This is a genomic window from Neobacillus sp. GCM10023253 (genome assembly GCF_042653105.1).
Lineage (GTDB): Bacteria > Bacillota > Bacilli > Bacillales > Cytobacillaceae > Neobacillus > Neobacillus citreus.
Map to the genome: position 1 here is coordinate 57,672 of NZ_JBHSHV010000027.1, position 57,671 is coordinate 115,342.

Consider the following 57,671-nt stretch of genomic DNA (forward strand, 5'->3'; position numbering starts at 1 on the left):
GCTTTCGAGAGCGGCAGCCATGTCTGTTTCATTGACAAGTTCACCACGGGAGAAGTTTAAAATATGAACATCAGGCTTCATGATGCTGAAGGTTGCTTGGTTAAACATCCCTCTTGTGTCATCGGTTAGCGGTACGTGAACAGTGATATAGTCTGATTCTGCAAATAACTGTTCAATCGTCATGGCCCGCTGCACATTGCGGGACAAATTCCAAGCGGTATCGACAGAGATAAATGGATCAAATCCGATAACATCCATATCTAAATCCAGCGCATCATTGGCCACAAGTGCACCTATCGCTCCTAATCCAATAACACCCAACGTTTTCCCTTTAATTTCTTTTCCGACAAATTGCTTTTTGCCTGCTTCAACAAGCTTTGGAATTTGTTCGCCTTCACCATCTAACGACTTAGTCCAAGCTACACCAGCAAAAAGGTTACGGGAAGAAGCTATTAATGAGGTAAGGACCATTTCCTTGACAGCGTTGGCATTTGCCCCAGGGGTATTGAACACAACAATACCTTGCTCTGTACATCTATCGACCGGAATATTATTGACACCTGCTCCTGCTCTTGCGATTGCCTTTAAATTTTCACCGAATTCTAACGAGTGCATATTAAAGCTGCGAACAAGGATGGCATCAGGATTTTCACTGCCGTTGTCAACCAGAAAGCCGTTCTTATTGAATACGTTTAGCCCTCTTTCCGCGATATTATTAAGGGTTTTGATGGTGTTCACTTTTTCTAAAGCGATCGTGCTCATTTTTCTTCCTCCTTTTTATAAGCAGAAAGAGGTAAGGGAGTTAATTCCCTTACCTCTGCCCAGGCGAACGGCTTCGACACCGTGTGCTCCCTCGCGGTTATCCGCGTTTCGCCAGTTACACACGGCCTTTTAAACTTATTTTATCGTATCACAAATTTTCATAATTTTCTACCCTAAATGATTTATGGGGACGGTTCTTTTGTTTTAAAACCAAAGAACCGTCCCCATGCTTTACCTTATCGAAGGAAGAGCGCTAGGATCCCTCCTGTTATGATGAGTAGAATAATAATTTTAGCCAACAAAGGAACAGAATCCTTGCCCTTTCGATTAAGCTCTTCTTCCTTTTCATTGACAGTTTTCCGGTAGTTAGGGTTACAGCAGCCCATTAGGCCACCTTGTTCCAGCCGGATATGTCTTCTTCGAGAGGGATATTATTGGCACGAGCCTTTTTAGCGGCATTAAAGAATAATGCAAGCAGGATTATTGTGCCGATAGCCCCGCCAATCCATGAAACAGTTACGGATAATCCGAAGCCGATGGGGGCATTAAGGATATAAGTGATAACCATCAAAAGCATAAACGTTCCCGGAATCAGCGGAACAAAGTAGTTTTTCTTCGCAATATAGAGATACATGGCGCCGACAAACAGGGCGATGACCGCTGTTGATTGATTGGCCCAGTTAAAATATCTCCATAAAATATTAAAGTCGATTTGAGTTAGTGCTGCAGAAATCACAAAAAGTGGAACAGCAATCCATAAACGGCTGGATAATTTCTTTTGCGCGATATTTAGATATTCGGCAATAATCATCCGCGCACTGCGGAAAGCAGTATCCCCTGAAGTAATTGGCAGAACAACTACACCAAGGACAGCAAGTGTACCGCCGATTGCACCAAGAAGTGTGGTAGAGGCTTGGCTGACCACGGCACCAGGTCCGCCGGCAGCAATGACCTCCTGCAAACCGTTATAGCCGTGGAACATGCTCATTCCGGCAGCAGCCCAAATCATCGCGATAACACCTTCTGTAATCATCATGCCGTAGAATATTTTACGGCCTTCTTTTTCATTTTGCGTAGTACGTGAAATGATCGGTGTCTGTGTTGCATGGAATCCTGACAAAGCGCCACATGAAATCGTGAAAAACAATAATGGGAAAATCGAAGCGCCGGCAGGATGGAAGTTTTTAAAAGATAGTTCTGGAATTGGCTGGCCAGTTACAACTAAGCCGACACCTACACCGAGGGCACTGATTAAAAGCAGCGCACCGAAATATGGGTAAAGGCGGCCAATTACTTTATCAACTGGTAAAAGTGTAGCTAAAATGTAGTAGAGAAAAATAGCAGCAATAATAATGAATAAAGCTACTTTACCATTCATTAAGACATTCAAAAGAGCGGCTGGTGTTGTTACAAACACGGTACCTACTAATAAAAGCAGCAGGACTGCAAAACCGTTGACGACGTGTCTCATTACCTTCCCTAAAAATCTGCTAGCAAGCTCAGGAAGATGGGCGCCGCGGTTCCGGATGGAAATCATTCCAGTTAAATAATCGTGGACAGCACCGGCAAAAATACAACCCACCACAATCCAGATAAAGGCAACAGGTCCATATAAAGCTCCTAAAATAGGTCCGTAAACAGGTCCTGTTCCGGCGATATTCAATAATTGAATTAAAGAGTTTTTTGGTGTACTCATTGGCAAATAGTCAACACCATCGTTATTGACAAAGGCCGGCGTTGCTCTGTTTTCCTTTACGCCAAACATTTTTTCAACGAATTTGCCATACGTGAAATAACCGATTATTAACAGGGCAATCCCCGCAAGAAATGTATACAAGTTTTTTCCCCCTTTTAACAAATGAATGAATGCGTTTACATCCTTAAGTATAAAAGAGAGAAAGTGAGATATGGGTAATTTGTGACTAAAAGGTAGATTTTCGGGATTAACATGTTTTCTAGCGGGCCTAAGATGCTGAAAATTAAATTATTTGTTCTTCTGTTTAAATATTAGATTTCGAGTCTTGTTCTTAATGCCTTCACATAATTCCTGCTGACAGACAGCATTTCCTTTCTTCCTTCGATTTGCAGCTGGTAGGCGCCATTAAACCATGGAGTCAAGCGAGTAACATAGTCAAGATTCACAAGAAAGCTTTTATGAATTCGGAAGAAGCCAAAAGTGGTCAGCCTAACCTCCAATTCCTTAAGCGGGATTTTCGTTTCAAACTCACCGTTGTTCGTGATCAGCCTTGTCCATTTGTCATCCCTGTAAATATAAAGGATATCCTTTGGTTCAATATAGAAGATTTCCCCTTCTGTTTCAATGGCCAGCTTTCCGGATTGTTTGCCTACTTCCGCATCCGTGGGAGTACTCCTATTTTTTATAATACGGTTAACCGTCTCCTTTAATTGTCCCTCGTCATAGGGCTTTAGTAAATAATCTACTGCATTAAAGCGAAAAGCTTCAACGGCAAATTGCGGGTAGGCAGTAGCAAACACGACTAACGGTGCCTTTTTTAATTCCATCAATGCTTTTGCGGTACTCATCCCATTCATTTTTGGCATTTCAACATCCAGAAAAACGACATCAGGCTGAAGCTGAATGGCCTTCATAATTGTCTCCTGGCCGGATTCTGCTTCCCCGACAATTTGAATAGCAGGGAAATTCCCTAACAGGTGTTTAAGTTCATCCCTGCTGTAAAGCTCATCATCTACAATCAGGGTTCTAATCAATTGTTCCATTTAGCCCGCCTCCAAACAAGGAATAGAAAGGGAGATTTCTGTCCCGATATTAATTTCGCTTTTTACTTTTAGGGCAGCTTCTTCACCAAACACCATCGTTAATCTGCGATTTACATTATAAAGGGCTAACCCGTTACCGGATTCAGAAGCTATCGGTGCTCTGCTAATCTGCCCAGCCCGCTCCTTGCTCATTCCAACCCCATTGTCCTCAATTTTTACGTATGCCGACTCTTGCTGTTTTTGAATTGTAATTTTTACAACACAATTGTTGACCTTGTCTTTAATCCCGTGCTTGATGGCGTTTTCAACAATTGGCTGCAGAGTTAGTGGAGGAATCTGTTGTAGAAGGGCGTCTTCTTCTACTTCATAGATAACTTTCAATTTATTGATAAATCTTGCTTCTTCAATTGCTAAATAGGCTTTCACATGTCGCAATTCCTGTTCAAGTGTTGTCATGCTTTGGGTTGTGACGGATAGGTTTTGCCGTAAAAAATGCGACAGTGAGATAAGCAATTCTCGTGCCTTCGCAGGTTTGATTCGTATGAGTGAGAGAATCGTATTTAATGAATTAAATAGAAAATGAGGACTTATTTGTGCTTGAAGCGCCTTAATTTCCGCTTCCTTTGCCAGCTGGTAGGATTTATCCGCTTCAGCAATCTCGAGCTGGTTGCTTAATAGCAGGCTTAGACCAGAAATCAGTTCCATGATGACTGGGGTGATTTCTTTTTCTGAACGGAAGTAAAATTGCAGGGTTCCTATCGTTTCTCTCCGTTGTTTTAAAGGTGCAATGACGACGGCATCAAGCGGACATCCCTCGGTATCACAAAGGGTATTTCGCCGGGAAATGGTGATTTCCCCCTTCTTTATAACGTCCTGTATGATGCTGGTTTGAATCGTATGGTGTGGTAAATGATGATCATAGCCAAGGCCGACATGGGCCAATATTCCCACTGAATTTGTCATGGTCACGGCACTCGTATTCATTTCATTATGGAGAATGTGGCAAACCACTTTGGCCGATTCGGTATTGAGTCCATTACGAAGAAAGGCCAGAGTTTTGTCAGCGATACGCAATGTTTTTTGGGCCTGCAGGGCCCCTGCTTTCTCTTCTTCATTTATGACACTTTTAATAATGAGTAGGAAAAGCGCACAGCCAATCCCATTTGCAATAATCATCGGCAGGCCAATAATCTCAACTAAATCCCACGCTTTTTCAAACGGCCGGGAGATTAATAGAATGACCAGCATTTGTATAGATTCTGCAAGGGCACCAAGCAGAAAAGAAGACTTTAGTTTTACATGCTTGTCTTTCTTATGGAAGAATCCTGCCAGAATTCCGGTGAGAATCGTGGCAAGCCCGCATGATATGGCTGTAAACCCACCTAATGTAAAGCGGTGCAGCCCGGCAATTAATCCGGCGCCAATGCCGACACGATAGCCACCCAGAAGTCCTCCTAAAACGACACCAATGACCCGGGAATTGGCGATCGCCTCATCCGAATTAAGCTCAGAGATCCAGCGATTAAATTGGAAACTATTTGTATTAAGTGTCAGTCCCGAATACGTGCCGATAATCCCAAAGAAGCCAAAGAAGGCAATCGCAAGCACTTGTTGTTTTCGATTCAATTCCTCCCGATAAATCATGTCGCGAAAGAAAGGGAATCTTGTCAACACAAACGCTATCATCACAAGGATTCCAAGCCGCTCTACCATCGTAACTAATAATTCAAACATGGAAATCCTCCTTTTTTAGTGCTCTCTAAGAATATCCACCTTTCTCCTATTGTAACAGTATTAATAATATTCGTAATCATTTTTAAAGGAAAGTGCTAGACAACGGTCAATTTGTTATAAATACCTTTCCATCATTTTATAGTAAAAATTTTTTATATTAATGTTTTTAATAAAAACCGCTAAATTACAAGAATGAAAGCGTTTAACAATTTTTGTGAATAGAAATAAGATTCTAAAAATTCAGTTCAAAATCTTTACATTGAAATAATATTAGTATTTAATAGATATATATAACTAATTTTGTCGAAAAATAGGGGGAAAGACGGACATGAGAAAAATCCTTAATAAGTCGTTTCTGCTGTTTACTGTTCTTTTACTTGTTGTCTTAACAGCATGCAGTAATAATTCAGAAACTTCTGGCAAAAGGAGCGATACAAAAGAAAGCGGCAAGGCCGTGGAAGCAAAAATCGGTGTTGTTTCCTATTTAACTGGACCTGGTGCAGCTTACGGTGAAGCTATTACTAACGGTTTTAATTTAGCGAAAAAAGAGATTAATGCAAAAGGCGATGTCAAAATCGACCTTGTTGTTGAAGACTCAGCAGGTAAGCAGGAACAAGCTCTATCTGCAGCTCAAAAGTTAATGAGTGACGATAGTATTGTAGCCTTATTGGGACCTACATTAAGTACAGAAATGAATGTAGTCGGCCCTGAGGCAGACTTGAATGGTATTCCAATCATGGGTACATCTACTACTGCTGAAGGAATCCCACAAATCGGGGACTATGTATTTAGAAACTCACTGCCAGAGGCACTAGCGATTCCTGCAGCAGTGAAAAAAGCGGTTGATAAATATAAAGTGAAAAAAGTGGCTATTCTTTACGGAAATGATGATGTGTTTACAAAATCCGGTTATGACACGATGAAAAAGACAGCTGAAAAAATGAAGCTTGATGTAGTAACAACTGAAACCTTCCAAAAGGGTCAGGCTGACTATAATGCACAATTAACAAAAATTAAGGGCATTCAGCCGGACTTAATTCTATGTTCCGCTCTATATAATGAAGGTGCTGTTATTATGGACCAGGCCCGCAAACTGGGCATTGATGTACCATTTGTCGGCGGTAACGGCTTTAACTCTCCACAGGTTATTCAAATTGCCGGACAGGCTGCTGATGGACTGATTGTGGCAACTCCTTGGTTTGGCGATAAGCAAGATCCAAAGGTTCAAGAGTTCGTGAAAAAGTATGAATCCGAATATGGCAAGAAGCCAGACCAATTCGCAGCACAGGCATATGATGCCCTTTATATCATGGCTGAAGCACTAAAAAATGCAGGCGAAGCGGACCGCGATGCACTGCGGGATTCTCTTGCTGAAATTAAGGATTTCCCTGGGATCCTTGGTAAATTCTCCTTTGACAAGGATGGAGACGTTGTAATGGATCCAACCGTTCTTATTATCAAGGACGGGAAGTTCCAAATTTTCGAATAAGCTTGAACGTTCGATAGTTTGAAGGATATCAAACAGAACAATGAATCACTACTATCAGCTGCTCCCCGCTACAGGCTGCCAAAGCCTAAAGGCGGGGGGCTTTAATTACTACTACTGGTTTTTGAAAAAATGGAGTTAGAGGGTGAGATGTTTTGCTATTAGAACAGCTAATAAATGGAATCACACTAGGAAGCATCTATGCCATCGTTGCCCTTGGATTTACGCTGGTTTTTGGAGTTCTTGGCATCATTAATATGGCGCATGGCGAAATCTTTATGTTTGGCGCTTTTGTAGGCGTCATGGTCACAAGTACATTGGGTTGGCCGATTTGGATGGCATTTCTAGCTGCAATTATTGTCACCGCAATTTTAGGTTATATGCTTGAGCGATTTGCCTTAAGACCGCTTCGCGGAAAAAAAGGCGTCTCGCACCTTGCCCCATTAATCAGCACAATCGGGGTATCGATTTTACTGGAAAATCTATCGCATCACTTATTTGGAGCCGGTAACCATCCATTTAAAAATGCGTTTGCTGAAATACATTTTACAATTGGTTCTATCACCATCTATGTGGTGCAAATTGTCATTTTTGTGATTTCAGTTGTGTTAATGATGGCTCTTTCGTATTGGCTGTCCAAAACAAGAGCAGGGAAAGCCCTCCGTGCGACAGCAGAAAATTTGGATACAGCTAGTATCCTTGGTGTCAATACGAGACAGATCATCACTTTAACAGTCGTGATGGCATCCGCGATGGGCGGAATTGCCGGTATTCTTGTTGGGATGGCGTTTAACTCCGTTAACCCGCAAATGGGCTTATCGATGGGGCTTAAAGGGCTTGCCATCATTATCCTTGGTGGAATGGGCAATGTGAAAGGCGCTATGGCTGGCGGATTGATTCTTGGATTAGCCGAAACGCTCATTGTTGCTTATGGAGATTCAGGATATCGGGATGCTATTGCATTCCTCGCAATCATCGTGATTCTTTTAATCCGGCCGCAGGGACTATTCGGCCAAAAGACATCTGAGGGAAGGCCGTGATGATATGCTTGGAGACTTTTTAAATCCATACTACCTTCAAGTCGCTTCGTTTATTATGATTAACATTATTTTAGGCTTAAGTATTTATGTTACCCTTTCTTCCGGACAGCTCTCTTTAGGGAATGCCGGATTTATGGGGATTGGAGCCTATACATCAGCATTATTAACCATTAACTACGATCTGCCCATTGTTGTCAGTGTCATTGCAGGTGCTGTCGTTGCAGGAATAGTCGGTATTCTAATCGGAATTCCGTCACTTCGGTTAACGGGGGTTTATTTGGCGATTGCCACCCTTGGCTTCGGTGAAGTCATTCGGGTGTTCTTGATTAATTGGGAATCTCTTACTAAGGGTGCGGTTGGTCTTTCAGGTATTCCGCAAATCGGCAGGGAACTGCTAAAGGTCTCCAGGGATGCTGGATTTAATCCGCTGGACATTGGCTTAAAAAATAATCAGTACGTTTATTTACTGGTACTAATTATATTGGTCATCATCAATATTCTTTTAATCTGGTTCCTTGTTAGACAAAATAAATCCCGTGTCGGCCGTGCTTTTGCAGCCATTAAAATGGATGAGAAAGCGGCGGAGGCAATGGGAGTCAATATCACGTATTATAAAGTTTTATCTTTTGTTCAGGGGGCGGTTATATCAGGTTTTGCGGGCGCATTATTCGCCCATGTTATGGGCTATATCAGCCCTGCTGATTTTTCCTACCATCGCGCCGTTGAAATTTTGATTTTCGCGGTATTCGGCGGAAGCGAAGTCATTTGGGGCTCTATTTTTGGTGCCGCCTTTATGACCTTGATGCCAGAGGTATTGCGTTTTATCAGTGAATACCGTTATATGATTTATGGTGCCATTTTGATTTTAATGATGGCATTCCGCCCGCAGGGAATTATTGATGTTCCCCTTTTACAGAAGTTTCAGCTGTCAAAAAGGAGGGGTAAACATGGTTCTAAAAATTAACAACATCACGAAAAATTTTGGCGGTATTTCGGCCTTAACTGATGTTTCTTTTTCCATTAAGGAAGGAGAAATCTACGGTCTTATTGGTCCAAACGGTGCAGGGAAAACGACTATGTTTAATATGATTACGAATATGTTCCCTCCAACGTCGGGCGAAATTACCTTTTTAGATGAAAAAATTACCGGCTTTAAACCACATAAAATTACCAATAAGGGAATTTGCCGGACCTTCCAAAACATTCGTCTTTTCTCTCAAATGACGGTGCTGGAAAATGTGTTGGTTGGAGGGCACACCCGCAGTAAATCAGGTGTCTTTAGCGGTGTACTAAGGACAAAGGGACAGCGTGCTGAAGAAGAAAGATTACGTGTAACTGCGAAGGAGATTCTCGAATTAGTAGGCTTATTGGAGTTTGAGGATGCGATTGCGGAAAACCTAGCTTATGGCCAGCAAAGACGGCTGGAAATTGCGAGAGCCTTAGCAAGCAATCCAAAGCTATTATTATTGGATGAACCTGCTGCCGGTATGAATGATACCGAAACAGCCGATTTATATCATTTGATTAAAAAGGTCCAGGAGCGAGGCATCACAACTCTGTTAATTGAACATGACATGCCGCTTGTCATGAGGCTGTGTGATCGAATTACCGTTTTAAACTTCGGTAAAAAGCTTGCTGAGGGAACACCGGATGAAATTCAAAATAACCAAGCTGTTATTGAAGCCTACCTCGGATCAGAGGGAGATGATGAAATTGCTTAAAGTATCTGGAATTGAGACATTTTACGGAAAAATTCAGGCCCTAAAAGGAGTCAGCCTGGAAGTGGAACAAGGGAAAATTGTCACTATCCTAGGGGCGAACGGGGCCGGAAAAACAACAACGATGAAAACAATTGCCGGATTAATTAAGCCGAAGACCGGAACCATTGAGTTTCTTGGGGAAAATGTCACTGGCTTGAGACCGGACCAGCTAGTTAAAAAAGGGATTTCTCTTGTTCCTGAGGGAAGGGCTATATTGTCAGGAATGACTGTCATGGAAAACCTTGATATGGGGGCTTACCAAAGAAAAGATAAAGAGGTTGAAAAGGACCTGGAAGATGTCATGAAAAGATTCCCAATCTTAAAAGAGCGGAAGAATCAGCTTGGCGGAACACTTTCAGGCGGACAGCAGCAAATGCTTGCCATCGCCCGTGCGTTGCTGGCACGTCCTAAATTATTATTGCTGGACGAGCCTTCAATGGGACTAGCTCCATTGATCGTGGCAGAAATTTTTAAAATCATCAAGGAAATCAAAGATGCCGGCACAACTGTGCTTGTCGTCGAACAAAATGCGAAACAGGCCTTGAAAATAGCTGACTATGGATACGTGTTGGAAACCGGGAAGGTTATCATTCACGGGAACGCAAAGGACCTGTTGGAAGACCCAAGAATTGTCGAGGCATACCTTGGCAGAAAGTCCAACTAATTTTATTTAAAAAAGGGCCTGACCTCCACTCTGCAAAAGTTTTACGCAGTGGGAGCGGCCCTTTTTCTGTTCCTTTTTTCCAAAGTCCGCGGAAAATCTCCCCTACCCTACAAAATTTTAGAATCGATCACCTTATTCAACAAAATCATTTTCATAATGCTACAAAATCTCTTAAAGGGAAATGCCCCTTTTTTAAGAATTTATATTCCTAGTAGCTAAGAAAAAATGGCTAAAGGGGGAATATACGTTGAATTTTTTGAGACGCCTTAAACACATCGTTGGGATTTCATTAGCTTTAGTTTTGTTATTTGCTGCAGCAATACCTATTCAGGCGGTTGTTAAATATGATGACCAGATTAATACAACAACTGACCAAAATAGTGATTACGCCTTTATTCAATTTGGGGATGCTCCGATTGCATCCTTCGAGGGAACAAGTAAAGGGTATGACCCTACCAAACCGCAGAAGGGGAAGAAATTAGACCTTAATTCACCAGCTGCCAATAAATATGGAAACCGCCTTCAGGCCCAGCGGGAGAACTACAAAAAATGGCTGGCCAAACAGCTTCCACAGGTTAAGGTTGTGACGGAGTATGCGGTAACCTATAACGGACTTGGATTGAAGCTAAATGGTGCTTCTTTAAAGGATGTAAGCCAGGGACCTGGTGTAGTTCAAGTAGGATATAGTGGTGATTATCGAAAAGCAATGAGTACGAGCACTGGTTTAATCAATGCGGGTCCAATTTGGAATGCTCTTGGCGGGCAGGCAAATGCAGGGGCTGGAATTAAAGTCGGTGTTATCGATTCAGGGATTGATCAGAAGCATCCTTTCCTCCAGCCAAACGAAGGGATGAAAGTGCCGGAAGGGTTTCCGAAAGGTGATGCAAACTTAACAACTGCAAAGGTTATTGTAGCGAAGGTATTTACGCAAAATCCAAAATTAACAGCACAAGCAGTGGGAAGCCATGGGACGCACGTTTCAGGGACAATCGCTGGGAAGGCCGGAACAACAGCGCCAATGGCAAAGGGTCCGCTTAGCGGTGTGGCACCAGGTGCATACCTAGGGAATTATAATGTATTCCCAGGTGATGTTGAAAACGCAAGCAGCTTGTTTATCGCCAAAGCGGTTGAAGAGGCTGTTAAGGATGGAATGGATGTCCTTAACCTTAGTCTGGGCGGAACACCTCATAAGGGTGCGGATTTATTAGACATGACCGTTAACGCTGCTGTAGATGCCGGCGTGGTAGTCGCCATATCAGCAGGTAATGAGGGACCGGGGAATTATACCGTCGGATCGCCAGGAACAGCTGATAAGGTTATTACGGTTGCTGCGACAACCAATAGCCATTCGTTTGCGATGTTCTTGGAGTCTGATGCGCTGGTTGAAGGCCAGACAATTGCCACTACGGGCAGCCAGGGAGGCGAGGTTAAGCAAGAAATAACCGGCAATTATGCTCTGTGGTCGGATTACTCTGGTGGAGATAAACAGGCATGCTCAGCCATTAGTGGTAAACCATTAGAAGACAAGCTTGCGCTAATTCAGCGCGGCAACTGTACATTCGCAGAAAAAATCAATAATGCAGAAGCTGCGGGAGCTATAGGTGTAATTATTTACAATAATACTGATGCTGACCCTATTCCAATGGCAACAGATGGGGTTAAAATACCGGCAGTAATGGTATCAAAAGCGGCGGGTCAACAATTAGCTAGTGCTGAGGAAGGTAAACGTAAGGTTACCATCACCTATCCTCCTACGGAAATCCAAGCAACTCCCAATTTACTTGCTGACTTTAGTTCTTGGGGACCAACACCTAATTACACGTTAAAGCCCGATGTAGCGGCGCCAGGTGTAAATATATACTCATCCGTGGTGGGCGGCGGATTTGAGGTTTATCAAGGCACATCTATGGCAGCCCCTCATGTTGCAGGTGCGGCAGCCCTTTTATTAAAAATCAGTCAAGAAAATGGACTTGGTTGGGGACCAGCTGAAGTGAAAGCTGCTTTAATGGGCACAGCACATAATGTGGATGGAAGTGTTTTAAAAGATGAAGATGTTAATAATCCGCTTAAGATTGGTGCCGGTATAATTGATTTGGGCCGTGCAATGAACCCGTCAGCGTTGGCTTTGCCGTCTTCCTTAAGCTTTGGTCTAGTTCGCCCGGTTGGGAACCAGACATATCAGATGACACTTACTCTTGTTAACCCAACAGCAAGTGCTGTTACTTATACCTTGAGTACGGATGCAGACTTAAGTTTAAGTAAATCTGAAGTTAAGGTTCCTTCAAAAGGAAGTACTGAGATAACCGTAACTGTTCAAAACCGCGGGACGAAATTAAGCGGCCAGCAGGGAACACCTGATTTTAAACGTGGTTATATTAACGTAACATCTGATAAAGGGAATATTCGGGTTCCATATCTATATGTAATAGACTATAATCGCTAAATGTTAAAGGGAGATTGCTTGGTGCAATCTCCCTTTTAACAATATACGATTTATCGAACAGTTTTTAACGCGCCGCTCCAAGAATTAACTTGGTCAAGCATAGCATTTACGTTATCAAGGTGTAATGATTGTGGCTTGAAAACAGATCCGTTTTCGAAATCAGTGAACAAAGATAATGTTGGATGAACGCGAACGTCAGCGATCATTAACTCACCCATGATACCGCGTAAATGTTCAGCCGCACGAGCACCGCCTGTTGAACCATAGCTTACGATACCTGCTGCTTTGTTGTTCCATGCTTCACGAGCAAAATCAAGAGCATTTTTTAAAGCGCCAGTGATGCTGTGGTTGTATTCTTGAACGATGAATACGAAGCCATCCAAGTTAGCAAGCTTTTCATTCCATTTTGCGATTCCTGGTTCTGTTCCATCAGTTGTTCCTAAGAATGGTAAGTTGAAATCAGCGATATCTACGATTTCATAATTGGCATCCCCGCGTTTGTCCGCGATACCTTTTACCCATTCGCCAACTTGCGGGCTTACACGTCCTTCACGAGTGCTTCCTAAGATAATACCGATATTTAATTTTTCAGTTGTCATTTTGTCTTCCTCCTTAGCTGAATTGCCAAATAATTTGTCTATAAATCCCATTTCCTGCTGCACCACCTTGTATTTTCTTGATGTTAGGCATGTGACCTTATTTTTTGCTTTATTGCAAAAAATAAAACCTAAATAAACAAAGGTAAATGAAGTGTATTAGGCGCATTTACAAATCATTTTCCTTGAATTAAAATATCTTTAATCTGAGATTTATGATAGAATAATGAATGGATATTGTCAAGTAATCAATACTATTAGTAAGTTTTGTTTGCTACAGAACTTTGGGAGGATACCGCAAATGAAGACAGATAATATAAATGAAAATAACGGTATGGAAATTGGTATATATACACTAGGGGACTTGGTGGCAGACCCGCAAACAGGTAAAACCATTAGTGCCAGACAAAGGATGGCAGAAATTTTGGAAGCGGCAAAAATGGCCGATGAGGCAGGCCTCGATGTCTTTGGTGTCGGTGAACACCATCGACTTGACTATGCGGCGTCTTCACCGCCTGTGATTCTTTCCGCCATTTCTCAAGTGACAAAACGGGTGAAACTGGCAAGTACAACGACAGTCTTAGGGACTGTTGATCCAGTGCGTTTATTTGAAGACTTCTCGACGCTGGACCTTTTGTCGGATGGACGGGCAGAAGTGATTGCGGGCCGCGGGGCCTTTGTGGAATCCTTTTCACTGTTTGGTTATGATTTGGATGATTATGATGGGCTGTTTGAGGAAAACATCGATTTATTTTTGAAGTTAAATGCAAATGAAAGAGTGACTTGGACAGGAAAATTTAGAACCCCATTAAGGGACGCGGAAATCGCCCCTAGGCCTGTCCAAAAGGGGATTCCGTTTTGGGTAGGAGTCGGCGGTTCGCCGGAAAGCGCGATCCGTGCCGGTAAATATGGAGCAGGCTTAACAATGGCGATCCTAGGCGGTGATCCGATGAGATTTAAGCAGATTGTGGAAGTATATCGCAAGACAGCAACAGAAGCTGGGTTTGCGCTTGATGATTTAAAGGTGGCTGTAACGGGACATGCGTTCATTTCAGAGACGAGCCAACTGGCGAAAGACAATTATTTCCCTTACTACGCGAATTATCGTGGGTTTTTCAATCAGGAACACGGGGTAAATGCCATGGCGCGGGAGGAATTTGAAAAGCTTACTGGACCGGAAACCGCCCTGTTTGTCGGCAGTCCGCAGGAGATTACTGAAAAGATCCTTCGCCAATATGAGCTTTTTGGCCATCAACGTTTCATGGCGCAAATGGATATCGGCGGCATGCCATTTAAAAAGGTAGCAGAATCCATTGAACTTTTGGCGACTAAGGTGGCGCCGGTTGTTCGACGCGAAACAAACAAAGCAGTTAAACTGCCTGTTTCATTGTAAGCATCAGTAGTTGGAGTCCCAAAAAATGGGCTCCTTTTTTGCGTTTATAAACTAAAAACAGCCTTTTTTACTCCATGCTAAAGCGGCATAAATGGGAATTCTGGCCATGCTGCTAGCCATTGTGTTCATAAGTATCTACAGGTCACCAGTCCGTTGATAAAAATAAACCAGATGACCTACTGCCTGCCTAAAGCCAAAAAGAGAAGCCATGCATATTTTATTGATAGATATTACTATCACAGAATAGTGATTCAATCATTAGCATGATTTATTTTTGCAAAAGGAGGACAGGCTTTGGCACGAACACCATTAGCAGGTATTTTGCAGAAGTCTTTTGCTGTGGCCAGTGCCGCGGTGGAAAAGGAAAAAAGTACTGGACAAGCTAATTTACAAGATCTCGATGACATTCCAGATAAGGAAAAGAAGCAGTTAATTACAAGTAGTTTTCATAAAGCACCAAGGGTAGTCATTGTGGGAGCAGGATTGGCGGGACTCACGAGCGCCTTTCGACTTAAACAGCAAGGGATTATCGCAACCATTTATGAAGCGGCCAATCGAGTTGGGGGGCGTTGTTGGACAAGAAGGGGGCATTTTAAAGACGGCCAAATCGTCGAACGCGGTGGGGAATTAATAGATACAGGTCATAAAGAGATTCAAGAATTGGGAAAAGAGCTTGGCTTGGAATTTGATAATGTAGTGATGGCAGAACCAAAAGGGACAATGCCATTTTATTTTTTTGATGGCTGCTCCTATACCTTTGAGGAAGTCACAAATGATTTTATGCATATTTTGCCTAAACTCAAAAAGGATTTAATAGAGGTTGGTGAGACCACACTTTACAATCATTATACTGAACGTGGGTATGAACTGGATCATATGTCAGTGTTGGATTATATTAATGAAATTGTACCGGGAGGAATTCAATCAAAATTCGGTAAATTATTGGAAGTTGCCTATACCGTTGAAAATGGAGCAGATGCAAGTCTGCAGAGTGCATTAAATCTCCTCTATATGTTGGGCTTTGCCCAAAAGGATCATTTTCACATATATGGAGACTCAGATGAGTGCTTTCATATTAGAGGTGGAAATGATCAGCTCCCCACCTTATTAGCTGACAATCTTACAGGACAAATCGAGTTAAATTCCCCTCTTATAAAAATTGAACAAACCAGCCAAAATGAAATAAGACTTACCTTTCGAAATCGTATAAAGGAATGGGAGGTTTTGGCCGATAAAGTTATTCTGGCTATTCCTTTTAAGATTTTAAGAACAATAGATTTTGAGAATGCCAGCTTTCGAGACTTAAAGAAAATAGCGATTGAAGAATTGGGAATGGGGGTAAATACAAAGCTCCATGCACAGTTTGCCCATCGATTCTGGAATGACCTTGGGAATAATGGAGAAACCTTTACGGATACTGGCTACCAGCAGACCTTCGAATCCTCACGTACCCAACAAGGCACTTCAGGAATTTTGGTCAATTATACGGGAGGCGAAACAGCAGCCAAACTTTCTGCGTTAACAGTAACAGAAAAGAAGGAGATTGCTAAAAGTTTCTTGGACAAGTTAGACCCCGTGTTGCCAGGAAGTACAAGTAATTGGAATGGTTTAGCCACGGTTGATCACTGGCTTAGCAACCAATGGTCAAAAGGAGCCTATTCTTACTGGAAAGTAGGCAATTACACAAAATTTGCCGGAATAGTTGGAGAGCGGGAAGGCAATATCTTCTTCGCTGGTGAACACACCTCCATTAAGTATCCAGGCTATTTAAACGGAGCAGTGGAATCCGGGGAAAGGGCTGCGAAAGAAGTAATTAATGACTTACCATAAAAAATAAATGCGTGGACTGGACGTAATACAAGAAAAGATGGGTGGTGGCAGCACCACCCATCTGTGTGGGGTCAGACCAGCTCTTTATTTTTTCACGGTATCTTTTGCGAGGAAGTTGTAAATGTTTGCTTCGCCAGCTCCGTAAAGTGGGTCAACTCCGACTTTACCGAAATCAATGGCACTTTGTCTAATAGCTGCAGCTACTTGGGCTGGTGAGTATTCTGGGTGGGCAGATTTAATAACTCCGGCGACCCCGGCGACTTTTGGTGCTGCCATGGAGGTCCCATGTAAATACGAGTATCCATGCCATTGTCCATCGGTGAATTGTGTTGTGGCATTGCCTCCTCCAACTGGATAAGAAGGATAGGTTGATAATGTACGATACGTGTAATCACGTTTATCTAAATAGTTTCCGGCTGGATTTTGTCGATACAAGCTGTCATATAACGGACCATTATCCCCGCCAGGACCGGCTACATCAATTGCATTGCCGTAATTGGAATAGAAGGCGATGCTTTTATCCGACCATTCATTCGATGAGGACACCGTAATGACGCCAGGAATTTGTGCAGGTACTACCCGGGACGGACCCTTAATATCAATTCCGTAAGTAGCTTTCCAATAGGCTTGCATATCATGTAAGTTATTCAAGTCTTTTGAATCATTCCCAGCCGATACAACGACCGTAACCCCTTTTTGAATGGCAAACTGAATAGCGCGCTGATAAGCTACCATAGAAGCGGAGTCACCCTTTTCCCCTAAGTTATGGGCCATCCAGCGCCAACCGCCAATTGACATGTTAATGACCTCAACCCCATCATTAGCTGCGGCTACAATGGCATCGGTAATCCACGATTGCTGCGCTCCACCTGTTGCCCCAAACACACGATAGGCACGAACGGTTAACCCAGGTCCTACACCCTTTACCTTTCCATTTGCCGCAATCGACCCAGCAACGTGGGTACCGTGGCCATTTTTGTCCCAAGCATCTGTTGTGCCAGGAACAAAGGTTCTAGAGCCTGCCAGATCTGCATCATCCTTTAAATCAGGGTGGCTGAAATCAATGCCCGTATCGATAACAGCAACAACTGTATCATGATTTCCATCATTTAATTTATAAGAATCCCCATCATGTGTTAGGCGCTGCATATCCCATTGTTTATCCCAATAGCTTAGAGCATTTGGGTCAAGAGTTACCTTCTGCCCATTAGGTGTACCCGGGGTAAATTGAATAGCGTCATCGGGGTCTGTTTCCAAGTAGGCTATAAGCTCCCTTCCAGCCGATTGAATATTCGTATCCTGTGAAATTTTTGATAGAAAGTCCTGATTAGAGGAGGCAGCTTCAACGATTCCTATTTCTTCTACAACCCGTTCCACTTTTCCGCCAGCCTGTTCAATTTTTGCAGAGAAGTTTGCCGGAAGCTTTCCTTTATAAGCTAACACATAATGTTCTTGTCCCGCTTCTGCCTTAGGCTTGTCTGCCTGCACTCCGGCAAGCAATGAAATTGAAAGAACTGAACAAACCGATAGAACCGCTAATCTTTTTTTCAACCCAATTCCCCCTAGCAATCTGGTAATTAACGTTTGAGACGTTATGAGTTGATTTTAGGACAAGGTCATAAAATAAAGTGTCGAACGAACAGTTGGACTGTTAAAAATTTATAGACAGATAGATACAATATGCTTGTCCCCTCGCTAAAAATTTTTCCATTTGACGAATACTGCGCTGTCCAATATAGTATTAATATAAAAATAGAATACCCGTATCGAACGGGAGAGGTTCATAGCTGTTACCCTCTATAAAAAACTATGGATTCATGTCAATAAAGCCATGTCCATAAGGATGTGGCTTTTCTGCTTTTATCCCCTTAGTTTGATTAGAATGGTGAAGGACCTCTCTTGTGAAAGTGCTGGGGCACATTTACAGGAGGTTTTTTTATGTCTGGACGTACAGATGAACAAGGTTTAAAGGATTTAACACTGCTCGGAAATCAGGGCACCAAATACTTATTTGAATATGCGCCGGAGGTCTTGGAGGCTGTCGACAACCTGCATCCAAATCGCGACTTTTTTGTAAAATTTAACTGCCCTGAGTTTACAAGCCTTTGCCCGCTGACGGGACAGCCGGATTTTGCAACGATGTATATTTCTTATATCCCGGATCAGAAAATTGTCGAAAGTAAGTCGCTGAAATTATATCTGTTCAGCTTCCGTAACCACGGCGATTTCCATGAAGACTGTGTCAACATCATCATGAATGATTTAATCAAGCTTCTGGATCCACGGTATATTGAGGTTTGGGGAAAATTTACGCCGCGCGGCGGAATTTCCATTGACCCATGGTGCAACTATGGTAAACCGGGAACCAAGTATGAAGAAATGGCCCAATTCCGGTTGATGAATCATGACCTTTATCCTGAAAAAGTGGATAACCGATAAGATACAGTTAACAACAAGATATACTCAGAAATCCCCTCCCTCCTTTGGTCCTAAGGCCATGGGAGGTTTTTTTATTAAAAAATCTTTACAATATTTTCACTTATGTTAAAAAATTAGAAGTTTTGCAAATTTACCACTAAAATTTGACAAAATATTCCTCTGATTCGTGGTACTTTATAATCATCAACAGAATTGGGGAGAGAAATATGAGGAAATTATCGTCTGCGGTTTTAATTTTTGTATTAACTTTCTTTTTCTTTTCAAGCCAATCAGAGGCTGCCACTTCTCAGTTAATCATTATTAATAAGAAGACAAATACCCTAGCATATTACGATGGAGGCACATTAGTAAGGACTTTTAAGGTGGCGACAGGGAGGTCAAGGGACTTAACTCCCGAAGGAAAATTTAGGATTGTTAATAAAATTGTAAATCGTCCTTATTATACAGGCCATATTGCCGGAGGGGACCCTCGAAACCCACTAGGCGACCGCTGGATGGGCCTTGAGGCAAGAGGAACCTATGGAACCACCTATGGCATCCATGGGAATAACAATGAAAGCTCCATCGGCCGGTACGTCAGCTCAGGCTGTGTGCGCATGCATAACTCGGAAATTCGATGGCTCTTTGACCGAATTCAAAATTATACTGAAGTGGTTATTACCCATTCAGGTGATAGTTTTGATACTATCGCCATGGCTAATGGATATGGAGTAACCGTACCAGTTAATGGGGAGAATCAAGGTACGACGGCACCACAAATTCAAAACGGCTGGGTGCAAGCAGGTGGCAATAAGTATTATTATGAAAATGGAGCGGTAAAAACAGGCTGGCAGACGATAAATGGCAAAAAGTATTTCTTTGATAAAAACGGAATAATGAAGACCGGCTGGCTGACGGATAGCGGCAAGAAATATTATTTGGATAGCAGCGGTGTGTTGAAAACAGGCTGGCAAGAGATTAAAGGGAAGAAATATTATTTTGCAAATGATGGTGTGATGAAGATCGGCTGGCTAGAAGATGGCGGTCAAAAATTCTATCTTGATAAAGACGGTGCAGCGAAAACGGGGTGGTTGGAAGACGGTGGCAATAAGTATTACTTTGACGCTGCCGGGGCAATGAAAACCGGCTGGATCGAGGATGGCGGAATGAAATATTTCCTTGACACTGCAGGCGCGATGAAAACGGGTTGGCTGGAGGACGGCGGTAATAGATATTATTTAGATAATACCGGAGCCATGAAGACCGGCTGGCTTGAAGCGGGCGACAAGAAATATTATTTTGCTGGCGATGGTGTGATGCAAACCGGGTGGGTAAAAGACGGAGAAAACTGGTACTATCTTGACCAAATTGAAGGCATGAAGACCGGCTGGATCAATTATAAAGGAAAATGGTATTACATTAACTCCAATGGCGTGATGGATAACACCGTCATCAGCAAGCTCGAGGACTTTGATCCTGTTGTTACGGAAAATACCGGCTGGACGGATATTGCTGGGAATAAATACTTTTTAAAGAAAAACCCTACTCTTGTCACTGGCTGGTTGAACTTCGAGAATAACTGGTACTATCTCTACATTAATGCCGATATGGCGAAAAACTTCCTCAAAGATAGTAATAAGCTTGTACAAAATTAAGAATCGCAAGGAGAAGGCACTTCATGAAGTGTCTTCTTTTTACATGAAAGGTATGATAAGTCAAAGCAAAAGTTTAAAATGTTTGTAGGTGTATAGGAAAGGAAGGAAGTTCAATGTCAGTGCTAAAGAAGTTGCAGTTTAAGGACCAGGGACAGCCGGTGTTCATTATCAACGCACCACAGTCCTACGATGAGGTCATTCGAACATTTGAAGGTGAAGTCCACCGCAAGGCGATAATGGAACGCTATGATTTCGTACAGGTATTTGGGGCAAGCAATGAAGAATTGGGGGCTTTGGCAAAGAGCGCCGAGAAGTTCGTAAAAGAAGATGGACTTTTCTGGCTATGCTATCCGAAAAAGTCCTCAAAGACCTATAAAGGTTCTGATTGCAGCCGAGATACGGTGATGTATTTGCTGGCTGATGAAGGCTACGAACCTGTCCGGCAGATTGCCATCGACGACGATTGGTCTGCCTTAAGGTTTCGGAAGGCCGAGAATATTAAAACCATGAAGCGAAGCTTTGCTGTTACGGAAAAAGGAAAAGAGCGGACGGAAGATTAGGCAAATAAGTCGAACACACTCTTTCATTCCCATATATATTGAAAAGCTAAGAAATGGATAAGAAGGTACTCATTGTTGAGTATCTTCTTTTTAGTTTCACCTGGAATTTCGTAATAATCTACCTATGTATACAATGCGTAAACACGTTTACTTTTCGTATACGTTTTGTTTACAAATCCGTTTACATGTATACAAAGCTGTTTACATCCTGGCACCTAGTCATGTATACAGATTTGTAATTTTCGTAAACATTGTTGTATACATTTTCATCTGCGTTTACTCCAGCCCATGTCAATTTGATGGGGAGTTGAATGTCAGTTCTTAAAAAATTGCAGAATAAGGAGATCGCCGGGCTAATTCTCAACGCACCGAAGTCTACGAAGAGGTTATTGAAACATTTGAAGTTGAGGTCTACCACGTGCGAAAATGGTTAGCTATGATTTTATACCGGCAATTGGGGCGAGTATGAAGAATTAGTGCCTCAAGCAAATAGTGCTGAACGGTTCATCGAACCTGCCAGGCTTTACTTGCTATGCTATCCGAAAAAGCCTTCTAAGACCTATAAAGGTTCAGATTTGCAGCCAGGACATGGAGCTGTATCTACCGGTTGATGTAGGCTATGAACCTGTCCGGCAGATCGCTTTCGACTATGATTGGTCTGCATTAAGGCTGCGGAAGGCAGAGCATTGTAAAACTATGTAGTGAAGCTTTGCTGTAACGGAAATTTAAGAACCACCCTATCGCACTTTGTAACCGGATTGAGAGCGATTCGATAATGCAGGTAAAAACGAAAGAGAGTAGATTTGAGGGCGCCTAAAAAATGAATCCCCTTCTTTAGTTTCTCTGAAATATTTGTAATAATCTACTGTTGTTTACAATCTGTAAATATGTCTACTTTTTGTATACGTTTTGTTTACAAACATGTTTACATGTATACGAAGTTGTATACATTCCGTTGTTCCGCCATGTATACAACTTTGTTATTTTTGTAAACATTCACGTTTACAAATTTCTCCATGTTTACATCCTGTTTACAATTTTACACTTGTGTTTCTTTTCGGCCAGCCTCATTGAAGAAACTAGTAATCTTCTATACGCTTATAGAAAGTACTAGATTGCAAGTCTATTAAATGAAAAGGAATGATGAACATGACTAAATCCAGAATTGCAGCTATCGATGTAGGTAATGACTCCATCAAGGCTATTTTTGGTGAATTAGAATATGAATTAAATATTCCTAACATTATCGCAAGAGACACCGAGGACCGCCCTGTCATCGGCATTGAAGAACTGGACAGCAAAGACCCATTGGATGGGATACATATTAAAGTGCACTCCCCTGCCCTAAAGGAAAATAATATTATCTATCGTGTCGGAAATTTGGCGACAAAAAGCAATAACACCACCGAGCTGGACCCTGGCAGCAGCAAGTCTGAGGAAGACCAGACATTAATTATGCTATTTACGACATTGGCAATGGATGCCGTAAAAGCCGAATTCCCGCGTACGAAAAACATTATTGATGCTAATTACACATTAGGAACTGGCCTGCCGCTGAGGGAAGTAAAGGAAGGCAAGGATGCCGGTTACCGTTCAAAATTGCTTGGTAATGTCCATCAGGTCGAATTTCTTGTAACCCCAAAATACCAAGGCATTAAAGTTAATATTAAGTTCAATGAAGTAAAGGTTTATCCTGAAGGCTTTGCGGCTTATATCAACCTTGTCATGGATAATAATTTAAAAGTTATTAATAAGGACTTAATCGATAAACGCATTTTAATTCAAGACATCGGCGGCCTCTCCACGGACATCGCCGTCATTAAAAACCGCAATGTCGACGATGACAAGGCGCAAGGGTTTAATCTTGGGGTATCCGAATCGCTAGAAATGATTCGTGAGGAAATTCGTAAAAAACACGGTGTGGAGCTCGACAGCCGCCGCGATGTCGTAGAAATTATTACGAAGAAAAACGACCGTAATCACATCATGGTGAAAGGAAGCCGGACAAGTGTCCATGACATCACCGACCGCATCCTGCTAGACCTTGCGAAAAAGCAATACCGCTTGCTGCGTAATGTCTGGTCTAAGAACTCGCAGACGGAAATCTGCTACTTTGTCGGCGGCGGGTCCATCATTTTAAAGGAATATTTAAAAGCATTGAATAACGGTTTAGATGGTTTTAACATCGATTTCTTTGAGGACGAGAAGGAAAGCATTTGGATGATGTCGAATGCTTATTATAAGTTAATTACGGATTTTGTTCGTAAAACTGAGAAGCAAAGGGCTGCCCAAGATAAAGCACCAGTAAAAAGTTAATTTTAGGGTGATTCTATGAAAAAGGCATCCGAAAACGAAATCAAAAGGGGCCAAGCTGTATCCTTCCGCATCCCTTCTGATACTCCGGATCACATATTAAAACAGCTTCAAAAAATTAAGGAAACAGAACGCCGGAATTTTTCCAGCAAAATTGCTTCGTTTGTTATGGAGGGTGTAAGCCAGTCCTTTTCCCGGGAAAAGGAAACGGTCACCATCCCCCTCCCCAAGGGGCTAACGAAAGCACAGCGTGATTGGCTGAAGCACGAGCATTCCGAAGCACTGCTGGGAAGCATTCTTTATCAGTTGATTTCCGACCCGGTAAGGTCGACCGCACTGCTGGCCTCGTTGAACAGCAAGGCTGTAGATATTGATGAGGCGTTGTACCTGCAGGAGACTACGGCCTTCCCTGCCCCAGAGCCACTTTCTTTTTCGGAGAGCCCTTTTGAAGAAGAAATAGCTGCAGGAATTGACTTGGCTGATGATGATTTGGACGAGTTTGCTTTCGAGACCATCGACCAGGCCATGTCCCCTACTGAGGATGAAGCCGACGAGAAGGATCTTGATGCCGATGACCTGCTGGGCGGGTTTTTGGCGAGTATGAATAAATAAGGATTAAGATGAGGCACCTTGGTGATGAGGTGCCTTTTGCTATGGTTTAGCATCCAATATTACCAGTATTTTACAATTTTAATAGGGTTATAGCTTAAAAGAATAGAAATTAAGTAGATTAGGAGGGATGAAAATTCATATGAAGGTGTGTATACAGGTAATTATGGGGATTATTATTGGCTGGCTCCTGTTAAATGTCATGGGGCTTGAACAAGCGGAATTGTTTAAACTTGTGTATCAATACTTAAATTCGACGCTGGCTTATTTTATTGTTGTGGTGGTTGTGCCTACTATTTGCTTTACTTTTTTTCGTAAATTTAAGGTTTTTGGGGTTGCTGTTGCGGTAACGATGGTGGGGATGTTTGTGGTGGTTTATGTAGCGCTGAATACAGGAAGTATTGGGTTTTAGAAATTTTAAAGAGGTGGTCTAAACCACCCCCTTTGGGTCTAATGAAACAATTTTGAAAAAATACTTTTTAGCGAATTCCCTTTTTTAAAATAAATCTCTTCTCGCACCTTTTCATTGATAGCCTGCCAAAGCATGATTTCCACGTCCGAGAGCTGCTTGGATTCCTCCACTTTTAGGAAAGCGGCAAAATAGTCTAACGGCACTCCGTAAAATCTTGAAATATCCGCCATGATCTCAAACGAAACTGACTTACGATCCCCTTTTTCAAGCATGCTTAAATATTGAAGGGTGATCCCAGTCCCCTTTGCAACTTCTTCAAGTCGTAAATTTCTTTCTAACCGTAATCGTCTTAACTCCTGCCCCAATGGAGTGGCCATAGTATACCTCCTTCCCCTACTCAATTTCCGAGCTGTATTTAATCGTTAAGATATAGTACCAGCTAACGGCTGCTTCAAATAATGTGATCATAAGTTCTTCTGATTTTCTAGGAATTTTAAAATATCTTTGTAGTTGATAATGAAGCAGCTCGTGAAAAATAGTTTGTAATTGCTCCGGGTAATCCATTTTTTCGTCGATGATAATCATTTTTTTCTCAGGATAATAAATACCCTTTATATCTTTCAAATCCATAAAAACAATAGGGATCTTATATTTTCTCACTATCTTCTTCGTTAATAAATTTATCTGGGATTGATTAATCGACATAAACTGCTTATGCAGGTATCCAATGATTGTATAGTAGGTAAGAAAAAGAATGAGTACTAGATTAACCTCAAGCTGATTGAAAAAAGATAGTATAGGGAATATAACCGCTACTTCAAACATCATAGGTCCAAACCGGTCCAAAAATAACTTACTGGATACTGCCCCAGTCTCCAGATAAACATAGACATATTTCAGAACGATGCTCAGAGTCAACATAAGCAGCATAGTTAGGTATCTAGCTAAATAAGTCTTGTCACTATATTCATTATAAATCTCGTTACAGATAATGATAGTGATTATATACATGGTGAGCAAGGATATCCTAGCTTGGATACTGCCTCTTTTTTGAATGAAACTGGCTACGAAACAATCAACAAGCAGATAAATGAAACCATAAACAATGGAGAAACGGTCAAATATTAATAAAGATAATATTACATGAAAAAAGGAATAGCCGAAACCGGAAAAAACCTTCAGATTAACTTGGTCAAACAGGACCATAATGCAAAGAAAGAAAACAATATTCCATTCCAGCTCTTTGGGGAAAACAATAAATAAATCTGTCAAAACTATGGAAGGAATCAAGAAGAACAAATAGATATGCTGCCGCCTGAAATGATTCATGACGATTCTCCTGTTAATCAGTACTTTTATACCATTTTTAATTATGTTACTTGAGAAAATTTACAAGTTAAATAATTATTTTTCTACAAAAAATTAAAATTTTGACGGATTTTGTCATTCTAAAATCATTCAATTCCACTATCGTTTAATATATTCTTAATATAGAAGGGTGTAATACTCCAACTTTATTTTCCTCCTATTTTTTAAAACGCACTAACAAAGTTTAGTGCTCTTTTTTATAAATGGGAATGAAATTTGCAAATCTAGCATGAATTATGTCGTAGGAAAAAAACACCATTAAACTATAGTTTAATCTATAATGAATTCATAGAAACGATATTTTTATATTAAAGTGGCCACGCAATATTACAAAATATCGTGAATTAAAGGATGTAATGATAGTTTTTAAATTGGATTTACATCCTTTACTTGGGGAAGCTTTGAAGTATAGCCTTAAATTGGACACTTGGGCTATATGGAGCTAGTAGTGTAACCGGCCCTCTTAGGTTTTAATAAAAACTTTTCTAAGAGGAGAGAGGTCTATGAAGAGGATTTTATCAGGGGTAGCAGCAGGAGCTTTAGCTCTAGGACTTATGGCAAGTTCAGCGTTTGCTGCAGTAACATTCGACTCATCATCAGGAATAGGTTTTGTGGGTAAAGGTGATGTTCAAACTGCTTTAGGCTACAATAATGCCCAAATGCAGAAAGAGGCTAATAATCTCGTTTTCACGTATAAAGCGGAAGATACTTATGCAATAACGGTCACATGGGATACTGGTGAGGGTACAAAGGGGGAGCAAACACATTATGTAACGCATGAAAGAACCTCTTCTATTGATAGCAATGTTTCATACGATCCAAGAAAAGCTAACCAATATACTGGTTTTAATCTGAAAGGATACGAAGGCATTTTAACGGAGGTTGGTGACATCCCTACAATTGGGGAAGAGTTCCCAGGGAAATCAGGGCATATTGTGACTAACGTTGAGAAAGTTTCAACTACCGGCACATTATATGTAAATGGGATTGCTATTCAGTAATACTCTGATTGTGTTTGCAGACTTTGCATGTGAGAGAAGGTGCTCTTAAGGGGTATCTTCTTTTTTGGATTGAATGAGATTCTACAATTCTTTAATAACTTTTGGGGGTTTTGTTGAATTTTGCCGAAAACTAGTTGGAACATGTCGAAGGGAAAAAATACCTATAAACTATAGTTTAAATTATAATATTTTCATAGATATATAGTTCTATAAACAGAACACACCCTATAAAGGTGATATCGATATAGGGGTTAATGGGAAGAGGGTGAGCTATGGAAATTATCATTTCAGGTAATACTTTTATACTTTGGGAAGCGATGATATATAACCGGCAATCTGGACACTTAGGTTATATGGAGTTAGTAGTGTAACCGGCCCTCTTAGGTAGTTCGAAATTAGTTCTAGGAGGATAATCATGAAAAAAAGAGCTCTACGAAAATACCTTAATATAATTTTAATAATTGTATTAATGGGATCATTAAGTTCACCTGGGTTTGTAAATGCCGCTGGAAATGAAGATCAAGGTGCCGGAACCCCTGAATTTTGTGCAAAAAATCCAACACATAAGTCGTGTGCAGCTTATCAAGATAAAACAGCTCCATCATCGCCAACGATTAACTTAAGTCCAAATGTAACTGATTGGACCAATCAGAGTGTTTCGTTTACCCTTACACCAGGAGAAGATACACAGGGTGGGAGTGGAGTTGATAGGACTGAATATAAAATCGGGACTAACGGAACATGGCAATCTTACAACACCGGACAGAGTGTCACAGTACCTGGTGAAGGTGTAATAACAATATTTGCAACCTCAACAGATAAAGCAAATAATACTAGTGCTGAAGCTACAGCAGTTGTAAAAATAGATAAAGCAGCCCCTACAAGCCCAATCTTAACGGCTTCACCAAGTGATTGGACGAACCAAGATAAAGTTACTGTTACTTTATTACCTGGAACCGATAATGGAAGCGGTGTTCTAAGAAACGAATACAAGATTGACAGTGGGAATTGGAAAGAATATGGAAATAGTCCGATTGAAATAACCTCAGAGGGTGTAAAAACAATTTATGGTCGAACGATTGACCGTGCAGGCAATATAAGTTTAGCGGGAGAAACTGTAATAAAAATTGATAGAACGGGCCCAACAACACCAGAGATTCTCCTAAGTACATCCAATTGGACGAACGAAGATGTTACTTTTACTATAACCCCTGGGATTGATAGTGGAAGTGGATTTCAAAAGACTCAATATAAAATTGGAGTAAGCGAAGACAATTGGATAGATTATACCGAAGGCGCTCGAATAACAGTTACAAATGAAGGGGAAACAACAATTCAAGCCAGAACACTGGATAATCTAAATAACCCTAGTGCAGTCGCAGAGAGTGTAGTAAAGATTGATAAAAACGCCTCCTCCCGTCCAACTATCCTATTAAGTCATCCGGATTGGACAAACACAAATGTTACCTTTGAGATTCAAAATGGCGTAAAAACTGGTGGCAGCCCGATTGTAAAAAGTGAGTATAAACTAAATGACGGGAATTGGACCGATTATAAGGCATCTGGAGAAATAACAGCAGAAGGCGTTACCAAAATAACAGCCCGGACAATTGATGAAGCAGGTAATGAAAGTATTGAGACAACAGAATATGCAAGAATTGATATAACCAAACCTTCTTCCCCTAGTATTTCTCCAAGTACTACTGAATGGACTAAAGGAGATGTATCTTTTACTATTACATCAGGAACAGATGAAGTAAATGGCAGCGGTGTGAATAAGACTGAATATAAATTTGGCGAAAATGGTACATGGATTAAATACGAAGGACAAGTAACTTTTAGTGCTGAAGGGCAGACAACTATTTTTGCTAGAACAAGTGATAAAGCAGGGAACTTTAGTGATTCTGTTAGCATAATGGTAAAGATCGACAAAACGGCTCCAAGTGCACCAGTAATAGCTTCCAATCATAACGGCTGGACAAAAGAAGATGTTACAGTAACACTTACTGATGGTCAAGATGAACTAAACGGCAGTGGCTATAGTATAACAGAGTATAAAATAAATAATGGGGAATGGCAAACTTATATATCACCATTCACTATTAATCAACAAGGTGAGTTTAAAATCCATGCTCGTTCAGTAGATAATGCAGGTAACACCACAGAGGCCGACCCAATCGAAGTGAAAATTGACCAGACTGCTCCAACGAAACCAACGATTAATGCTGATACGAATTGGACAAATGCTGATTCAGTAACAGTTACCATAGAAGATGGTACCGACTCTGGCAGCGGTGTAGCGAAAACGGAATACAGAATCGGTGAAACAGGTGACTGGATTACTTACAGTGATTCATTTTTAGTAACAGACCAAGGGGTAAATAAAATTTACGCCCGTTCAACCGACTATGTAGGAAATATAGGTGAAGAAAAGGTTATTGAAGTGAAAATTGACCGTACAGAACCAGATGAACCATACATTAACTTAAGCAGAACTGACTGGACGAAAGAAGCAGTTACCTTTACCATTGAAAACATTAACGATAACCTTAGCGGTGTTTCAAAGATTATGTATAAAATTGGTGATGATGGTGAGTGGTTAGTTTATACCCCTGAGGAAGTAATTACTGTAGATAAAGAGGGGGTTACCCCGATTTATGTTAAGGTAGTTGATAAAGCGGGGAACATCAATGACGATGCTGTTAAAAATGCAAAATACGATATAACAGCACCAACCTCACCAACATTTGAAGTAAGTTCTGGTGATGCTGGGTGGACAAATAATGATGTTGAGATCACCTTTAATTCAGGTGAGGATTTGCCTCATGGTGACGAAGAGGTAAGTGGTGTTAAGCAAACTGAATATCGTTTTGAGGGGACTGAAGATTGGATTAAATACACGGATCCTATTCAAATCTCTAACCAAGGAATATTCACAATATATGCGCAAACTAAAGACAATGCAGGAAATGTAAGTGTAGCCACTCAAGTAACTGTTAAAATTGATAAGTCAAACCCTACTGCTCCTACATTTAATTTAAGTAAAGATGGTTGGACAAATCAAGGGGTTACCGTTTCAATCGAAAACGGTCAAGACCAAGTTGGCCTAAGCGGGGTTTCAAAGACGGAATATAAAATTGGTGAAGGTCAGTGGACAGAATATATTGAACCATTCACTATTAATCAGGAAGGCAGTACAACAGTTCTTGCTAGGACAAAGGATAATGCCGGTAACGTCAGCGAAAATGGAACAGCAACTGTTAAAATTGATAAGTCGGGACCGGTAATTACTGTTAGTGGAAACAAAACAGAATACCAGGTTGACCAAATAATTCAAATCAAGTGTACAGTGAAGGATGAACTATCGGGAGTTAGTTCTACAACTTGCCAAGACATCAATGCAAATGCATATGATTTAGGTCTTGGAACTCATTCTTACACATTTGAAGCAACAGATATTGCTGGTAATGAAACTAGTAAAAGTGTAAGCTTCAATATAGGGGTAACTTACACTAGTTTATCGAACTTAACAGCGAAATTTGTAACAAAGCCTGATATTGCCCATTCATTGCAAGTAAAGTTGGAGGCTGCACAGGATTCAATTAAGAGAGGAAATATTAAAGCCGCGAATAACCAAATGAATGCTTTCAAAAATGAAGTTCTTGCACAACGCGGTAAAACATTAACAGCAGATCAAGCCTCACTATTAATTCAACTTTTAGATGAGGTTAAGAATTAAATAGTTCAAAATTAAAAAAGGGAGAATATCTACAATAGTAGAGTCTCCCTTTTTCTACTATTAACTTTCAATGCGTCTTATTCGGCAATTTTTTACTAGGCGTATCGCTACCCAGATTCTGTCTGTTTTTTAAATCCTTTGCCTGATTTTCATGTAGCTTTTCAACAAACTCATGGGTGCTGCCTTCAAGATTTTTATCCATTATTCGAACCTCCTATTTAAATTGAACAATGGTTAATGTAACCAACCACACCCCAAAACATGCAGACACAAAAAAATCCCCTCGTCAAAAGGGGATTTTTCAAATATCTTAGATAACGCCCTGCACAATCATCGCGTCAGCGACTTTAGTGAATCCGGCAATATTGGCGCCAACCACCAAGTTGCCAGGGAAGCCGTACTCTTCGGATGCCTTCACAGCGTTTTGATAAATGTTAATCATGATTTGATGCAGTTTAGCATCGACTTCTTCAAACGTCCAAGATAAGCGCTGGCTGTTTTGTGCCATTTCTAGTGCGGAAACTGCAACACCGCCGGCATTGGCTGCTTTTCCAGGGCCAAACAGAACATCGTTGTTTAAAAATACATCGACTGCTTCAAGAGTAGATGGCATGTTAGCGCCCTCTGCAACAGCTTTCACGCCGTTTGCCACCAGCATTCTTGCAGACTCTTCATTGATTTCATTTTGTGTTGCACAAGGAAGAGCGATATCGCATGGAATTGACCAGATGCCGGAGCAGCCTTCATAGTACTGCGCTTCCGGATGGTACTTCACATACTCGCTGATGCGCTTGCGGTCCACTTCCTTAATTTGTTTCACAGTCTCGACATTAATGCCGTTTTCATCATAGATATAGCCGCATGAATCGCTGCAGGCTACAACTTTAGCGCCAAGCTGGGTAGCTTTTTCGATCGCATAGATGGAAACATTGCCGGATCCAGAGACAACGACGGTGCTGCCGGCGATGCTTAGGCCTTGATCTTTCAGCATTTCCTGCACGAAATAAACGGTACCGTAGCCGGTCGCTTCGGTTCTTGTTAAGCTTCCGCCGTAGCCGAGGCCTTTTCCGGTTAAAACGCCAGCCTCATTGCCGCCGCGGATTTTTTTATAATAACCGAAAAGATAGCCGATTTCTCTTCCGCCGACACCGATATCCCCAGCAGGTACGTCGACGTCTGGGCCGATGTGGCGATAAAGCTCTGCCATAAAGCTTTGACAGAAGCGCATGATTTCGCGGTCTGATTTACCCTTAGGGTCGAAGTCGGAGCCGCCTTTGCCGCCGCCGATGGGCTGGCCTGTTAATGAGTTTTTGAAAATTTGCTCAAAGCCCAAGAATTTAATGATGCTGGCGTTAACTGATGGATGAAAGCGCAGACCGCCTTTGTAGGGCCCGATTGCGCTGTTATACTGGACACGGAAGCCACGGTTCACGTGCACCTTGCCTGAATCATCCACCCATGGAACACGGAAAGTAATAACCCTCTCAGGTTCAACGATTCTTTCGAGAATTCCCTCCTGCATATATTTTGGGTGTTTCGCAAATACAGGCACAAGCGAATCGAAAATTTCCTTAACGGCCTGATGAAATTCACTCTCGAATGGATTGCGGCTTTTCACCGTTTCAAAAACTTCACTTACATAATCCCTTGCTGCCTGTGATCCTGACTGTTTTACATGCTCAATAGTTTGCATGAAATCACCCCTTTTTAAAAATAATAAATTTGTCCTAAATACTGAATATTTTATTTTTTCACGTCAATTAATTTTATTATGTAAAATTAATCTAATCAATATTAATAATAGATATAATTAATACAGGAATGAGATTGATTGGAAGGGGCATGAAAAAAATGGAGCTCAGGCAGATCAAATATTTTATAGAAGTGGCTAAACGGGAGCATGTGACAGAGGCGGCGTATCGGCTCCACGTTGCGCAATCTGCAGTCAGCAGGCAGATTTCCAACCTGGAGGAGGAGCTCGGGGTCAGCTTATTTATCCGTGAAGGGCGAAATGTCAAACTGACGCCGATTGGTGAAATGTTTTTAAAGCATATGGAGCAGGCGGTCAAGCTAATTGACGATGCCACAAGTGAGGTAGAGGAATTCCTTGATCCTGAGAAAGGGACAATCCGTATTGGGTTTCCCAGCAGTCTAGCGGGGTATACGCTGCCAACAACGATTTCAGCCTTTAGAGAGCGGTATCCTAATGTAAAGTTTCATTTAAATCAGGGATCCTATGCCTATTTAATTGAAGGGGTAATAAAGGGAGAGTTTAATATGGCGCTAATGGGCCCGGTGCCAAAGAAGGAAAAGAAAATTACTGGGAAAACGCTTTTTACCGAAAACATTGTAGCCTTACTGCCCGAGTCCCACCCACTAGCTAGTAAACGAGTATTGAAGTTAAGCGACTTGCGGGATGAACCCTTTATCGTGTTTCCTCAGGGGTTTATTTTGCGTAAGATCATTGTGGATGCCTGCGCGCAACTTGGCTTTGAGCCCATGGTGGCCTTCGAGGGCGAGGATATTGATGCCATTAAGGGGTTGGTTTCTGCCGGACTGGGCATTACGCTGATTCCTGAAATCACGCTTATCGACAGCCTTCCCCGCTCAACGGTTAAGATTGCTGTCACAGAACCTAACGTCAGCCGCACGGTCGGCGTCATCATCCCGGCAGAACGTAGCCTTTTGCCTACTGAAAAACTGTTTTATGAGTTTTTGAGCGAGTTTTTTGGCATGCTGGACCGATTTCAAATTTAATTTGAAAAATTGACGCTAATAAGTTGTCCATGGATATTACCATAACCATCATACATATGTATTAGGTATGCGTTTGTTGCTTTTGGACTGTACATCTGCAAATGCCAAATAAATAAGGAGGCTTTTGATGGTGTTATGGACAATTTTGACTGTTCTATTGGTAGTCTTCATTGGCGGGCCGCTTTGCTTTTTCCTATGGCTACGTAATTTGGCGAAAAAGCCGCAGCACTCGATTATCCGGGCCTATCCCTATTTTGGTTGGATCCGCTATGCGATGGAAATGCTGGGTCCAAAGCTGAGGCAGTATTGGTTTGATGATGATAATGGTGCAAGGCCGTTTTCCCGTGCCGATTATTTAGGAATTGTTTTTTCGGCGAAATATCGGACTGACTTAATCAGCTTTGGCTCGAAGCGGGACTTTGAGCAGCCCGGCTACTATATTGCCAACGGCCTGTTTCCCCTTTTAAAGGAAGAATTAAGAGTCGACAACCAAGAAAAGGTAGAGGGGATGAAATACAAAATTGACCATGAAGGTTTATTTTTCCGCAAGGAGCACTTAGCGGAAGATCAGATTCCACGCTGGCTTTTTCATGAGGAGGAGGCTGTTGTGGTTGGCGGTGAGCGGAGGGAGCCATGGAAGCTCTACGGCCCATTTGGGGCATCGGCCACCTCCTATGGTTCCGTTGGTGAGAACTATATTCTTTCTACTGGGTATGGCTGTCAAATGGCTGGAGGCTCCTGGTTAAATACAGGCGAAGGCGGGATTGCTCCGGAACACTTGTCCGGCGGGGCTGATGTTGTGGCACAGATTGGACCTGGCTTGTTTGGCTTTCGCGATCATGAGGGTAATTTTTCAATCGAGGTATTTAGAAAAATTGCTTTGGAGCCGGCGATTAAAGCCTTTGAACTGAAGTTTGGCCAAGGGGCAAAAATTCAGGGCGGCCACCTTGAGGGCGCGAAGGTGACGGCTAAAGTTGCAAGCATTCGCAAGGTGAAAGAGGGCGAGACGATTATTTCCCCAAACCGCTTTTCGTTTTTGCGTAACGCCGAGGCAGCCTTGGAGTTTATTAAACGATTGCAGGATGAAGGTGGGAAACCGGTTGGCATAAAAATTGTTGTGGGGTATCAGTTGGTTTTGGATGAATTTTTTGGAGCGATGAAGAGGCTTCAGATTTATCCTGATTTTATTACGGTGGACGGCAGTGAGGGCGGATCGGGCGCAACGTACAAAGCGATGGCGGATACAATGGGGCTGCCGCTTTACCCGGCGCTGCTTGCTGTGGTTGACAAGGCCCATGAATACGGCATCCGCCATCGGTTTAAGATATTTGCTTCCGGAAAACTGATTGCGGCTGATAAAATAGCAATTGCCCTCGCGATCGGCGCCGATGCGGTGAACTCAGCACGCGGCTTTATGATGGCGAACGGCTGCATTATGGCACTGCAATGCCATACCGGCAAATGCCCCGCCGGCGTCACCACGACCGACCCTAAGCAGCAGGAGGCGCTCGTGCCTGAGGAGAAGAAATGGCGGGTCATGAACTATATTATCAGCATCCGGCAGGGGCTGTTTGCCCTCGCGGCGGCGTGCGGCCTAGACTCCCCTAGAAAATTTACCCGTGAGCATATTGTTTTTATGGGTGCGGATGGCCAGGTTAGGCGATTATCGGAGCTATTTCCCCTTCCGGAAGAAGGTCCCGCTGTCGCGGATAAATAACTTGCCAAATTATGGGATTGACATTATATTCATAGTGAAAACCTACTAAAAAGGTTGTGGGGCTATGGCGCTGCCAAACGATATCGTCCATAAGGATGGGAGTTTAAATGCCAGTTTGATAGTAAAAAAGGAACGCCTTTATCAGGGCATGAACGGCAGGTTCGTTGAGCGGTTTTATTTGTCTCCTAAGGAAAGCTACATTTTTAAACCGCTGACGAATAACGCCCAGATGGGTAAAGAGACCTGGATTCATGAGCATGTACTCAGCAGGTTCCCAGCCATTTATCCAAAAATTTTGGCTTACTCCAAGCATGATAACCCTGATTTAAGCTGGATGATTCTCGAGGACCTCGGCCCGCTTTCGCATGAGTTTACGGAGGAAACACTCCTTGCTGTGGCCAAGTGGATGGCCTGGTGGCACTCCCTTCCGTTGAAGTCGTTTGCGGATGTTCCGTTGACCGGGTTGAAGCCTCGGATTGAGGCGGTGGTGGAGGATGTCTGCGAGAATAAGGATGCCCTCCTTGGGATGCTTCCGCGATTGGGGCTCACTGGAAAACAGGCTCTGCATGTGTTTAAACAGCTTGATAGTTTCCTATTTTCAAAGCTTCAGGTATTATCACACGGGGATTTGCATTTGGGGAATTACACTGTCGTGAAGGGGAAATTGATCATTCTGGACTGGGAGCACGCCCATTTGAATACGCCCTACTGGGATTTGTATCATTTGCTGGATATGTCACATCCGATTTTTCCCAAAAAGGTAACTAAGGGGTTTCGGGAGCAGGTGCTTGGGTTTTATCTTGATGCTGTTGGGCTGGAACTGGAAAGTGCCGCGTTTATTCGGGAATACTATTTATTTTCTGCCGTGTATTCAATGTGGATGATTCTGTTGATTCAAAAAGATTTGTTGGCTGACGCTGGCAAGTGGTCGAAGGAGCAGCTGAAGAGGCAATTGGAGGAGACGGTTTCGAGTTTAAGGCAGTGCGCGGAGGCGCTTGATGATTTATATACAAAAAAGCTAACCTAAGGCGGTTAGCTTTCTTTTTTTAAGCTTTTTTTTCAAAAAGCTTAATGACTTCAATGATGGTTTCGGTTGCTTTCACCATGTTTTGCACGGAAATGAATTCGTATTTGCCGTGGAAGTTTTCGCCGCCGGTAAAGATATTTGGCGTCGGCAGACCCATGAATGATAGCTGGGAACCGTCTGTACCGCCGCGAATTGGCTTAATAAGCGGCTTGATGTCCAAGCTCTCCATCGCTTCCTGGGCAATATCGACGATTTGCTTGACCGGTTCGATTTTTTCGCGCATGTTATAGTATTGGTCTTTCATCTCAAGCTGGACGGTGTCACTGCCGTATTTTTCGTTTAGCTGCTGGACAATACTATCCATCGTCGCTTTTCTTTTATTAAAAATTTCTCTGTCATGGTCGCGGATAATGTAGTTGAGCTTAGTTTGCTCGACATCGCCGTTAAAGGACAGCAAGTGGAAGAAGCCTTCGTACCCTTCTGTGTACTCCGGTGCCTCCTGCGTCGGCAGCTGGCTATGTAATTCCATCGCGATTTTCATCGAATTGACCATTTTGTCTTTAGCGGAACCAGGATGAATATTGTTACCTTTTATCGTGATTTTTGCACCCGCGGCATTGAAGCTCTCGTACTCAAGCTCGCCTAGCGGACCGCCGTCAACAGTGTAGGCATACTTCGCATTGAAGACCGCAACGTCAAACTTATGAGGCCCCCTGCCAATTTCCTCATCCGGGGTGAACGCAACGCGGACCTTACCGTGCTTAATATCTGGGTTTTGAATTAGATGCGCCATCGCTGTCATGATTTCGGTGACGCCAGCTTTGTTGTCGGCCCCAAGCAGCGTGGTGCCGTCGGTTGTGATGAGTGTATGGCCTTTATAGTCCTTTAGGCTCGGGAAGTCGTTTGGTGACATAATGACGTTCAAGGCCTCGTTAAGGACGATTTCCCCGCCTTGATAGCTTTCAAGAATTTGCGGATTGACGTTTTTGCCAGTAAAATCAGTCGCTGTGTCAACGTGGGCAAGGAAACCGATGGTTGGCACTTCTTTATCGGTATTGGACGGCAGCGTCGCCATCACATAGCCGTTCTCGTCGATGGTCACCTCTTGCATGCCGATTTGGTTGAGTTCTTCAACCAGCATGCGCAGCAGCGTCCACTGCCCTTCCGTTGATGGACAAGTCTCACTGCTTTCGTTGGATTGCGTATCCACTTTCACATAGGAAGTAAATCGTTGAATCAATTCCTCTTTCAAGTTAGCACACTCCCTTTTTATATATTTTCATGATTATCATATCACTTTATGGGAGCGGATACACGTATTTGAAGGGGGCGGCTGCTGGTCGGTTTTGGTTTACTGTCGTATAGAGCTCTGGTACTGTCGGATGAGCCTCCGTAACTGTCGTATAACCGGACATTACTGTCGCGGCCGGATTTTACTGTTGGATGAGACCTGTTTACTGTCGTATAGGTACTAATTACTGTCGGATAAATCCCAGTAACTGTCGTATAGCCGAACTATACTGTCGTCCCTATCTATGTCTGTTTGGAATATAGATTCCCCCTGTGTTTTGATGAAAACAGCTGCTACTCAGATCCATAAAATATGACCTATTTCGAAATGTACCCTCGCTTTGCAAATTCATACTTTGCAAAATCCGTTTCGCGACCTGGATATCCACCCCCAAAAACTCCCGGCACTCCCGGTTCGTAATGGTCCTTTTCACCACCAAAAACCACTCCAATAATGTCCTTTCATGGGCCAAATGGTCTGTTGCACCACAAAAAGGGCAAATCCATGTGCGAGGTGCCTTCACCATACCGAACCTGCCGCATACACCACACCGGACGCCATTTTTAAAATCACCCCGCGAGATTTTGTAGGACTCTGAAATCGGTTTTGGAATAAAAGGCTGGTGGCTCTTGAGGAGCTCTAAAGAAAGCCAATGGAAGGTTTCTGGGTCCAACTTAAAGTCTGGCTGTGGGATATTTCGAATGAATGAGGGTATCAAGTTGGGGAATAAAAGCCGCGTTTTCGCTGGGGGAACTGCAACAATCTGCTTCGGATAGGCTAGAACAACGGAACCGTAAATAGGAATGCGGATATTGTGCTTCCGTAACCAATCACTCAATAATTCGTAATTGCGTTCCAATTGGACTACTGGACTTTCGAAGCCGTCCTTGTGTCCATCATCACGGGTTCGGATTAATTGTGGTGGATTATCCTTAAATTCGAGGCCCCCAGCGATGTTTTTGACCTCAAGAATATTGCCAAACCAGGGAGTCAGTCCAAAGGAGTCGATTTGAAATTTTTCATCTGAGTAAGGCCGTAAATCGTGGTAAGCGTGGTGCGGAAAGGAAAATGAAGTTTTTCGAAAAATCTCTGCCACCCGCTCCTCCCCGGCAATACCGGCCTCAACGGAAGCCTGCTTTCCGGATAATACAGGAATCATTGGGTGATTAGGTGGCAGCCTGTTTTGGGCGGCAATCAAACCTTCTAACGTTAATGATCGATCTCTGTCTTTCATGAGCACCTCCATTAAAATTTTGTCGTACATCCGCATCGTACCACACACCAAATCCCCATACTATCGTCATCAATATAAGTTCATTTTTTTGTAAAAAATATAGGATTGACCACTATTGACCAAAATGGTCAACAGGAATAAAATGTAATTGACCAATGCGGTCAATGTCTAAAATCAAAGGAGTGGGAGCACCTAAATGTTTTCGAAATTCCTCAACCTAGATAAAGAAAAACAAGACCGAATTATCAATGCAGCTATTAAGGAATTTGCCCAGAAAGGCTACGATAAAGCATCGACCAATGAAATCGTAAAGGAAGCGGGAATCTCGAAGGGACTTTTGTTTCATTATTTTCAGAACAAAAAGCAACTGTACCTATTTCTGTTTGAATATTGCTATGAGCTCATTGCGGATGAATTTTATAAAAAAGTTGGCCTTGCTGATACGGACTTTTTCTCGAGAATGAGACAGGCGATCATGATTAAAATGGATCTGCTGACGCAATATCCAGACCTTTTTAACTTTATGCAGGAGGCCTTAATGGAGGACTCGGCAGAAATTAAAGTGGAAATGGAAAAAAAGAAAAAGGAACTACTCGATTTGAATTTTGGAAAAATTTACGAGGGTATTGATTTTTCCAAATTTCGGGATGATGTCGACATTCAAAAAATCTTAAAAATTATTACCTGGACCTTTGAAAAAATGAGCGATGAAGAGCTTTACAAGGCTAAGATGCTGCCGGACCACAAAATTGATTATCAAAAAGTCAGCCGAGAAGCGGAAGAGTATTTCGAGGTTTTAATTAAATGCTTCTACAAATAGAGGGAGGCCTCAACTATGAATGTAATAGAAATTAAAAACCTAACCAAGACTTACGGCAAAGCACGGGGAATCACCGACATCAGCTTTAACGTGGAGGAAGGTGAGATTTTCGGCTTCATCGGACCGAATGGGGCCGGGAAATCGACAACGATTCGCACGCTGCTGTCGCTCATATATCCGACAAGCGGCAACGCGACGATTTTTGGAAAGGACTGCATCAAATTTGCCCCAGAAATCAAAAAGGAAATCGGCTATCTTCCGTCGGAAGTGTTCTATTACGATAATATGAAGGTAAAGGACCTTTTGAAGTATTCGGCCAGTTTTTACAAAAAGGACTGCAGCAAGCGGATCAAGGAATTAGCGGAGATCATGGACCTCAACCTCAATAAAAAAATCGATGATCTTTCCTTGGGAAATAAAAAGAAAGTGGGCATTGTCCAGGGGCTGCTTCATGAGCCGAAGCTCATCATTCTTGATGAACCAACAAGCGGCCTCGACCCGTTGATGCAGCAGAAGTTCTTTGAACTTCTTGAGGAAGAGAATAAGAAAGGAGCTACTATCCTCTTTTCGTCGCACATTCTCAGCGAGGTTCAGAGATTATGTAACCGCGTCGCCATCATTAAAGAGGGCAAGATTGTTACAGTTGAAAAGATTAGTACATTAAAAGAAAACAATTATAAAAAGTTTAAAGTGGAAACAAAGGTGCCGCTTGATCAAAACTATTTTAATATAAACGGAGTTAACAACTTGGCAACTAAGGGTAACGTGACGAGTTTTCTATTTAGAGGCGATATCAATGCGGTCCTAAGGAAAATCGCTGAAATTGAAATAACCAACCTCTGGATTGAAGAGCCAGACCTTGAAGAAATTTTCCTTCATTATTACGAAAAGGAGGCCTAATAAATTATGAATATCTTTTTTCATGAATTAAAGGCCTACCGGAAGTCGACGATCATCTGGACGATTTCGCTAATTGCCGTATTTGCGCTGTTTATGTCCATGTTTCCGGCCTTCTCAAAGGATGCTGATGAATTCAAAAAGCTGCTGGAAGGCTATCCGGAAGCTTTAAGGAAAGCAATCGGCCTCAACTTGGGCAATTTATTTACGATTCTAGGATTCTATTGTTATGCGTTGACGTTTATCGTCCTGTGCGGGGCGATTCAGGCCATGAATCTGGGGACTTCGATTGTCAGCAAGGAGGTCCGGGAAAAAACGGCGGATTTTCTTTTGACCAAACCAGTTACCCGAAACCAGGTGTTAACCGCCAAGTTGCTGGCAGCCTTCACTTCACTCGTCATCACGAATGTTGTATATATTGCAGCTGCAACGGTAATCACCACCCAGGTGAAAACAGATGATTTTAGCATGAAACAATTCATATTGCTTTCACTGACGCTGATTTTCATTCAACTGATGTTTCTGGCTATCGGCATCATTGTTTCGGTAATCTCATACAAAATAAAGTCCGTGCTGCCCGTGTCGCTTGGGACAGTCTTTGCGTTCTATTTTATCGGCGCAATCAGCGCCACAACGGATGATGAAGCGAAGCGCTACTTTTCACCGTTCAAGTATTTTAATAATGATTATATTTTAAAACATTCAAGCTATGAAGCATCATTTATGATTGTGGGTGCGGTGATTATTTTGCTTGCAGTTGCGGCGAGTTATTTCGTTTATACAAAAAAAGATATCCATGCTGTGTAGGAGGGGGCTCGGGCAAATGAATATCTATGTAAGAGAACTGAAGTCCCATCGGAAATCGCTTATCATTTGGTGCATTGGCGTCTTTCTGATGGTGGTTTCCGGGATGCAAAAATACGCTGGGTTATCATCTTCAGGCCAATCGCTGAATGACCTGTTTCAAGATATGCCGAAGTCCCTTCAGGTGGTGATGGGTGTTGGTGAGCTTGACATGAATAAGGTCAGCGGCTACTACGGGATGCTGTTTATCTATCTATTATTGATGGCAACCATTCATGCGGCCATGCTCGGGGCAACCATCATTTCCAAGGAGGAGCGGGATAAGACGTCGGAATTCCTGTTTGTCAAACCGGTTTCACGGACAAAGATCATTATCGCCAAGCTGCTCGCGGCCTTTACGAATATCTTAATCTTTAACCTAGTTACCTGGGGATCGTCAATTGTCATCGTAGGGAAATACGCTGATGGAGAGTCGGTGAATGGTGATATTGCCATCACCATGATGGGAATGTTCATCCTGCAGCTTTTGTTTATGGCCATTGGCAGTGCCATCTCCGCTTTAAAAAGAAAACCAAAAAAAGCGGCCTCGCTGGCGGCCGGAATCCTGCTTCTTACATTTGTATTATCAGTAGTCGTTGATTTAAATGAAAGCATTGAGTTCCTGAAATACGTGACGCCGTTTAAATACTTTGAGGCAAAAAATATGATGTATGGGGGTGGATTGGACACCGGCTTTGTTCTATTATCCATTGTTTTGTTCGCAGCACTAACGGCTGTTACCTTTGTCTTTTATAAAAAGAAAGATTTGAATATATAAAATAAAGGACCTGGCACCAGGTCCTTTTCTGAATTTATTTTTCGTTTGCCATTTTAACTAATGTGATAATATCGCTTGATAGCTTGCTATAGGATGGTGATGGTGCTTTGATATTGGCTTTGATGCCATCAATAAGCGGCAGGGCATTTGGATTGGTAATGGAAAGAACCTGAACTTGTCCATTAAAGGCTTTGTTCATTAAATCCTTAGCCTTGGCAAGGTTATCGTCAGTATTTAGTTTATTGACATCGACACCGTCAAGGGTCCCTTTTCCGGATAAACCGGAAGTGTTTTTTAATACCTTATTTTGCATTTCATCATAGCTGGTGGAGGTTGTCGCTGGTTCCGCCCTTGCCAATATCACCGTGTCATCAAGGACAAACACCTTGATACCAGTAATCCCCTGCCCCGCAAGCCTGGATTCTAAATGGGATGAGATACCGCCGTCATGCAGGCTTGAGCTTCCAATTAAACTGTAAACATTTTCCCCAAGGCCCGCTGTTTGATTGTTTGTACCTGTCGTGTGTTTCTTCGATCTGTCGACGCTTGGAATCACGTCAACATTATTTTGGCCATGAACATGGCCATTTCCTTTTTCATTTAAAGATTGTTGATGAAGATCTTCTGCATTTCCTTTCAATTCCTGCTGGGCTGAGCATGCGCCAAGAATTAAAAGCACAGCAATCATCGGCACATACCACATGTTACTAATTTTTTTCATTTTATTTCCTCCTTTTTACCCAATAAAATTCCCTTATTTTTTGTGAGTATGCACGGATTATTTTGGGAACATTATCAAGCAATAGCGGCGGACTGCCGTATTTTTCAAATAATGTTGTCTATTTCCTTGGAGGTGTGTTCCATGGCTGAAGAAAACAAAGAAAAGCAAGAAACATTATCGAGAAGAAGATTTCTCCGCAATACCGGTTTTACCGTAGGGGGACTCGCTGTTGGCGGGATCTTGGGAAGTTTGGTCCCAAGGGGAAAGGATGATAACAAAAACAATCCGCCGGCGCCTCAAGACCAAGATTTCAATCAAGCACTGATGTACTTTACTCCGGAACAATTCAGGATTACCGAAGCTGCCACCGAACGAATATTTCCTGAAGATGATAACGGACCGGGGGCAAAGGCATTGGGCGTTGCCTATTTTATTGATCACCAGTTAGCAGGTGATTGGGGCTTCAATGCCAGGGACTATATGCAGGCACCCTTTTTTCCTGGTGAAAAAGTTCAGGGCTATCAGGGGCGCTTAAAACGAAGAGATATTTTTGATATAGGACTGCGTGAGCTGCAAAATTACAGTAACACAGTAGGTAAGAAAAATTTCGAAGAACTATCGGGTGATGAGCAGGACAAAATTTTGAAAGATTTTGAAGAGGATAAGGTGAATTTAACGACCATATCTCCTAGCGGCTTTTTCCAGCTGCTGAGAAGTGCAACCTTAGAGGGAGTTTACAGCGATCCATTATATGGAGGAAATAAAAATATGGGTGGCTGGAAAATGCGAAACTACCCTGGCAGCCAAATGGCCTATGCCGAGATTATTGAGAAGGACTTTCAGAAGATTAAACCGCAAAGCCTGCAAAGCCATATGAAGCATTAAACGAAAGGGCTCAAGTACCGGTATTAATAGATTTTATTTTTAAAAAAGAAGGTGGAAAAATGGCGAGAAAATTACCGAAAGCTGACGTCGTTCTGGTGGGAGTTGGCTGGACTGGCGGAATTATTGCCTCTGAACTGACGAAAAAGGGCCTGAAGGTGGTCGGCTTGGAACGAGGCAAGGAAAGAAAGACCGAAGATTATTTCATGGTTCATGATGAACTTAGATACGCACTTCGCTATGATCTATTCCAGGATCTTTCCAAAGAAACGATTACCTTCAGAGGTAACGAAAGAATCCGCGCTCTGCCGATGAGGCAGTATGGTTCATTTCTGCTCGGGGACGGTTTAGGCGGCGCTGGTGTTCACTGGAACGGACAGACCTACCGGTTCCTCCCTTATGATTTTGAAATTCGCAGCAAAACGATTGAAAAATATGGGCAAAACAAAATCCCTGCGGAAATGTCTATCCAGGATTGGGGGATTACCTATGACCAGCTGGAGCCTTACTACGACAAATTTGAGAAAACCTGCGGGATTTCCGGTGAGGAGAACCCGCATCCTGGTGCCGGAAAGCGGTCGGATAAATTCCCAACCCCGCCGATGAAGAAATCACCGGCTATTAAAATGTTTGAGACAGCCGCAAAGAACTTGAAGCTGCACCCTTATATGATGCCGTCAGCTAACTTATCGGAATCGTATAAAAACCCGGACGGCATCTCAAGGGCTGCATGTCAGTACTGCGGCTACTGTGAGCGGTTTGGCTGCGAATACGGGGCAAAAGCAGACCCAGTCGTCACGGTTATTCCAGTTGCCAAGAAAACGGGGAATTTTGAGATTCGGACTCATTCCCATGTCAGAAGGATTTTACATACGGGGGGAAAGGCGACCGGGGTTTTATATGTCGATACAACAACAGGTGAGGAAATTGAACAGCCAGCCGATATTGTGGTGCTGACAAGCTATGTGTTTAGTAATGTTCGCTTGCTGCTAATGTCGGGGCTTGGCAGACCGTATGATCCGACTACAGGAACTGGTGTGATAGGGAAAAATTATGCTTATCAAGTGATGAAAGGAAATGCCGTCGGCTTTTTCAATAATAAGGAATTCAGTACCTTTGCCGGTGCCGGGTCACTCGGAATGGTCCTTGATGATTACAACGGTGACAATTTTGATCATTCAAACCTGGGCTTTATCCATGGGGGCAGCATATCACTCACCCAAACAGGGCTAAGGCCGATTCAAAATAATCCTGTTCCGAAGGGCACGCCAGCTTGGGGCAAAGAGTTCAAACAACAGTCGCTCAAATATGCCAACCGTTTTCTTTCCGTTGGCGGTCAAGGCTCATCCATGCCGTTTAAGCATCACTATCTCGATTTAGACCCTACTTATAAGGATGCATTTGGCGATCCGTTAATCCGGATTACCTTTGATTTCGAGGATCAGGACCGGAAGTTGGCTGTCTTCCTAGCTGAGAAATCCGCCCAAATCTTGAAGGAAATGGGCGCAAACCATGTTGATTCATTGAAGGAGTTAGGCCCGTACGATATTACAACCTACCAATCCACTCATAATACAGGCGGTGTCATTATGGGGGCCGACCCGTCCACATCTGCCGTCAATAATTATTTGCAAATGTGGGATGTGGACAATTTATTTGTGGTGGGTGCGGCTAACTTTGCCCACAATTCCGGGTATAACCCGACTGGAACCGTCGGCGCCCTCGCTTACCGTTGCGCAGAAGGCATCGACAAATACCGGCAAACCGGCGGGCAGGTAGTCTAATTCACGGCCTCCTCTTTGCTTTTTTCAGTTCGTTTTTATTACAATAGCAATAGTGTTAAAATAAATAACTGAATTGGAAAAAGGAGGATATTAAAAATGACTCAACATGAAAACAATACATTACCACCGAAAACTTGTTCCGTTGACCGATTGGTAACAATGGAGGAAGACGTTAAAAAGGTACTTGCCGGTGAAAAGACAGCAACCCGCCGCAATGGCCGCTATGCTGACCCAGGCGAAATTATGACCTTGGAAGGCCATCAGTTTGTGGTGGATAACGTCTACTCACAAAGTCTGGGCGAACTAACAGATGAGGATGCCCGCCGTGAAGGTTTTAACAATGTGGAAGAATACAAACAATCAATTCTTTCCATTCATCCTGGAATGCCGTGGCTTCCGCAAATGCGCGTCTGGGTTCATGAATTCAGCCCGGTAAAATAAAATCAATGAAAAGGGCCTGTCCCCCGCTGCTTTAATGCGATACGCGAAAGCAATGCGGGGGCAGGCCCCTTTGCTTGTCTATTTTAAGAGCCCGAATTTATAATAGGTTTATTACATTTGTCTGGCAGTTTAGGAGCAGGGGGAGACCTCATGAAGCATTTTGCAAAGTACATAAAAAAGTATTGGAAGTCCTTTTGTATTGCGGTTCTATTCCTCACCTTTGAGGCAATTTGCGATTTGCTGCAGCCGACCGTGATGGCGAAAATTATTGACGAGGGTGTTGCCAACAGAGACATCGATTATGTCCTAAAAATGGGCGGACTGATGCTCCTGATTACCGCTATTGGGGCCGTGGCCGCTTCCACCAGAAGCATCATGGCCAGCATCGTTTCGCAAAATTTCGGAACAGAGCTGCGATCTGACCTGTTTATCAAAATTCAATCTCTTTCATTTAGAAACCTGAACAACTTCGACCGCGCGTCCCTCATCACAAGGCTTACAAATGATGTGACCCAGGTCCAAGTGTTTGTAAACGGTACGATGCGGATTTTCGTAAAAGCTCCGCTGCTGGCGATTGGCGGTCTGGTCATGGCCACGCGCCTTAACCTTCACCTCGCGGTCGTCCTTGCGGTGGTGGTGCCGATTGTGGCATTGTTTATCATCATCAACTTAAAGCTTGGCTTTCCTCTGTTTTCCAAGGTTCAGAATGCCATGGACCGGGTGAATGGTGTGCTTCGTGAATATTTATCCGGTGTCCGGGTTGTCAAAGCTTTTAACCGTTTTGAAGTAGAAACAGCTAAATTCTCAAAAGCTAACGAGCATTTCCAGAAGCAATCGATTGCCGCCAACCGACTGATGGCTGTTTTCAGCCCGGCGATTATGCTGACAGTTAACATCGGGATTGTCGTTGTCCTCTGGATGGGCGGCCTTGGGGTTGAGTCGGGAAAGATACAGGTTGGCCATATTATTGCTTTTATCAACTACATGACGCAGATCTTATTTTCCCTCATGATGATTTCCATGGTGTTTACCATGTTTGTCAGGGCGAAGGCCTCAGCAGGAAGAATTGGTGAAGTATTCTCTGAGGAAGTCAACATTACGTGGGAAAACAATCAAATGACATCCCAATCCGGTGAAAAAGGAAGAATTGATTTTGAAAATATCTCCTTTTCCTATGATGAGGCTGCCGGCGAGCCGGTCCTTAAAGACATTTCGCTTACCATTCTTCCCGGGGAAACTGTCGGCATCATCGGCTCTACCGGTTCTGGGAAAACGACGCTCGTCAGCCTGATTCCCCGCTTTTATGACGCATCAAGCGGGTCGATAAAGGTAAATGGCGCGAACATTAAGGACATAGACCCAAAAAATCTAAGGGAGAAAATTGCTTTTGTTCCACAAAAAAATATTTTGTTTACCGGGACAATCGCCGAGAATATTCGCTGGGGAAAGGAAAATGCCTCTCAGCAGGAAATTGAAACAGCGGCAGCCGTAGCCAGTGCAACGGAATTTATCGAGGCCTCACCAGAAGGCTATGACACAAAAATCGGCCAGGGCGGTGTCAATTTTTCCGGCGGGCAGAAGCAGCGGCTTTCTATTGCCAGGGCATTGGTGAAGCAGCCGGAAATCCTCATTTTGGATGACAGCACAAGCGCGGTCGACGCCGCCACTGAAGCCAAAATGAAAACCGCCTTAAAAAAATTCGCCAGCGGACTGACCTGTTTATTGATTGCCCAACGGATATCCTCGATAATCGATGCAGATAAAATCATTGTCCTTGACCAGGGGGAAGTGGCGGGTATTGGCACCCATCAAGATCTGATCAAGGATTGTCAGGTATATCAAGAAATCTATCGCTCACAAATGGGCAGGGAGGGTCTGCAAAATGGGAAATAACACGAATCAACCGCAAAGAACCCCCCCTCCTGGTCCACCGCCACTTAGGCCTGGCGGAGGTGCCCACCACCGCGGTCCGGTGGTTAAGCCAAAAAACTTTAAAGGTACCTTAAAACGTCTTTGGGACTATTTTGGCCGCGAAAAGGGAATGCTTTCCCTCATTTTCTTGTTCATCACAGTTGATGCAGCTTTAATGCTGCTTAACCCTTTTCTCATCGGTAAAGCCATCGATGCCATGACCCTAAAGTCTGGGATGGTGGATTTCAGTTTTCTTGAGGTCATGATTGTCGTTCTTATCAGCGCCTATGTCGGCGATGCCGTCCTCACCTTCTTGCAGGGCTGGCTGATGGCTGGGGTAGCCCAACGGATAGTCAAAGGATTACGAGCATCCCTTTTTCAAAAACTGCAAAAGCTCCCTGTTGCCTTCTTTGATTCTCGGACACATGGGGAACTGATGAGCAGGCTCTCAAATGATGTTGATAATATCAGCAATACGATATCCCAATCGACGACACAGTTAATGTCCGGTGTCATTATCATCGCCGGCTCGCTGATCATGATGTTAATACTGAGCCCGATTCTCACGCTGGCGAGCCTGATTACCGTGCCGCTTGTCTTTTTGCTAACAAAAACGATTGCCAAAAGAACGGGCGTCTTGTTTAAAAACCAGCAGGTTCAGCTGGGGAAATTAAATGGACATATTGAGGAATCGATTTCCGGCATTGAGGTTGTTAAAGCGTTTAATCACGAGGAAAAAGTCATTGAGGAATTTGAAAAGGTTAATGCCAAGCTTCGCGAGGTCGGCCTCAAAGCGCAGATTTGGTCCGGTTTCTTAATGCCGATTATGAACGTCATCAATAACCTTGGATTTGCGGTCGTCGCTATTGTCGGCGGCATCTTGGCTGTCAAAGGGCATATCACGGTTGGAGCAATCGCCAGCTTCATCACCTATTCAAGACAGTTTGTCCGGCCGCTCAATGATCTAGCCAATATTTTTAACATTCTTCAATCAGGTGTCGCCGGAGCAGAGCGGGTCTTTGAAGTCATTGATGAAGAGGAGGAACCTGCCGATTCCCTTAGCGCTGTGCCGCTTAAGAATCCGAAAGGCCATGTTGTATTTGAAAATGTCAGCTTTGGGTACCGCCATGATGTGCCGATTTTAAAAAACGTCAGCTTTGAGGCGGCGGCTGGAAGCAGCACAGCTCTGATTGGTCCGACCGGTGCTGGAAAAACGACCATTGTTAATCTTTTGACAAGATTTTATGATGTGACAGGGGGCCGGATCCTTCTGGATGGCCGCGATATTCGCGACTACACAAGGGACAGCCTGCGGCGCAGTTTTGGCTTTGTGCTCCAAGATACCTATCTTTTTTCGGGGACAATCAAAGAAAATATCATGTACGGAAATCCGGCCGCGACGCAGGAAGAAGTGGAAACGGCGGCACGGATGGCAGGTGCCGAGGGCTTTATCAAACGTCTGCCCAAGCAATATGACACCCTCCTATCGGAAAACGGCGGTAACCTCAGTCAGGGAGAACGCCAGCTGCTGGCCATTGCCAGGGTTATTTTGGCACGACCGTCGCTGCTGATTTTGGATGAAGCGACGAGCAGCATTGATACAAGAACGGAACTGCACATTCAGCGGGCATTGTTATCTTTAATGGAAAATCGCACTAGTTTTATTATCGCTCACCGCCTCAACACCATTCGTGATGCCGACACTATCATGGTCATTGACCACGGGGAAATCGTAGAAACAGGCAGCCATGAGGAACTGATGGCGAAAAAAGAGAAATATTTTTCCTTGTTTTCAAATCAATTTAAAAATGCGGAAGCCAATGAAGCGTAGCTTGAGAAAATTTCAAACTGAGATTTTCTCTTTTTTTGCTGACTGGTGTAAAGACATCTGTTAGAATTATGTCAGGACAGGGACTTAAACAGTTCTTTCTTAAAAAGAAACGTATTGGGGAATAATATCAGAAACTCTGAAAATAGAGGGGGGCTTATGATGGCTAACACAAATAGTGTTTCTGGCAGTGATTTTATTAAGATGAAATCAGGAAAGAAACAGGAATTATCAAACACGAAACTGCTCGGTATTGCCGGGATGGGCTGGATGTTTGATGCCATGGATGTAGGGATGCTTTCCTTCATCATTGCGGCATTGGCGGCAGAATGGAGTTTAACTCCCGGGCAAATGGGCTGGATTGGCAGCATCAACTCGATTGGAATGGCGGTTGGCGCACTTATTTTCGGCTTAATGGCTGACCGAATCGGGCGGAAAAATGTTTTTATCATTACCTTATTATTATTTTCGATAGGGAGCGGTGCATCGGCATTTGCGGGCTCCTTGACTGTCTTTTTAATTTTCCGGTTCTTAGTTGGAATGGGCTTAGGAGGAGAGCTGCCGGTGGCTTCAACGCTTGTCTCCGAAAGTGTCCCGGCTGAAAAACGCGGCCGGATCGTTGTTCTATTGGAAAGCTTTTGGGCAGGCGGTTGGCTGATTGCAGCGGTCATTTCCTATTTCGTTATCCCATCGATTGGCTGGCAGGCCGCTTTGCTAATCAGTGCGATTCCTGCCCTATATGCCTTATATTTGCGGATAGGGCTTCCTGACTCACCACGCTTTGCAGCAGTTAAAACGAAGGAAAAGAGCTCCGTCCTCCATAACCTCACGCAGCTTTGGTCAAAAGAGTATAGCAGACAGACAGCGATGCTTTGGATTGTTTGGTTCTGTGTAGTGTTCTCTTATTACGGCATGTTCCTATGGCTGCCGAGTGTCATGGTGATGAAGGGCTTCAGTTTGATTAAAAGCTTCGAGTATGTGTTAATTATGACGCTAGCTCAATTGCCTGGTTATTTTACAGCGGCGTGGTGCATTGAAAGGTTTGGCCGGAAATTTGTCTTGGTTGTCTATTTAACCGGAACGGCTGCCAGTGCTTATTTCTTTGGAACTGCAGACTCTACGGCACTGTTAATGACAGCGGGAATTCTATTATCATTTTTCAACCTTGGCGCTTGGGGCGGGCTCTACGCCTATACCCCGGAGCAGTATCCAACGGTAATCCGCGGTACGGGTGCCGGAATGGCTGCTGCCATCGGCCGTATCGGTGGTGTCCTCGGCCCATTATTGGTTGGCTACTTAGTGGCTCAAAAATATGCTGTCTCGACCATTTTTACAATCTTTTGTATATCCGTTTTAATTGGTGCTTTGGCAGTGTTTCTTTTGGGAAAAGAAACGAAAAAACAAGAATTGGTATAATGATTTATTGGAGGACCCTTTTTCAAGGGTCCTCTATTTATGGGAAATCGAGGAAGTTATCCATATTTAGACAAAATAATTTAAAAATAGTTTGCTTTTTAAAGTAAAAACAAATACTGTTCTGCTTTAGCGGAATAACGCATAAAAACGCCCAGAAATCAGCCTTTTTTATTATTTTCAAAATTATTTTAAAATAGTGGATACAGGTACTAGACGAACCCCTAATTATTATGTACAATGTTTTCAGAATATTATATGTTTTGGGAAGAATTGCGCAACGGTTTAGGAAACTTTTAAAAAACAGGGGGTAATTTCGTGAGAAAAAGAAAATTAGCAGGTGTGTTTGCTTCATTTATGCTAGCTGCAGGTGTAATGGCCGGCTGTGGATCATCCACATCCACTAGTTCTGGCGGCGGGGATGAAAAGGGCGGCGAAATCAAAATCGGTGCCAACCTTGAGCTTTCCGGCGGGGTAGCATCCTATGGCCAGTCCATTAAGGAAGGTATTGACCTGGCGCTTGAGGAAATCAATAAAGAGGGAATTGACGGCAAGAAATTGAAGCTGGTTGTCGTTGATAATAAGTCTGAAGCACCTGAAGCGATTAACGGCGCGACAAAGCTGATCAGCCAAGATAAGGTTTCAGCCATTATCGGGGCAGCAACAAGCGGAAACACAAAAGCACAGATTGAAATTGCGCAAAGCAACAATGTTCCAATCATTACGCCGACTGGTACGGCTGCTGACGTAACGGTTAAAGACGGCAAATTAAATGATTTTGTCTTCCGTACCTGCTTCATTGACCCATTCCAGGGTACTGTCGCAGCAAACTTTGCAGCGAAAGAATTAAAGGTTAAAACTGCTGCTGTATTCATTGACAGCTCAAGTGACTATTCTAAAGGCTTGGCAGCATCTTTTAAAGAAAAGTTTGAAAAAGAAGGCGGCAAGGTTGTCACTCAAGAAGCATATGTGGCGAAGGATACAGACTTCCATGCCCAATTAACGAATATTAAAGGGAAAAACCCAGAGTTCATCTTTGTCCCTGGCTATTATGAAGAGGTTGGTTTAATTGTCAAGCAGGCTCGTGAAGTAGGTCTTGACGCTCCAATGATGGGTGCTGACGGCTGGGATTCTCCTAAACTAGTAGAACTTGCCGGCAAGGATGCTTTGAATAACACCTTTATTACAAACCACTATTCTTCTGGTGACTCTGACCAAAAGGTTCAAGAGTTTGTAAAAGCCTTTAAAGCAAAATACAAGGACAAATCTCCAGATGCTTTCAATGCTTTAGGTTATGATTCTGCTTATTTCCTTGCTGATGCCATCAAACGTGCTGGCGGCGGCGATTCTAAGAAAATTCAAAAGGCTCTTGCAGAAACAAGTGGCCTTGAACTAGTAACAGGACAAATGAAGCTTGATAAAGACCACAACCCAATCAAATCAGCTGTTATCTTAGAGTACAAAGACGGCGAACAAACATTCAAAACGAAGGTTAATCCGTAGTTAATTTTATAATAGTCAAAATGAATAGGGAGCATGTTCATGTTCCCTATTCCAATTTATAAGGATTAGGAAAAATTTCCTATTCCCACTGGAAGGAGTTGCGACATGGAACAACTAATACAGCAGCTAGTCAACGGCATTTCATTGGGAAGTATTTATGCATTGATTGCCCTTGGGTACACAATGGTATATGGCATCGTCAAGTTAATCAACTTCGCACATGGGGACGTCTTCATGGTCGGAGCTTTTATCGGCTTTTATTCTATTACTGTTCTCCATTTAGGATTTTTCCCGGCATTATTGATTTCAATGGTGGCCTGCGCAATTTTCGGCGTATTGATTGAGCGGATTGCCTACAAGCCGCTTCGGAATGCAACAAGGATTGCGGCATTGATTACCGCTATCGGAGTTTCGCTTTTCATCGAATATGGCACCATCTATATCCGCGGCGCCCAGCCGGAAGCCTATCCAGGCAATATCGTTCCATTGAAAAGCCTGGAGGTCTTCGGTGTTAAGATTAGCGGTCAGTCCATTCTAATTTTGGCCGTTTCCCTTTGTTTAATGATTATTCTTCAATTTATTGTTCATAAGACTAAGATTGGTAAGGCGATGCGTGCTGTTTCCCACGACCAGGATGCGGCCAAATTGATGGGAATTAACGTCAATAACACCATCTCTGCCACCTTTGCAATCGGATCTGCCCTTGCCGGTGCAGCCGGAGTGGTATTTGGAATGTACTATACAAAAATTGAGCCATTGATGGGAATCATTCCAGGTCTGAAGGCTTTCGTTGCTGCTGTTCTAGGAGGAATTGGAATTATCCCTGGGGCAATGGCCGGAGGATTATTATTGGGTGTCATTGAAGCCCTTGTCAGCGCGGCCGGAGGCTCGCTATTCCGAGACGCTGTTGCCTTTGTCGTGTTAATTCTAATCCTAATTTTCCGCCCTGCTGGTCTTTTTGGCAAAAACGTCAGGGAAAAGGTCTAGGGGGTGCTTGGTAGATGAAAAAGTTAAATAACGCAAAAGGCTTTTGGGGTTCCATTGTTTTAGCGGTTATTTTTGCCGTTGTCGTCCAATTCCTGATCAATGGCGGTACGTTAAACCCCTTTTATGTAAATGCTCTATTTTCAATCGGCATTAATATCATCCTTGCCGCTTCGCTTCATCTGATCATCGGCATTACCGGGCAGTTTTCGATTGGCCATTCCGGTTTCCTTGCCGTGGGGGCATATGTTTCAGCAATTATCACAATGAAATTGGGATTGCCCTTCCCGGTCGCGATTCTGGCTGCCGGTGCGGCCGCTGCTGTTGCCGGTTTAGTGATCGGGGTTCCTACCCTAAGGCTACGAGGCGACTATCTAGCCATCGCCACTCTAGGTTTTGCGGAAATCATGCGAATTGTCTTCTTGAATATTGATTATGTTGGCGGCGCTTCCGGGATGACGGTCTCCCACCTGATTACCTGGCCATGGCTGATTGCCTGTGTCGTCATCACCATTGTCGTCATTGTCAACTTTACGAATTCTACCCACGGCCGCGCCTGCATTTCGATTCGCGAAAACGAAATCGCTGCCGATGCGATGGGGATTAATACGACTTATTATAAAGTAATGGCGTTTATCATTGGTGCCTTTTTTGCCGGCGTGGCAGGTGCCTTGCATGCCCATAACTTTTACATTATCCAGCCGACCAACTTTGGCTTCTTAAAATCCTTTGATATTTTGATCTTTGTTGTGCTGGGCGGACTTGGCAGTATGTCCGGTTCCGTGCTTGCAGCGATTTTATTAACGATCATTTCAACATTCCTAGCCAATTATCCAGAAGTTCGGATGGTTATCTACAGCCTTGTACTAATTGCAATGATGCTGTTCCGTCCGCAAGGATTGATGGGAACAAAGGAAATTACGTCTTTCTTCAAGCTGGGAAAATCCGCGCAAGGAGGGTCTCATGATGCGAACAAAAACACAGTTGCTTAAAGTAGAGAACGCAGGCATCCGATTTGGCGGTTTAAAGGCTGTATCCGGGGTCAACCTAGAGCTTTTGCAGGGAGAACTCGTCGGACTGATCGGGCCAAATGGTGCCGGCAAGACGACCTTCTTCAACCTGTTAACAGGTGTTTATGTTCCAACCGAGGGATCAATTTCTTTGGCCGGTGAAAAATTAAACGGGCATGCGCCTTATAAGATTACCAAAAAAGGAATCAGCCGTACCTTCCAAAACATCCGCTTGTTTGGGGAATTATCGGTACTCGATAATGTTAAGGTTGCCTATCATTCGCATGCGAAGCATTCCATTCTCAGTTCAATCTTCCGCCTTCCTTCTCATTTTTCCGGTGAAAGGGAAATGGAAGAAAAGGCAATTGAGTTTTTAAAAATCTTTAAGCTTGATAATGTCCAGCATGAAATGGCGAAGAACCTGCCATACGGGCAGCAGCGCCGCTTGGAAATTGCCCGGGCATTAGCAGCAAATCCTAAGCTGTTGCTTTTGGACGAGCCGGCAGCAGGGATGAATCCGCAGGAAACTGATGAACTGATGAACCTGATTGCGTTAATCCGCGAAAAATTCTCGTTAACCATTCTTTTAATCGAGCACGATATGAATCTTGTCATGGGTGTTTGTGAAAGAATCTATGTTCTGGACCATGGACAGCTAATTGCCGATGGTACACCGGAAGAAATCCGTAACAATCCAAAAGTCATCGAAGCGTACCTTGGCGAGGAGGTCTCTTAGTATGCTTAAAGTCAACGATATTAATGTCTATTACGGAAATATCCATGCATTAAAAGGAGTATCCCTCGATATTAACCAGGGTGAAATTGTGACGCTGATTGGTGCGAATGGTGCCGGTAAAAGTACGCTATTAAAGACCCTTTCCGGGCTTTTGAGGCCGAAGAATGGCGAGATTGTGTTTGAAGGCGAACATGTTGCCGGAAAGGTGCCGCAATTGATTGTGAAGCGCGGGATCTCCCAGGTTCCAGAGGGCCGCCGAGTATTTGCCAATATGTCAGTTGAGGAAAATTTGGAGCTTGGCGCCTATTTGCGTAAGGATAGGAAGGGTATTCAGGAGGATTTTGAAAAAATCTATCAGCTCTTTCCGCGCCTGCTGGAGCGCAAAAAGCAGCTGTCTGGTACACTTTCAGGCGGTGAGCAGCAGATGCTCGCAATGGGCCGGGCGCTGATGGCACGACCTAGGCTGCTTTTATTGGACGAGCCTTCCATGGGTCTTGCACCGCTGCTGGTCAAAACAATCTTCCAGATTATTGAGGAAATCAATAAAACGGGAACAACGATCCTGCTGGTTGAACAGAATGCGAACATGGCGTTATCCATCGCTGACCGCGCCTACGTCATTGAAACAGGAAAAATAGTCGCCTCTGGTTTAGCTGAAGAACTCAGTGCCAGTGACCAAATTAGAAAAGCCTACCTCGGTGGGCATTAAAAAAGGTATCGGAGTGAACTCCGGTACCTTTAAATTTTTTGCTGGTCGGAATCAAGTGTAAATTGAAAACGATGTTTCGGCTGGAATGAGTGCTTGATTTTGCTTTTGTATTCGACATACAATTGCTCGAGCCCCACTAACGCAAGCGAGAAGAAATTAGCATAATTCTTCTGGACCTCCCACTTTAGCTCGTTCTTGCCGCAAATGCTGTAATAGTTTAGTTCCTCAATTTCTTTGGCAAGCTTAGCCAGCTCTTTAGTTTGTTTTTCTGTCGGAAGGGCTAGAATTTGGTCGATTTTTTCAATATAGGCCCTCGACTTTTCAATTTTCCCTTTAATATCCTGGAAGCCGGCTAAATCAATTAGCTGGTATTTTAATTTGAATTCGTTCAGCCGTTGTGCGGCCTCATAGGTGGCCCCAACGATTGTCTCACGCGTCATATCCTTCGTTTCGTAGCTGAGCATATGCTTCCAGGACGGCTGGGTGATGGCCTTGCGATGGTCTTCGAGTGTCTGGCACAATTTTTTATAGCCATGGATTTCCGGGTGCTCAAACGCCGGGCTCGCCGGATCCAAAAATGGAGCGAGCGGGGCAACGAAGTAAAAGATTCTTGGGTCCTTCCCGCAGGCCAGGTGGATGGTTTCACAAAATTCAATGTTTTCGACAGCACTTTCATACGTCTGCCCAGGGATTCCAACCATAAAGAACAGGTCAAATTTTTTACAGCCATTTTTGAGAGCGAACTGCAGTGTTTCGATCACCTTTTCATTTGAGCAGCTGAATTTCCCGTTATATTTCCTGATTTTTTCGTCATGGGTTTCAAGGGTAATTTCAATGCTGTAATGAGGCACGCTTTCATTCATCAGCCGGAAAAATTCTTCATCCGCATATTGAAATAACTCAAAGACGATTTCGTTTTTCAGCTTCAATTTTTTCAAACGGCAAAAAAATTCCTCAACATATTCTTGTCCACCCTGTCTTAGATCATGGAGGATAAAAATCGGCGCCCGGCTGAACCGGGAAATAAATTGAATATCCTCGACGAGCTTTTTCGGTGACCGCAATGCTAGCGTATGACGGTTGCAGTTTTGCCCATAAGCCTCTCTTGATCCGCCGCAAATCAAACAGTTCTGTGTGCAGCCGCGTGCGGTCAGCAGTGCGGTGTTCGGGTATTGAAGCCAGCCGTTGTATGGCAGCGGATCGAGGAAATTTCGGTATTTGAAAACGGAACGAATGGTGTAGCGGTAACCGGGAACATCAATATCATCGAGATCCTTTGGCACGTACGTTAACGGATTATAGCCAGTCTCGGTGCCCTTTTTCCACGTTAAATTAGGGATATCTGCAAAATGCGTATTTCCAGTCTCCAGCTTATTCATCAACAGCAGCATCAGCTTTTCTGTCGAGTCCCCGCGCATCACGAAATCAATAAATGGATATTGGATTAGCTCCTTGTGATAATACGTGGCCGACAATCCGCCAAAAATAATCGGGGTGTCCGGATGAAGCTGCTTGACAATTTTCGCTAGCTCAATACTGCCGTGGGCATGTGGCAGCCAGTGCAGATCAATGCCAAACGCACTTGCCCTGATCGATTTTAATTTTTTTTCGACATCAAAGTTTGGGTTCATGAGCATTCGGTTGGCGATATTGATGATTTTGACGCGAAGTCCATAACGCTCCAAATAGTCGGCGATGCTGGTCAGGCCGATGGGGTACATTTCAAAAACGGGCGAGGATGGAACAACATCACTGATCGGTCCGGCAAGCAAAGGATTTTTTCGGAAATCGTAAACACTTGGAGCATGCAGCAGTACTAAATCGTATTTCATGGGAAACACCTCTTTGATTTGTAGTGTAATA

The 57,671-nt window shown here is 43.2% G+C and carries 48 protein-coding genes and 3 riboswitches (1 of these 51 only partly in view); of the genes, 34 read left to right on the forward strand and 14 right to left on the reverse strand.

Features of this window, described 5'->3' with window-relative positions:
• From ACFPA1_RS23855 to ACFPA1_RS23870, 4 genes are all read right to left on the reverse strand, one after another.
• Positions 1 to 762: the 5' portion of a phosphoglycerate dehydrogenase gene (locus tag ACFPA1_RS23855; RefSeq protein WP_378586366.1), read on the reverse strand. 438 nt of this gene lie to the left of the window's left edge; the window shows 762 of its 1,200 coding nt (coding positions 1-762); it begins with the start codon at positions 760 to 762; its stop codon lies off the left edge, out of view.
• Between the two features lie 50 nt (positions 763 to 812).
• Positions 813 to 891, reverse strand: a riboswitch (ZMP/ZTP riboswitch).
• 256 nt (positions 892 to 1,147) lie between these two features.
• Positions 1,148 to 2,599 (reverse strand): carbon starvation protein A, encoded by a 1,452-nt coding sequence (locus tag ACFPA1_RS23860; RefSeq protein ID WP_378586368.1) that lies wholly within the window; start codon positions 2,597 to 2,599, stop codon positions 1,148 to 1,150.
• Between the two features lie 170 nt (positions 2,600 to 2,769).
• Entirely contained in the window at positions 2,770 to 3,501 is a 732-nt protein-coding gene (locus ACFPA1_RS23865) for a LytR/AlgR family response regulator transcription factor (protein WP_378586370.1), read from the reverse strand.
• Positions 3,502 to 5,235: a LytS/YhcK type 5TM receptor domain-containing protein gene (locus ACFPA1_RS23870; RefSeq protein ID WP_378586372.1), complete on the reverse strand. Its 1,734-nt coding sequence runs from the start codon at positions 5,233 to 5,235 to the stop codon at positions 3,502 to 3,504.
• A 328-nt stretch (positions 5,236 to 5,563) separates the two neighbouring features.
• On the opposite strand from ACFPA1_RS23870, the gene ACFPA1_RS23875 reads away from it, so the two are divergent.
• The 6 genes from ACFPA1_RS23875 to ACFPA1_RS23900 all read left to right on the forward strand — a co-directional run bounded on the left by ACFPA1_RS23875 (position 5,564) and on the right by ACFPA1_RS23900 (position 12,628).
• The gene (locus tag ACFPA1_RS23875) at positions 5,564 to 6,724 is read left to right on the forward strand and encodes an ABC transporter substrate-binding protein (protein ID WP_378586375.1); all 1,161 of its coding nucleotides are present in this window, start codon (positions 5,564 to 5,566) and stop codon (positions 6,722 to 6,724) included.
• A 152-nt stretch (positions 6,725 to 6,876) separates the two neighbouring features.
• Entirely contained in the window at positions 6,877 to 7,761 is an 885-nt protein-coding gene (locus ACFPA1_RS23880) for a branched-chain amino acid ABC transporter permease (protein ID WP_213117017.1), read from the forward strand.
• A 4-nt stretch (positions 7,762 to 7,765) separates the two neighbouring features.
• Positions 7,766 to 8,725, forward strand: a complete 960-nt coding sequence (locus ACFPA1_RS23885; protein ID WP_213147873.1) for a branched-chain amino acid ABC transporter permease — start codon at positions 7,766 to 7,768, stop codon at positions 8,723 to 8,725.
• Positions 8,709 to 9,482 (forward strand): ABC transporter ATP-binding protein, encoded by a 774-nt coding sequence (locus ACFPA1_RS23890; RefSeq protein ID WP_378586379.1) that lies wholly within the window; start codon positions 8,709 to 8,711, stop codon positions 9,480 to 9,482. Before ACFPA1_RS23885 ends, ACFPA1_RS23890 begins: the two co-directional genes overlap by 17 nt.
• Complete coding sequence (locus tag ACFPA1_RS23895) at positions 9,475 to 10,185, forward strand: ABC transporter ATP-binding protein (protein WP_213148102.1); 711 nt, start codon at positions 9,475 to 9,477, stop codon at positions 10,183 to 10,185. Before ACFPA1_RS23890 ends, ACFPA1_RS23895 begins: the two co-directional genes overlap by 8 nt.
• 247 nt (positions 10,186 to 10,432) lie before the next feature.
• Positions 10,433 to 12,628: a S8 family serine peptidase gene (locus ACFPA1_RS23900; RefSeq protein ID WP_378586382.1), complete on the forward strand. Its 2,196-nt coding sequence runs from the start codon at positions 10,433 to 10,435 to the stop codon at positions 12,626 to 12,628.
• A gap of 50 nt (positions 12,629 to 12,678) precedes the next feature.
• Here ACFPA1_RS23900 and ACFPA1_RS23905 read toward each other — a convergent pair whose 3' ends face one another.
• Entirely contained in the window at positions 12,679 to 13,278 is a 600-nt protein-coding gene (locus ACFPA1_RS23905) for an NADPH-dependent FMN reductase (protein WP_378586385.1), read from the reverse strand.
• 247 nt (positions 13,279 to 13,525) lie between these two features.
• On the opposite strand from ACFPA1_RS23905, the gene ACFPA1_RS23910 reads away from it, so the two are divergent.
• Together ACFPA1_RS23910 and ACFPA1_RS23915 are read left to right on the forward strand one after the other, a co-directional pair.
• Entirely contained in the window at positions 13,526 to 14,617 is a 1,092-nt protein-coding gene (locus tag ACFPA1_RS23910) for an LLM class flavin-dependent oxidoreductase (protein ID WP_378586388.1), read from the forward strand.
• Between the two features lie 294 nt (positions 14,618 to 14,911).
• Positions 14,912 to 16,447, forward strand: a complete 1,536-nt coding sequence (locus tag ACFPA1_RS23915) for a flavin monoamine oxidase family protein (protein ID WP_378586392.1) — start codon at positions 14,912 to 14,914, stop codon at positions 16,445 to 16,447.
• Between the two features lie 84 nt (positions 16,448 to 16,531).
• On the opposite strand, the gene ACFPA1_RS23920 is transcribed toward ACFPA1_RS23915, so the two are convergent.
• The gene (locus ACFPA1_RS23920; RefSeq protein ID WP_378586395.1) at positions 16,532 to 17,998 is read right to left on the reverse strand and encodes a S8 family serine peptidase; all 1,467 of its coding nucleotides are present in this window, start codon (positions 17,996 to 17,998) and stop codon (positions 16,532 to 16,534) included.
• A 387-nt stretch (positions 17,999 to 18,385) separates the two neighbouring features.
• On the opposite strand from ACFPA1_RS23920, the gene queF reads away from it, so the two are divergent.
• The 6 genes from queF to ACFPA1_RS23950 all read left to right on the forward strand — a co-directional run bounded on the left by queF (position 18,386) and on the right by ACFPA1_RS23950 (position 24,414).
• Entirely contained in the window at positions 18,386 to 18,886 is a 501-nt protein-coding gene (gene queF / locus ACFPA1_RS23925) for a preQ(1) synthase (protein WP_213147880.1), read from the forward strand.
• Between the two features lie 206 nt (positions 18,887 to 19,092).
• A complete protein-coding gene (locus ACFPA1_RS23930; protein ID WP_378586397.1) occupies positions 19,093 to 20,520 on the forward strand; it encodes a L,D-transpeptidase family protein in 1,428 nt (475 codons plus the stop codon).
• Positions 20,521 to 20,633: 113 nt separating this feature from the next.
• The gene (locus ACFPA1_RS23935; RefSeq protein WP_378586398.1) at positions 20,634 to 21,080 is read left to right on the forward strand and encodes a DUF3052 domain-containing protein; all 447 of its coding nucleotides are present in this window, start codon (positions 20,634 to 20,636) and stop codon (positions 21,078 to 21,080) included.
• A 1,149-nt stretch (positions 21,081 to 22,229) separates the two neighbouring features.
• Entirely contained in the window at positions 22,230 to 23,396 is a 1,167-nt protein-coding gene (locus ACFPA1_RS23940) for a hypothetical protein (protein ID WP_378586400.1), read from the forward strand.
• 15 nt (positions 23,397 to 23,411) lie between these two features.
• Positions 23,412 to 24,005, forward strand: coding sequence for a hypothetical protein (locus ACFPA1_RS23945; protein WP_378586402.1), 594 nt, complete (start codon positions 23,412 to 23,414; stop codon positions 24,003 to 24,005).
• A gap of 127 nt (positions 24,006 to 24,132) precedes the next feature.
• Positions 24,133 to 24,414, forward strand: a complete 282-nt coding sequence (locus ACFPA1_RS23950) for a hypothetical protein (protein WP_378586404.1) — start codon at positions 24,133 to 24,135, stop codon at positions 24,412 to 24,414.
• Positions 24,415 to 24,452: 38 nt separating this feature from the next.
• On the opposite strand, the gene ACFPA1_RS23955 is transcribed toward ACFPA1_RS23950, so the two are convergent.
• Together ACFPA1_RS23955 and ACFPA1_RS23960 are read right to left on the reverse strand one after the other, a co-directional pair.
• The gene (locus tag ACFPA1_RS23955; protein ID WP_378586405.1) at positions 24,453 to 24,791 is read right to left on the reverse strand and encodes a helix-turn-helix domain-containing protein; all 339 of its coding nucleotides are present in this window, start codon (positions 24,789 to 24,791) and stop codon (positions 24,453 to 24,455) included.
• Between the two features lie 16 nt (positions 24,792 to 24,807).
• Positions 24,808 to 25,743, reverse strand: coding sequence for a hypothetical protein (locus tag ACFPA1_RS23960; protein ID WP_378586407.1), 936 nt, complete (start codon positions 25,741 to 25,743; stop codon positions 24,808 to 24,810).
• Positions 25,744 to 26,167: 424 nt separating this feature from the next.
• Positions 26,168 to 26,249: riboswitch (cyclic di-GMP riboswitch) on the forward strand.
• 36 nt (positions 26,250 to 26,285) lie between these two features.
• Between ACFPA1_RS23960 and ACFPA1_RS23965 the strand changes: the two genes are divergently transcribed.
• Positions 26,286 to 26,783, forward strand: a complete 498-nt coding sequence (locus ACFPA1_RS23965) for a hypothetical protein (RefSeq protein ID WP_378586409.1) — start codon at positions 26,286 to 26,288, stop codon at positions 26,781 to 26,783.
• Between the two features lie 301 nt (positions 26,784 to 27,084).
• A riboswitch (cyclic di-GMP riboswitch) is annotated at positions 27,085 to 27,168 on the forward strand.
• Positions 27,169 to 27,198: 30 nt separating this feature from the next.
• Entirely contained in the window at positions 27,199 to 30,522 is a 3,324-nt protein-coding gene (locus tag ACFPA1_RS23970) for an OmpL47-type beta-barrel domain-containing protein (protein WP_378586412.1), read from the forward strand.
• 67 nt (positions 30,523 to 30,589) lie between these two features.
• Here the strand turns inward: ACFPA1_RS23970 and ACFPA1_RS23975 are convergent, their stop codons facing one another.
• Both ACFPA1_RS23975 and gdhA read right to left on the reverse strand, forming a co-directional pair.
• A complete protein-coding gene (locus ACFPA1_RS23975) occupies positions 30,590 to 30,724 on the reverse strand; it encodes a DUF4023 domain-containing protein (RefSeq protein ID WP_378586415.1) in 135 nt (44 codons plus the stop codon).
• A 108-nt stretch (positions 30,725 to 30,832) separates the two neighbouring features.
• Positions 30,833 to 32,215, reverse strand: coding sequence for an NADP-specific glutamate dehydrogenase (gene gdhA / locus ACFPA1_RS23980; protein WP_213147887.1), 1,383 nt, complete (start codon positions 32,213 to 32,215; stop codon positions 30,833 to 30,835).
• Between the two features lie 158 nt (positions 32,216 to 32,373).
• Between gdhA and ACFPA1_RS23985 the strand changes: the two genes are divergently transcribed.
• The 3 genes from ACFPA1_RS23985 (at position 32,374) to ACFPA1_RS23995 (ending at position 36,023) form a co-directional block, all read left to right on the forward strand.
• Positions 32,374 to 33,279 carry a LysR family transcriptional regulator gene (locus ACFPA1_RS23985; protein WP_213148103.1) on the forward strand — a complete coding sequence of 302 codons (906 nt, stop codon included), beginning with the start codon at positions 32,374 to 32,376 and terminating at the stop codon, positions 33,277 to 33,279.
• 127 nt (positions 33,280 to 33,406) lie between these two features.
• Positions 33,407 to 34,996 carry a glutamate synthase-related protein gene (locus tag ACFPA1_RS23990; RefSeq protein WP_378586419.1) on the forward strand — a complete coding sequence of 530 codons (1,590 nt, stop codon included), beginning with the start codon at positions 33,407 to 33,409 and terminating at the stop codon, positions 34,994 to 34,996.
• A gap of 64 nt (positions 34,997 to 35,060) precedes the next feature.
• Positions 35,061 to 36,023 (forward strand): phosphotransferase, encoded by a 963-nt coding sequence (locus tag ACFPA1_RS23995; RefSeq protein ID WP_378586422.1) that lies wholly within the window; start codon positions 35,061 to 35,063, stop codon positions 36,021 to 36,023.
• Between the two features lie 19 nt (positions 36,024 to 36,042).
• On the opposite strand, the gene pepT is transcribed toward ACFPA1_RS23995, so the two are convergent.
• Positions 36,043 to 37,275 carry a peptidase T gene (pepT, locus tag ACFPA1_RS24000; protein WP_378586425.1) on the reverse strand — a complete coding sequence of 411 codons (1,233 nt, stop codon included), beginning with the start codon at positions 37,273 to 37,275 and terminating at the stop codon, positions 36,043 to 36,045.
• 277 nt (positions 37,276 to 37,552) lie between these two features.
• Positions 37,553 to 38,548: a nuclease-related domain-containing protein gene (locus ACFPA1_RS24005; protein ID WP_378586428.1), complete on the reverse strand. Its 996-nt coding sequence runs from the start codon at positions 38,546 to 38,548 to the stop codon at positions 37,553 to 37,555.
• A gap of 196 nt (positions 38,549 to 38,744) precedes the next feature.
• On the opposite strand from ACFPA1_RS24005, the gene ACFPA1_RS24010 reads away from it, so the two are divergent.
• Genes ACFPA1_RS24010 through ACFPA1_RS24025 form a run of 4 tightly spaced genes read left to right on the forward strand, consistent with a single transcriptional unit; the run spans position 38,745 to position 41,886 of the window.
• Positions 38,745 to 39,368, forward strand: a complete 624-nt coding sequence (locus ACFPA1_RS24010; protein WP_378586431.1) for a TetR/AcrR family transcriptional regulator — start codon at positions 38,745 to 38,747, stop codon at positions 39,366 to 39,368.
• A 15-nt stretch (positions 39,369 to 39,383) separates the two neighbouring features.
• Complete coding sequence (locus ACFPA1_RS24015) at positions 39,384 to 40,268, forward strand: ABC transporter ATP-binding protein (RefSeq protein ID WP_213147892.1); 885 nt, start codon at positions 39,384 to 39,386, stop codon at positions 40,266 to 40,268.
• A 6-nt stretch (positions 40,269 to 40,274) separates the two neighbouring features.
• A complete protein-coding gene (locus ACFPA1_RS24020; protein ID WP_378586434.1) occupies positions 40,275 to 41,072 on the forward strand; it encodes an ABC transporter permease subunit in 798 nt (265 codons plus the stop codon).
• 16 nt (positions 41,073 to 41,088) lie between these two features.
• A complete protein-coding gene (locus tag ACFPA1_RS24025) occupies positions 41,089 to 41,886 on the forward strand; it encodes an ABC transporter permease subunit (RefSeq protein WP_378586437.1) in 798 nt (265 codons plus the stop codon).
• Positions 41,887 to 41,920: 34 nt separating this feature from the next.
• Here the strand turns inward: ACFPA1_RS24025 and ACFPA1_RS24030 are convergent, their stop codons facing one another.
• Positions 41,921 to 42,607, reverse strand: coding sequence for a hypothetical protein (locus ACFPA1_RS24030; RefSeq protein ID WP_213147895.1), 687 nt, complete (start codon positions 42,605 to 42,607; stop codon positions 41,921 to 41,923).
• A 141-nt stretch (positions 42,608 to 42,748) separates the two neighbouring features.
• On the opposite strand from ACFPA1_RS24030, the gene ACFPA1_RS24035 reads away from it, so the two are divergent.
• The 11 genes from ACFPA1_RS24035 (at position 42,749) to ACFPA1_RS24085 (ending at position 55,808) form a co-directional block, all read left to right on the forward strand.
• Positions 42,749 to 43,492, forward strand: coding sequence for a gluconate 2-dehydrogenase subunit 3 family protein (locus ACFPA1_RS24035; protein ID WP_213147896.1), 744 nt, complete (start codon positions 42,749 to 42,751; stop codon positions 43,490 to 43,492).
• A gap of 59 nt (positions 43,493 to 43,551) precedes the next feature.
• The gene (locus ACFPA1_RS24040) at positions 43,552 to 45,273 is read left to right on the forward strand and encodes a GMC family oxidoreductase (protein WP_378586441.1); all 1,722 of its coding nucleotides are present in this window, start codon (positions 43,552 to 43,554) and stop codon (positions 45,271 to 45,273) included.
• A gap of 96 nt (positions 45,274 to 45,369) precedes the next feature.
• Positions 45,370 to 45,714: an ASCH domain-containing protein gene (locus tag ACFPA1_RS24045; protein WP_378586444.1), complete on the forward strand. Its 345-nt coding sequence runs from the start codon at positions 45,370 to 45,372 to the stop codon at positions 45,712 to 45,714.
• 150 nt (positions 45,715 to 45,864) lie between these two features.
• The gene (locus tag ACFPA1_RS24050; RefSeq protein WP_378586447.1) at positions 45,865 to 47,607 is read left to right on the forward strand and encodes an ABC transporter ATP-binding protein; all 1,743 of its coding nucleotides are present in this window, start codon (positions 45,865 to 45,867) and stop codon (positions 47,605 to 47,607) included.
• Positions 47,597 to 49,456 carry an ABC transporter ATP-binding protein gene (locus tag ACFPA1_RS24055; RefSeq protein ID WP_378586450.1) on the forward strand — a complete coding sequence of 620 codons (1,860 nt, stop codon included), beginning with the start codon at positions 47,597 to 47,599 and terminating at the stop codon, positions 49,454 to 49,456. Before ACFPA1_RS24050 ends, ACFPA1_RS24055 begins: the two co-directional genes overlap by 11 nt.
• 201 nt (positions 49,457 to 49,657) lie before the next feature.
• Positions 49,658 to 50,869 carry an MFS transporter gene (locus tag ACFPA1_RS24060; RefSeq protein WP_378586924.1) on the forward strand — a complete coding sequence of 404 codons (1,212 nt, stop codon included), beginning with the start codon at positions 49,658 to 49,660 and terminating at the stop codon, positions 50,867 to 50,869.
• Between the two features lie 315 nt (positions 50,870 to 51,184).
• Positions 51,185 to 52,369 (forward strand): ABC transporter substrate-binding protein, encoded by a 1,185-nt coding sequence (locus ACFPA1_RS24065; RefSeq protein ID WP_378586452.1) that lies wholly within the window; start codon positions 51,185 to 51,187, stop codon positions 52,367 to 52,369.
• Positions 52,370 to 52,474: 105 nt separating this feature from the next.
• Positions 52,475 to 53,356, forward strand: coding sequence for a branched-chain amino acid ABC transporter permease (locus tag ACFPA1_RS24070; protein ID WP_213147902.1), 882 nt, complete (start codon positions 52,475 to 52,477; stop codon positions 53,354 to 53,356).
• Positions 53,357 to 53,370: 14 nt separating this feature from the next.
• A complete protein-coding gene (locus ACFPA1_RS24075; RefSeq protein ID WP_213147903.1) occupies positions 53,371 to 54,345 on the forward strand; it encodes a branched-chain amino acid ABC transporter permease in 975 nt (324 codons plus the stop codon).
• Positions 54,320 to 55,099 (forward strand): ABC transporter ATP-binding protein, encoded by a 780-nt coding sequence (locus ACFPA1_RS24080; RefSeq protein ID WP_378586926.1) that lies wholly within the window; start codon positions 54,320 to 54,322, stop codon positions 55,097 to 55,099. Before ACFPA1_RS24075 ends, ACFPA1_RS24080 begins: the two co-directional genes overlap by 26 nt.
• A gap of 1 nt (position 55,100) precedes the next feature.
• The gene (locus ACFPA1_RS24085; RefSeq protein ID WP_378586457.1) at positions 55,101 to 55,808 is read left to right on the forward strand and encodes an ABC transporter ATP-binding protein; all 708 of its coding nucleotides are present in this window, start codon (positions 55,101 to 55,103) and stop codon (positions 55,806 to 55,808) included.
• 29 nt (positions 55,809 to 55,837) lie between these two features.
• On the opposite strand, the gene ACFPA1_RS24090 is transcribed toward ACFPA1_RS24085, so the two are convergent.
• Positions 55,838 to 57,640, reverse strand: coding sequence for a TIGR04190 family B12-binding domain/radical SAM domain protein (locus ACFPA1_RS24090; RefSeq protein WP_378586460.1), 1,803 nt, complete (start codon positions 57,638 to 57,640; stop codon positions 55,838 to 55,840).
• Positions 57,641 to 57,671 lie beyond the last annotated feature (31 nt).

Bases quoted from the DNA above. Each gene is read 5' to 3' on its own strand.
- ACFPA1_RS23865 (WP_378586370.1), bottom strand. From the start codon at position 3,501: ATGGAACAATTGATTAGAACCCTGATTGTAGATGATGAGCTTTACAGC.
- ACFPA1_RS23870 (WP_378586372.1), bottom strand. From the start codon at position 5,235: ATGTTTGAATTATTAGTTACGATGGTAGAGCGGCTTGGAATCCTTGTG.
- ACFPA1_RS23875 (WP_378586375.1), top strand. From the start codon at position 5,564: ATGAGAAAAATCCTTAATAAGTCGTTTCTGCTGTTTACTGTTCTTTTA.
- ACFPA1_RS23885 (WP_213147873.1), top strand. From the start codon at position 7,766: ATGCTTGGAGACTTTTTAAATCCATACTACCTTCAAGTCGCTTCGTTT.
- ACFPA1_RS23890 (WP_378586379.1), top strand. From the start codon at position 8,709: ATGGTTCTAAAAATTAACAACATCACGAAAAATTTTGGCGGTATTTCG.
- ACFPA1_RS23905 (WP_378586385.1), bottom strand. From the start codon at position 13,278: ATGGGATTTATAGACAAATTATTTGGCAATTCAGCTAAGGAGGAAGAC.
- ACFPA1_RS23910 (WP_378586388.1), top strand. From the start codon at position 13,526: ATGAAGACAGATAATATAAATGAAAATAACGGTATGGAAATTGGTATA.
- queF (WP_213147880.1), top strand. From the start codon at position 18,386: ATGTCTGGACGTACAGATGAACAAGGTTTAAAGGATTTAACACTGCTC.
- ACFPA1_RS23930 (WP_378586397.1), top strand. From the start codon at position 19,093: ATGAGGAAATTATCGTCTGCGGTTTTAATTTTTGTATTAACTTTCTTT.
- ACFPA1_RS23935 (WP_378586398.1), top strand. From the start codon at position 20,634: ATGTCAGTGCTAAAGAAGTTGCAGTTTAAGGACCAGGGACAGCCGGTG.
- ACFPA1_RS23940 (WP_378586400.1), top strand. From the start codon at position 22,230: ATGACTAAATCCAGAATTGCAGCTATCGATGTAGGTAATGACTCCATC.
- ACFPA1_RS23945 (WP_378586402.1), top strand. From the start codon at position 23,412: ATGAAAAAGGCATCCGAAAACGAAATCAAAAGGGGCCAAGCTGTATCC.
- ACFPA1_RS23950 (WP_378586404.1), top strand. From the start codon at position 24,133: ATGAAAATTCATATGAAGGTGTGTATACAGGTAATTATGGGGATTATT.
- ACFPA1_RS23955 (WP_378586405.1), bottom strand. From the start codon at position 24,791: ATGGCCACTCCATTGGGGCAGGAGTTAAGACGATTACGGTTAGAAAGA.
- ACFPA1_RS23960 (WP_378586407.1), bottom strand. From the start codon at position 25,743: ATGAATCATTTCAGGCGGCAGCATATCTATTTGTTCTTCTTGATTCCT.
- ACFPA1_RS23965 (WP_378586409.1), top strand. From the start codon at position 26,286: ATGAAGAGGATTTTATCAGGGGTAGCAGCAGGAGCTTTAGCTCTAGGA.
- ACFPA1_RS23970 (WP_378586412.1), top strand. From the start codon at position 27,199: ATGAAAAAAAGAGCTCTACGAAAATACCTTAATATAATTTTAATAATT.
- ACFPA1_RS23975 (WP_378586415.1), bottom strand. From the start codon at position 30,724: ATGGATAAAAATCTTGAAGGCAGCACCCATGAGTTTGTTGAAAAGCTA.
- gdhA (WP_213147887.1), bottom strand. From the start codon at position 32,215: ATGCAAACTATTGAGCATGTAAAACAGTCAGGATCACAGGCAGCAAGG.
- ACFPA1_RS23985 (WP_213148103.1), top strand. From the start codon at position 32,374: ATGGAGCTCAGGCAGATCAAATATTTTATAGAAGTGGCTAAACGGGAG.
- ACFPA1_RS23990 (WP_378586419.1), top strand. From the start codon at position 33,407: ATGGTGTTATGGACAATTTTGACTGTTCTATTGGTAGTCTTCATTGGC.
- ACFPA1_RS23995 (WP_378586422.1), top strand. From the start codon at position 35,061: ATGGCGCTGCCAAACGATATCGTCCATAAGGATGGGAGTTTAAATGCC.
- ACFPA1_RS24005 (WP_378586428.1), bottom strand. From the start codon at position 38,548: ATGAAAGACAGAGATCGATCATTAACGTTAGAAGGTTTGATTGCCGCC.
- ACFPA1_RS24010 (WP_378586431.1), top strand. From the start codon at position 38,745: ATGTTTTCGAAATTCCTCAACCTAGATAAAGAAAAACAAGACCGAATT.
- ACFPA1_RS24015 (WP_213147892.1), top strand. From the start codon at position 39,384: ATGAATGTAATAGAAATTAAAAACCTAACCAAGACTTACGGCAAAGCA.
- ACFPA1_RS24020 (WP_378586434.1), top strand. From the start codon at position 40,275: ATGAATATCTTTTTTCATGAATTAAAGGCCTACCGGAAGTCGACGATC.
- ACFPA1_RS24025 (WP_378586437.1), top strand. From the start codon at position 41,089: ATGAATATCTATGTAAGAGAACTGAAGTCCCATCGGAAATCGCTTATC.
- ACFPA1_RS24030 (WP_213147895.1), bottom strand. From the start codon at position 42,607: ATGAAAAAAATTAGTAACATGTGGTATGTGCCGATGATTGCTGTGCTT.
- ACFPA1_RS24035 (WP_213147896.1), top strand. From the start codon at position 42,749: ATGGCTGAAGAAAACAAAGAAAAGCAAGAAACATTATCGAGAAGAAGA.
- ACFPA1_RS24040 (WP_378586441.1), top strand. From the start codon at position 43,552: ATGGCGAGAAAATTACCGAAAGCTGACGTCGTTCTGGTGGGAGTTGGC.
- ACFPA1_RS24045 (WP_378586444.1), top strand. From the start codon at position 45,370: ATGACTCAACATGAAAACAATACATTACCACCGAAAACTTGTTCCGTT.
- ACFPA1_RS24050 (WP_378586447.1), top strand. From the start codon at position 45,865: ATGAAGCATTTTGCAAAGTACATAAAAAAGTATTGGAAGTCCTTTTGT.
- ACFPA1_RS24055 (WP_378586450.1), top strand. From the start codon at position 47,597: ATGGGAAATAACACGAATCAACCGCAAAGAACCCCCCCTCCTGGTCCA.
- ACFPA1_RS24060 (WP_378586924.1), top strand. From the start codon at position 49,658: ATGAAATCAGGAAAGAAACAGGAATTATCAAACACGAAACTGCTCGGT.
- ACFPA1_RS24070 (WP_213147902.1), top strand. From the start codon at position 52,475: ATGGAACAACTAATACAGCAGCTAGTCAACGGCATTTCATTGGGAAGT.
- ACFPA1_RS24075 (WP_213147903.1), top strand. From the start codon at position 53,371: ATGAAAAAGTTAAATAACGCAAAAGGCTTTTGGGGTTCCATTGTTTTA.
- ACFPA1_RS24080 (WP_378586926.1), top strand. From the start codon at position 54,320: ATGCGAACAAAAACACAGTTGCTTAAAGTAGAGAACGCAGGCATCCGA.
- ACFPA1_RS24085 (WP_378586457.1), top strand. From the start codon at position 55,101: ATGCTTAAAGTCAACGATATTAATGTCTATTACGGAAATATCCATGCA.
- ACFPA1_RS24090 (WP_378586460.1), bottom strand. From the start codon at position 57,640: ATGAAATACGATTTAGTACTGCTGCATGCTCCAAGTGTTTACGATTTC.